Origin of the sequence: Paenibacillus cucumis (ex Kampfer et al. 2016) (assembly GCF_019748695.1) — a bacterium.
Lineage (GTDB): Bacteria > Bacillota > Bacilli > Paenibacillales > Paenibacillaceae > Paenibacillus > Paenibacillus polysaccharolyticus.
Genome location: NZ_JACLIC010000033.1, coordinates 57,672 through 115,342 on the forward strand (window position 1 = coordinate 57,672; position 57,671 = coordinate 115,342).

Genomic DNA, 57,671 nt, shown 5'->3' on the forward strand with positions numbered 1-57,671 from the left:
TTTTTGAGATCGCCTGCTACTTGCCATGGCCAACTGAGATAGGCTCCTGTTTTCGCATGATGCGTGTAATAAGCGACCAGATCGTCATGTGGCATCGGTGCACCACCAGGCAGAAAATACGGATAACCTGCTGGGGGATTCTTTTTCAATTCTATGACTTGCCCGTCATAGGTGTATCGGATGGGTGATCCTACAGGTGTGGAAGCATACTTGGACATATCGTAGTAAGCCCAAAAATTCGGCATATGGTTATGGTACACATGGGAAGCGGAGATTTCAGCATATGCTGCTGTGGTGTGTGTGGAAACAACGATGGATAATGCCAACAGGAATGCGCCTAGCCTGCGCGCAAGCTTCATGTTTTTCCTCCCTTATCTGTTGCCCCTGTGGGGACCATGAATTTGAATTCATTTGAAAGTCAGTAGAACCTTGCTAACGAATCTTTTGTTTGGTTGTGAAAATGAGCCTGCTATCGCGCCTCCTCTCTCCTGTAATTCTGTCATTCTTTGATTCTCTGCTAAAAAAATTTTCGAGCGATCCAAGCAAGATAACGCCTTTTTGCACAAACGTTTGCATATTTAAGAAATGAATAACCTCTTATAAACCAACGATTATCGGGTATGACACCGGCAAATACGTTGATGATAAGTTCAATTATTGCAAACGTTTGCACAAAATAATATACCTATACATGGAACAAAATGTCAATATCGCAAATGCGTAATCAACACCCCCACTTCAGAGCGGCTTAAAGTACCTATCCAACTAACTACACAAAGCACAAAAAAGCACACTTCCAGCGAATCCTCTTCGCCGAAAAATGTGCCTTAACCGTTGTATCTTTTTGAACGCTTTAATGAATTGACACGCTCAACCCCATACTATTCGCAGATTAACAATCTTTATCCGGTACCCCTGCTTCTTCACGTGTACGGAAGGATGAGCCGCAGCCGCATGTAGCTACTGCGTTCGGGTTGTGAATGGTGAATCCGCCAGACATGCCGGAATCTTCAAAATCAATTTCAAGTCCATTCAAATATTTCACATTTTCTTTCTCCACAACGACTTTCATGTCCTGAATGTCCATATATATATCCTCATCGGACTCTTTATCGTCAAAGCCCATGGCGTACGAAAATCCGGTACAACCGCCCGGTGCTACGCCAAGACGCAGGAACATTCCAGGGGTCTCTTGCTGTGCAAGCATCTCTTTCAATCGGTCTGCAGCCGTTTCGCTGATACTAATCATGCCAGGTCACTCTCCTTTTCATCACTCTTCCTTCAAATTATACTCCACTCCGTCAAGGGGCTCAAGTCATGTTTGCCCGCTTCCGCGTTCCCCCTGAACTCCTTTTTCTTCCCAGTGTATTGAACCCCTGCGACACGAGGTTTATAATGGATAGGTGGTCACTCTGAAAATGTCAATATTTTGTCATGAGATATTCGGATGTTGGTCATATATGGAGTTGTAATTTTTTTCACATTTCGAGACTGTTTCTCAGTCCCCAATGCATATAGAGTCACTTTGACTCCTTTTGAAAAAATAAACTTTTCGATTGCAGCATACGCTGCACCGGGTAATAAGAGTTAGTCTTTCACAGGAAGGCGGCAGTTGACCGCATCTTTGCTATGTATTTCTGTTTATTGGTTCAACACACCACAACTCGAATTCCGGTAAAGAACAGGAGGAAACAGCATGTCTACATTGGTAACACCGTTCACCGACAAAAGAATGGCTGAAATCGTTGAGAAAGTACAGAACGGCGTAAGGCTGAGCGTAGAAGACGGCGTATATCTGTATCAAACAGATGATCTGCTGACTTTGGGCCAGCTGGCCAATGAGGCCAATCTGCGGAAGAACGGCAAGAAAGTCTATTTTATTGAGAACATGAGCCTTTATTTCACCAACGTATGCGAAGCTCGCTGCGCATTTTGTAATTTCCGCAAAGACCAGGGTGAGGAAGGCTCTTATACGTTATCCGGTCCGGATATGATCGACTATGTGGAACAGCATATTCATCCAGGCGTGCGTGAGTTCCATATTGTAGGTGGACATAACAACCATGTTCCTTTTCAATATTATGTCGATTCACTACGTGCTTTAAACGAAAAATATCCGGATGTCACGCTGAAAGCTTACACTGCGGCAGAGATTGATTTCTTCACCCGCATTAGCGGCCTGAGCATCAAGGAAGTTCTGCAGGAGTTGCAAAAAGCCGGCCTGAAAACACTGACTGGTGGCGGCGCTGAGATTCTCTCGGATGAATACCGCAAAAAAATGCGTGTAGACAAAGCCAACGTGGATCGTTATCTTGAGGTGCACCGCACAGCTCATGAGCTCGGCATGCGTACACATACGACGATGTTGTATGGATCGATCGAATCCTATGAGGACCGTGTCAATCATATGGTGCAGATTCGTGAACTGCAAGACGAGACCAACGGATTCATGGTCTTTATTCCGCTTTCCATGCAGCCAAAAAGTAAAAACGCAAGCATTATGCGTCGTAACTCGGCTTATGAGGATCTCAAAACAATTGCGATCAGCCGACTGATGCTGGATAACATCGATCATATCAAAGCATACTTCATTAACATCGGTCCACAGCTGGCTCAAGTTGCCCTTGGATTCGGTGCTTCAGATGCACATGGTACGATTGTTCGCGAACGGATTAGTCATGCCGCAGGTGCTCTCACACCTGAAGGCCTTACACGTAAAGAGCTCATATGGCTTATTAAGGGTGCGGGACGTATTCCAGTAGAACGTGATACGTTCTACAATGAAATTCAAGTTTACGAATAGCTCTGATTAGTTTCATCGATCTAGGCAAAGGCTACAGCAGCAGAAGCATCACTCATCAAAGAACGATACTTTCTTCAATCAGGGGGGGACGTTTGATCAGAGTGATGCTTAACTGTGATCACATATTTCAAATTTTCATCTTTTCATTATGAATTATTCAAATTATTTAAACTAAAACAACACACGGAGCAGCTATGTGAGGACATAGCTACTCCGCAGGTTACAGCCCCAGCAATGGGACTGATGCAGAAAGGAAGCCGAGTCATGAAAAATTTCGTCATTCTTGGAGGCGGTTATGGCGGCCTCACGATCATCAAGGAACTTCTGGAAGGTAAAATCCCGTCAGATACGCAAATTGTACTGGTGGATCGCAGCCCCTTTCAAGGATTAAAGACCGAATATTACGCACTCGCAGCAGGAACAGTATCCGATTACGACCTGCGTATCCATTTTCCGGTAAATGAGAAAGTAACACATCGTTTCGGTGAGGTTACAGCCATTAATCTGGAGCAGCGTCAGATTGAATTCGAAGGTCAGGAACCGCTTGAATATGACAAACTTGTGATTGGACTAGGTTGTACGGATCGTTTCCACAATACACCTGGTGCTGAAGAATACAGCTGTACCATTCAGAGTTTCAGCAAAACACGCGAGACGTACCTGCGTCTGAATGAGGTAAAAGCTTATGGGCATGTTCACATTGTGGGCGGTGGCCTAAGTGGTGTTGAGATGGCAGCCGAATTACGCGAAAGCAGACCGGATCTGAATATCAGTATTCTGGATCGCGGTGAACGTGTATTATCCGCATTCCCTCAACGTCTCTCCTCTTATGTTCACGAATGGTTCGGCGAACATCAGGTTGAAGCACGAGGACATATTGCTATCTCGCGAGTCGAGCCTAACGCCATCTACAACCGCGATGAACAGATTCAAACGGATGCTGTTGTATGGACGGCAGGCATTCAACCAGTCAAAGTCGTTCAAGACCTCGATGTAACGAAAGACCCTCAAGGTCGTGTTGTATTAAATGAGTATTATCAGATTCCGGATTATACCGACGTTTACGTGGTAGGTGACTGTGCCAGTGTACCTTATGCACCGAGTGGTCAGGCTGCGGAGGTTCAGGGTGAACAGATCGCTCATATTCAGCATGCCCTCTGGAAAGGCGAAAAGCCCAATCCGCAGCCTCTTAAGCTTCGCGGCACACTGGGCGCGCTTGGCAAGAAAGCTGGATTTGGGCTGATGGGCAAAACGTCCATGATGGGACGAGTGCCTCGTATTCTGAAAAGCGGTGTGCTCTGGATGTCCAAGCGTCATCTCGGTTAATTGAGGTTAATCGAGATCCAGCGCGTCCCAGGCATCCGCTTCGGCTATTTTGGCTAGAATGGCGTTATATAGATCTTCTACTTTATCTGTGGTTACGACTTCACCATTGACCAAGGCAAAAGGTGTCATATAACATTGACCACAATTGGTCAGGCAGCCGTATTCAATCACGTCATAGTCTGGATTTTCATCCAATTGATCCATGACTTCATCCGTGCCAAAATGCATATTGTTAGCACAAAATTCAATAATTGGTCTCATTTCAGTTCACCTGCTTTGTTTGACCATTTTAATTTATGGTCATTTGTAATATAATATAGGAAGGAAAGGAGTTGAACAATATGAGCGAAAACGCACAAAGCACCATGTATGATGAGGTATCTGATGTGCTTGATAAACTTCGTCCGTTCCTGCAACGCGATGGCGGTGACGTGGAACTGGTCGATGTGGAGGACGGCATCATTAAGCTGAAACTGGTCGGTGCCTGCGGCAGTTGCCCAAGCTCCACCATTACCTTAAAAGCCGGGATTGAACGCGCCCTTCTTGAAGAAGTTGAGGGTGTACAAGAAGTTGTACAAGTATTCTAATCAATCCTTCACGAAATAAACCTCAGAGAGCCTTTCGCTTCGCAAGAAGCGAGAGGCTCTTTTTTTGTAATTCCATCAGATAGTAGGCCGGATCGGATCAAGTCCTCCAGATACATCCATAATGTTACCTGTTATAAAATCCGAATGATCCAGACACAGGTACGTGATCACTCGCGCAATATCTTCACCACTGCCAGGCCGACCTCTTGGTGTTTCTTTATCAGTTATGCCCGCAATCTCATCAATCATTTTCTCTTTGTTCGCACCACGAATATCCCCGGGGCAAACCATATTGACCGTAATCCCATAAGGTGCCTCTTCAACAGCAAGAGTCTTGGTAAACGAAACCAGACCTACTTTGGCAGCAGCATACACGGCACGATGAGGCCAGGATCTTGCTTCACCCGCGTGACTGAAGCCAAAATGAATAATACGTCCCCACTGCTTGCGGCGCATTTCCGGCAAAACAAGCTGATCCAGAATCATTGGCCCGAGCAGGTTGCCCTGCACTAACATCTGCACTTCAGCTTCAGAATAATCTGCGAACACCCGACGCTCTCGTACAAATGGACCAGCATTATTCACCAGAATATCTACATGACCCAGCTGTGTCTCTACCTCTGTAACGAGTGTGTGCATCTCTTCTACTTTGGATATATCCGCCTGAACGGCAATGCAACGCACCCCTTTGGCGATTATCTGAGCTTGCAACGATTCGGCTTCTGTTCTGCTATGCACATAATTAAGGGCAATGTGGCATCCCTGATCCGCCAGACTGAGGGCTGTCATTTTACCAAGACCTTTGGCACTTCCCGTTATGAGGGCAATCTTTCCCTTCACGTTCATCCCCCTCTTCAAAGAGCAGTCACTTATCCAGTATAAAAGATTTATCCGCCTCTCACAACTTGTAGCTCTTCACAATCTGTTCCAGTTGTTTTACTGTGCAAATATACCTTCATATCCAGAAATGCCTTGATCTAAATTCAATTGCTATGATAATCTCAGTAGGTCATTGTGCCTTATGATAATAACGGCATGAAATACTAAGTTGTAAATTGCTGCTTACATCGTCTGAAAGGATTAATGAAATGAAAAAGTTATGTATCCCCTTCGTCTTCACCTTGCTTCTCCTTACCTCGCTTCCATTTTCAACCATGAAAGTTGCTGCAGAAAATTTTGGTTCAGCCGATGGATTTGAATGGCAGAGTGGCCCTACAACAGTATCTTTGGAGGATATAGCTTCAGTAAACGTACCGGAAAATCTCGTTTTTTTTGATAAAGAAAATACCAAGAGGTTTATGAAAGAAAATCCTCCTCCTCCGAACGGTACTGAAATTGGCTCTCTTTATAACATGAACATGCAGTTGTATTGGAACGTCATTTTTGAATACCACGACATAGGAAATGTCGACGATCATGACAAAAATGAATTAGATGCCGATGAACTCCTGGAAAGTTACAAGCAGAGTCCTGAAGGACAGCATGAGAAAGCGAGCTCAGAAAATCAATCCTCCGTGCTACGTTGGGATGTTGAGCCTGTGTATGAAGAAAGTAAACATCAATTACGCTATTCCATAGGTTTGCGAGATCCTCTACAGGGAGGAGTCGTATATTATAAAGTAAACTTGTTAACACGTGAAGGGTATATTAGCGTCATACTTGTAACTCCAAGTTATTATTTTGAAGAAAGTCGAAAACAGTTTGAAGAAATGGTACTCCAAAATATTAAAATCAAAAACGGTCATACATACCAGGAATTTAATGCTTCCCTTGATAAAAAATCAGAGCTTGGTCTCATACATCTTATTCCGGGCGGTGATGGCATAGCCGCTACCAAGAAAGTGGAACGGCAGACTCTAATCAGAAAAGGCATGATCTTCATTGTTACTGCGTGTGTTGCTGCATTCATCTTCATAAAACTTCGGCGGAAGCCCAGGACTCAGAAATAGTAAAGCCCCGCAGGCCTCTTTAAGAGATCATGCGGGGCTTTCAGCTATTTAAGATCATGCGCTCGCTTTAACAACTTAAAATGCAGGTTCAACTGCACCTTGGTAACGTTCTTTGATGAATTTTTTCACCGTTTCGGAGTGGAGAGCTTCTGCCAGTTTTTTGATAGCATCCGCATCTTTGTTATCTTCACGGGACACGAGAATGTTAGCATATGGGTTGCCTTGCAGATCTTCGATCAACAATGCATCTTTAGATGGATTGAGGTTTGCTTCCAGCGCATAGTTTGCATTGATAAATACCAGATCAGCTTCATCCAGCTGACGAGGCATCATGGCTGCATCCAGTTCGATGATTTCCAGGTTTTTCGGATTCGCCGTAATGTCCTGTTTAGTGGATGCGATGTTTGTATCATCTTTGAGGGTGATCAGACCTTTTTTCGCAAGCAACAAGAGTGCACGTCCACCATTCGATGGGTCGTTTGGAATAGCCACTTTAGCGCCATCTTTCAGTTCATCCAGGGATTTAATCTTTTTGGAGTAACCACCGAAAGGCTCAACATGGACTGGAGTCACAGCAACAAGGTTGAATCCGCGCTCTTTGTTCTCTGTATCAAGGTAAGGCTGATGCTGGAAAAAGTTTGCGTCCAGTTTCTTATCTGCCAGCTGTTGGTTAGGTTGCACATAGTCGTTAAACGTCACCACTTGTAAACGAATGCCTTGTGCTTCAAGTTCAGGTTTGATGCTTTCCAGAATTTCAGCATGTGGTGTAGGCGAAGCACCGACTTTCAATTCAACGGTACGCGGAGCACCTGCTGCGTTATCCGCACCACTGTCGGATTTCTTGTTGTTGCCGCAAGCTGCGAGCACGGCAATCATCATCAAGCTGAGTAAAATAATAGACCATTTTTTCATCTGTAAAACCCCTTCGCATTTTTATTTTTCAATCTATCTGTTATTTCCGGGTGAAATAAATGACCAGACGATCGCCAATCATCTGTAAGAGCTGAACCAGTATAATCATGGATACAACAGAAATAATCATGATCTCATTCTGATATCGATAGTATCCATAGTTAATGGCCAGTGTACCCAGACCTCCACCGCCGACCATACCCGCCATGGCCGTATAGGACACCAACGTAACGATGGTAATTGTAATTCCGGCAAGCAAGCCAGGTAAAGCCTCAGGTAACAACACCCGTCTGACGATCTGAGCTGTAGATGCCCCCATTGCCTGAGCTGCTTCAATGACACCGCGGTCCACTTCACGTAAAGTATTCTCCACCAGACGTGCAAAATACGGAGCAGCCGAGATAACCAGCGGTGGAATGACACCAAGCACACCTGTAGCGGTGCCCACCAGCGTACGCGTAAACGGAATAAGAGCAACAATTAATATGATGAAAGGTACCGAACGTAAAATATTAACAATAACAGATAATATGATGTAGGTTAGCTTTGAACTAGGTGAAGCCGAACGGCCTGTCATAAACAGAATGACACCAAGGGGCAAACCCAAGAGAACAGTAAACAAACCGGATACAGCAAGAATCTGCAATGTTTCAATGGAGGCCGTACCGACCTCTTCCCAGCGTACTTTGGAAAAATCCATTATCGGAGCACCTCCACATCAAGTCCTTCTGCGGTTAGTTCAGACAAGGTCTGTTCAATCGCAGCGGAGTCACCTTCAAAACGTACCGTCAGTTGACCGTAAGGAACCTGCTTGATTGTAGAGATTGTACCTTGCAGAATAGCGAAATCCACACCTGTTTTACGAACTGTTCTCGACAGAATCGCCTCATAGGTTTTATCTCCAAGAAATGAAACCTTCACTAACTTGGAAGAAACACCTGCTGGCAACTCCGTCCCTGCATTTGCCATAACCGTTTCCTCCAGTGCCAGTCCACCTTCGCTGTCACGTGAGACAAAATCCCGCGTGATCGCATGTTGCGGTTTCAGGAACACTTCCGTCACTGGGCCTTGCTCCACGATGCCACCTTGATGGATAACGGCTACCCGGTCGCAAATGTTCTGGATGACATGCATCTCGTGTGTAATCAGCACAATGGTCAGATTATACTTTTCATTAATATCCAGCAATAACTTCAGAATCGAATTTGTTGTTTGCGGATCAAGTGCCGAAGTTGCCTCATCACAAAGAAGTACACTCGGGTCACTTGCCAGAGCTCTCGCTATCCCTACCCGTTGCTTCTGTCCGCCAGACAGCTGTGCCGGATATTTGCTGCTATGCTGCTCCAGACCAACCAGAGCGAGCATTTCCTTCACCTTGCGATCAATCGCATCCTTAGGTGTGTTGACCAGTTTTAAAGGGAAAGCCACATTGTCGTATACCGTTGCGGAAGACAGCAGATTAAAATGCTGAAAGATCATACCAATCTTGCGTCTTTGCTGCTGTAGTTCACTTTTGCTAAGCTCAGTCAGGTTAATACCATCGACCCAAACCTCACCTTCTGTCGGGCGCTCAAGTAAATTGATACATCGGATCAATGTGCTTTTCCCTGCACCTGAGTGACCAATAACTCCAAAAATCTCACCCTTCTGAATCTTCAGATCAAGGTGTGACAACGCCGTCGTTGTTTTGGCACGTCTGCCATATGTTTTGGTTAATCCAACCAATTCAATCACTAATACTGCTCCTTCCCCATCACCTACATATATCTTTACCCGAAGGAAGGGAAAACTCCCCGTTCTACGCAAAAAAAGAGCCCTTTGCAGATACAAAGATGGCTCTTCACGTGAAATGACCTTCTCATCTGCCAAAATCATGTGCAACATGATTCTGTAGGAATTAGCACCTAACATCAACAAGGATAACCATTCATGTCATCATCGTTGATCGGTTGCCGGGCTTCATCGGGCCTGTCCCTCCGCCACTCTCGATAAGAGAAATATAAAGTTGTAGGATTATATAGTTTCATGTAGTTCGTCAAGTATAATGACCGAACTGCATCAAATGCTGTATTGAAGACACGATTCCATGTAAGATTCGATCTGGAACTCAGTATAATCAAAGTATTCCGATTTGTCAAATGGTATTATTTAAAATCATTGCTATACCTAATGTTTCAAAATCTGTTTACGCCAGATTCGATTGATGTATCGATAGGCCATATTCAGTGTTTCACAGACCATATCTACACCTTGCTGCATCTCGAGAAGATGCTGATCCAGATCCTCCAGCTTCACTTTGCCACGCAACGTCTGATGTAACTGCCACAAATCATCCTGCATTTCCGAATTCATGTAATGAATCTCCATATTACGTCGCTTTCGCAATCTGCTCATCGGTTCTCGGTACGCTTCCTTAATCTTAATTAATTGCTGCGCCAACTCATGATGATCCCGATAATATTCGAATTGCCTCAGAACGGTATAATAGGAGAAATGCACTTTGGTTTTGGATGTATTTAGTTGGAAAACTTCATTCAAGACCGTACCCAATTTGTCCAGAATCGCGAAGCACCGAATAAAGGCATCTTTATAAAAATAAACGTACCGGGCATACTCAGATTTCTCAGCAGAACTCATATCGCGCGTTGAACCTGCAACTACTTTTTTACGAAAATGTGCGGCGGCAAAATAACTCTGCTCCAGTTCATCCAACGAAGAGATTAGTCCCTGTGTCCATACATACAGCTTCCGATAATCATGGTTCGGATCATGATCCACATACATCTGTTTTTCAAAAGACTCCAGTGTAAACGCCATGGTATCCATGGCTTGTTTCAGTTTCCCTTGATTCACTCGTGGCTTTTCTCCCAGTAACGTACGTAGCATAGAAGACCTCCTCTTTCCACTGATGATGCAAAATATATATGTTTTCACAGCTGTTGAACAGCTGAAGATGAATTAAAGCGCTATGTGACGTTCGGTTAATCGTTACAACTTGATTTAGGTTGCCCTGCTACCTCCGACATCAAACAAAAGTCCACCTCTCCAATGATCTACATCACCGGATGGTGGACTTTCCAACATGGCCCAGCGCAGCTTCAGGACAATGTAATAAACTCACTTTTTTTAAACACTAAATTCATAAGCTGTTTAGAAACGGTTCACCGGGCGGTGCAGCTTGTACACAAGGAAGCTCATATAGGTCAAGATACCGAACAGTATAGCGATATCCAGCATATGTGCCAGCGCCACAAACATGTAAACTTCCGGGCGATTAATCGTCCACATCATGAACATACCGATAACCACTTGCAACAGAATTAAAACGACGGATAACACACCGAGTGTCCGCAATTCACGGTTGTCCGGGTGTTTACGGTAAGCAAAATGTCCTAGGATCGCGATTACGATCACGAGTGACACAGCTGCCAGACGATGGGCAAAGGCCACAGCTACCCCGCCAGAAAGTTCAGGCACAATCTGCCCATTACATAGCGGGAATCCGGAACACCCGCCAGCCGAATTCGTATGGCTTACAAATGCGCCTGTGTACACGACCAGGTACGTATAGATGGTTGAAAACCAGACCAGGTTACGAAATCCCTTACTAACGCGCGGATACTGGTTCAGACGTTCCAAACCGCCATATCTCGCCTCTTGCCTAATCCCGAGAGCCATCATCAATGAACTGGCAAAAGCAATGAGTGCGAACCCAAAGTGTAGAGCCATGACCGCGGAAGATTGCGAGAACACAACGGCGAAAGCGCCCATGATTCCCTGAATAATCACAAATAAAAGGGTTAGAAACGAGAACAATTGCAAATCACGACGCTGTTTGCCAAAGCGTAAGAAGGCAACAAAAGATGCGATGGACAGTAGTCCTGCCAGTGCGCTGACAGCACGGTGGGAATATTCAATCAGAGAGGCAACAGTATGTGCTGGTACAAGCTTACCGTTACATAAAGGCCACTGTGTTCCGCAGCCAAGGCCCGATTCGGTTTTCGTCACGATCCCGCCGCCAAAGGTAGCCAGGAACATAACGAGACAGGTCAATACGGTTAACCATTTAAACAATGTTAAGTGCTTCAATTTTTTCTCACCCGCTGTTGGTTTAAGATGGCGAAGAAGTTTCTTCGCTTGATAATCAATGCCGATTCATTATTGTTGCTAGTGTTGTTTCCATAAGAAGGCTCATTACAGCACTTGTTTTGTACTTTGACACTAATTTCACAACTAAATCCATTATACCGGATAAAAGCATCATTGACGCCGCGCTTTGTGACAAAATGTTAACGTCTATTAAAATTTTGACCAGCAGGTCATTATATTTCGAATTTATGTATGTAGGCCCCTACCCATCTCGGTAGCCTTAAGCTACTCACCTCAAGTCAAATAAAAACAAGGCAGTCTTAAGCCTGAAGACGGCTCAACCGACAGCCTTGTATTTGCATACCTATCTTACAGTCTACCCTGTCTTGAAGACATTCATTCCCTGCGATGCACTTAGGCCTTACTTGTGAATGGTATTGTAGACCTCAACCGCACGATCCAAAAACTGCTCAATCTCTTCTCTCGACTTACGTAGCTTGTTCACGTAGCGCACCAGTTCACGTCCATCTGTGTAAGCTACAAAACTTGGAATACCCAAAATATTTTGCTCCTGACTTACTGTACCCACCTGATCAACATCCACTTCAATCAGGGTCAAGTCACGTGAATACTTCGTTTCCACCTCAGGCATAAACGGATCGATGTATTTGCAATCCCCGCACCAGTCTGCCTTAAATACGGCCACTGTCAAACGTGGAGATTGAATCGCCACATCAAATTCCGGCTTGGATGTAATCTGTTCCATTGTCACATCTCCCTTTCTGTACCTCGTCTCCCTCTAAGTGAAGCAAATTGGTGATTGGAAGTCAAATGTTCAGCGCATACTTAGAATAACCACAAGTCCTGGCATATCAAACACAGATATTCATGAAAGGATGTTCCATTCATGACTTCCACCAGAAATGACTCTTCGGAAAACCAGCATTCAGGCTCCATTGTACAGATCATTCGCTCCATTCCCGGAGCAGCCCTGGAAGTATGGCGAGGTAAACAAGCCGCCTGGCATGCGTCCGCAAGGCTTAGACATCCTTTTCGTGACCTGAATTGGAACGCAGATACAGCTGCCGCTCTGCAAGCTGAGGTGGAGAAGTTAATCCCTACAACAGGCAAGCCATCTCCTGCACGCAACAATCAGGCACAACGTGCGCTGGTGTGCGAAGAGGATTGCATCATTCTCGAAGAGATCAAAACCTTAACGCAGCAGCAGAATCGCAGTAATGTGACTCGGACCGCCGCTTATCTGGAATGCTACGAGCAGTATCCCGAGCTACATTGGGCGCTACTGGCGCATATGGTATCCCGCAACGGCGGATATCATATGACCGACCTGCACAGTGACCTGATGCATAATCTGCAAAATCAGAAGGATCGTGAGCATATGTATCGCTTGCTGGAGCGGTGCAATGCCCTTATTTTTCAGGATGCCTATCCTCAATTGCAGCTGTATATCCACAGTCGGCGGCTTGGACGAAGCTGCTTCCATCTGTTGTCTCATTTTCATGTATCGTCGTTTATGACCCCGTTCTGGGAGCGATTTTGGCTCGAACGTTGCAGTTCCATACTGAGTGTGGCCTTAATTATTAATGAGCAGAACTATATCGAGAGCCGGGTGGTGCAACATCCTTATTTTCAAAAAGTAGTACTCTCCAAACCTGCTTTTCATCTGCACAATCTGGCCGGGCTGAACCACATCGTTTTCCCTCTTGCACAAGGAGGTGGACTTACCGGACGGGTCATTGAGCATTTTGGCAAATTGAATGAACGTATCCAGTTCGGCAAAGGGCTGTATGCCCTGTTATTTGGTGTAGAGCAAGTGCTTCAGCAGGTGCTGGACTTCGCGCGAACAATACCTCATCGTGGCTCACGAGCCGAATATTGGCCAGGCCTGTTTACCAAGCACCATGAAGGGCCAACAGACCATACCCTGTACACGGATGCTTTATTGAATGAGGAATGGCTGCCGGAAGGTCAACGTCTATATTCTCCTGAGTTGCTCGCCGTGTGGGAGGACACACCATATGAACCGATTACAAGACATGACTGGCTGGAGACACGAGATTGCCTTGGATATCTGACTGCGCCACGCAGACCTTGGCTGTTTGAGATGAGTCATGAGCATCGGTACGGCATGTTAAAAACAGCACTCGCTCATGATGTACAAGTTCTTACTCACTAATTGGCAGGAAAAAAAACGGTGTCCCGATACGGCTTTAACAGGATCGTAAAGTCACTAAAGCAGATCGAGCAGATTCTGCTGTGTAAGGCCAAAGTAGGAATAACGTCCACTTTCACGGAAACCAGCCTCTTATGCAATAACAATAAAAAAGCGCGGTCTGCTACAAGTGCAGACCGCGCTTTTTTACCTAAATTTATCCTCGTTGTCCGGCGCCGCGTTGCAGACGCATAAGCGGACGGAGAATTTTTTGCAGAATTCGCGGATAACTAGCCAGCTCGTCCTTACGCAAGACACGAAGAACCACCATCAGCACGAGATATACCACAACGACCAGCACACCCACGACCATGCAGGTTAACAGGAAAGATACCCGTGCAGGCAGGAACGCACCAAAGATCTGGTTTCCACTCCAATTGGCCGCAAAACCGACAGCTGCCGCGAGAAGCACCGTAATGATAAATCCAATCCAGCGATCCCCCATAATTGAAAAATCAACGATTTTACGTAACACACGCAGATTCAGATATGTGATGACTAGGAAACATAGCGCTGTTGCAATGATGATCCCGTAAATACCGAAGATCGGCGCCAGGATAAGACTCGCAATCAGCTTCACGATAATTCCTGCCGCTACACTAATCATCGTGATTCGTGGTTTCCCAACCCCGAGCAACATGGAGTTCGTTGTCATCATTGTAATCTGGAAAATAGTGCCGAACGTAAGCAATGCAATAATCGGCGTGCCATCTGGAGTTGTGAAGAGCAATCCGTTTACCGAATAAGCCGCCGCACACAGGGTAATCACAATCGGCATTCCCGTCAGAATGGAAATACGTAGCGCCAGCGTTACCTGATTTTTCAGATGTAGCTCATCTTTGCGGGCAAAAGCCGCTGAAATGACAGGCACAAGGGACTGACTGAGCGCTATGGCGAGAATAGGCGGAATACCGGCTATACTCTGGGCTTTGGCACCCAGAATTGCCAGTACGCCTGTAGCTTCTTCCAGACCGATCCGTCCACTAAGCAGGGGAACGACGAGGGAAGAGTCGATAAAGTTGATTGCCGGAACAGCAAGTGAAGACAACACAATCGGAATTGAAAGTTTGAAAATATCAGTGTAAATTCCGCGCATCGGCAATTGCTCTGCACGCTCGTAATGTAGCTGTGCCGCACGGTCACTTTTGCGTAGCTTTAATGTGAAGTACAGCATCACCGCAAATGCACCGATACTACCGAACACCCCACCGAAGGATGCCCCGGCTGCAATCGTCTGATCATCGTAATTCCATTGCAACATCACATAGGCCACAATAATCGCTACACCTACACGCGCAAACTGCTCCACGATCTGCGAGATACCACCTGCGGTCATATTGCCGCGTCCCTGGAAATAACCACGCATCATTGCGATCGCCGGGAAGAGTAACAGGGCCGGAGCAAGCGCCCGGATGGCACTCACTGATTCCGGCACTTTGGAAATATGGGTGGCATAAAATGGCGCTGCGAACCATAACAGAACAGACATGACCACACCGGCCACGGCCGCAAAGATCAAGGCTGCACGGTATATCTGCTGCGCTTCGCCCGCGCGTCCGAGCGCGTAGCGTTCCGAGACCATTTTACTCAGCGTACTCGGTATGCCCGCCGTTGCGACAGTTAACAGCATTAAATACACCGTATTGGAGATCGTGAACGATGCGTTACCAATATCCCCGAGGATATGCTCCAGCGGCACACGTTGTACCAGACCCAGTACCCTTGCAATCAATGCGGCAGCCGCCAATATGAGCGTACCTTTAATAAATGTTTCCTTCTTAGACAAAACGGATTCCCCTTCTTTCCCCCACACCGGACCTCTCCGGACCTTAGCTAGCTAACCTGATATTCTAGGCGAATCGAACCACCCAGATTATAAATAGAACAATCATCACAAGTTGCAAAATAATTTTCATCACCGTGCTGGTAAACAGCCCGACGACAGAGCCAAACCCAACTTTCGATGCTTTGGAAGGCGAGGAACCGCCGATCAGTTCTCCGATAAAAGCACCGATGAATGGCCCCAGTACAAGTCCAAAAGCCGGAATCACAAACGGGCCAATAATTACTCCGATGGTACTCAGCGTTGTAGACAGCTTGGAACCGCCGAACTTTTTGACTCCCCAAGCACTCACCACATAATCCGCCACGAACAGCACCACCACAATTAGAATCTGGATGATCCAGAACCATACCCCGAACGGATCAAAGCTGAAGAACCAGCCGTAGACCAGAAACGCGAAGAAAATCGCGATTGCACCCGGCAGAATCGGATATACCGTACCTGCCATACCTACTGCAAACAGCAGTACAATTAAAATCCAGCCAACGGTTGCGAGCAAAGGTTACTCCCCCTTCAAAATATGTTCACGAATCAGATGTGCAATGCCATCCTCATTGTTGCTTCCAATAATTAAATCTGCCGCTTGTTTCACTTGCTCCTGTGCGTTGCCCATCGCAACACCCAGACCGACAGCTTCAATGACAGCCAGATCGTTCAGACTGTCGCCAACAGCAACTACCTCGGACATGTCGATGCCTAGCAATTGGCATACTTCAGCTACACCGGTAGCTTTGGATACGTTTTCCGGGTTTACCTCAATGTTTACAGGAGAGGAATTGGTCATTTGCAGACCACCCAGTTCTTGCAATTCCATCATAATCTGATGACGAATCCCATCATCCTCGGTGGTAAATCCGAATTTCAACCATTCTAATCCTTCAATATTATCCGTCCAGCGATCACGGTTAAACAGCTCTTCCACGGAGTATGCCCAGTACCAACTGTTATATTTCTCCCCGATCTCATGCATCTTGCGGATTAACGCCGGGTCCATCAGATGGCGCAGGTGAAGCTCATGTGGAGCTTTCCAGACCTCGCTGCCGTTGACCGTAACCATTGGTGTTTCCAGTCCAAGCTGTACCGCATAGGGCATAGCATGGTATACGGCTCTTCCTGTAGACAAGCACACATGCACCCCGCGACGAATGGCAATCTGAATCCACTTGGCCGTTTCCTGTGTAATTTCATGATTATCATTCAGCAACGTGCCATCCATATCCAGGGCCAGCAGTTTATATTTCAGTTCACTCATGTTGTAAATCCTCCTCCAGTATGTCTCTCTCCTCTAAAACAACAAGATCGCCCGGTATCCGCGAAATGGCGGACGCCCCGGACGTCACAGCTAACGACATTTTACCACAGATCACGCGTATGCAACAAAGTAACCTAAAAACCGGAACGCCAAAAACCGCCTGCGATGCAGACGGTCATCTAAATTTATGAAATCATGTTCAACGTGCGGCATATTTACGGCGAACATAACGAAGTACAATGCCATGTTTCGGTGACAGAAGTAACGCAAGTACAAACAGAATGCCGGCCACAGCCACCATGCAACCTGCAATAGAAGCATCCATCGCGTACGCCATCAGGTAACCACCGACAGAAGAAGCTGCACCGATCAGTACCGCATAAAGAATCATTTTACCAAGCTGATCCGTGAGCAGATAAGCCGCAGCCGCAGGTACAATCAGCATACCTACTACAAGAATAGAGCCTACACTTTCAAAAGAGGCAACGGACGTCATGGACACAAGTCCCATGAGCGCATAGTGAAATAAGACCACCGGAATACCGCAAGCCGCAGCCAAAGCCGGGTCAAACGCGCATAATTTGAACTGCTTGTAGAACAGTCCTACAACAACGAGAATAACAAGTAACGTAATGCCCAGCATCCAGACCGCTCTAGGTCCTACATCCATTCCCCACAGCGTTAACGTATCCCATTGCACATAGGCAATCTCACCGAACAATACACAGTCCAGATCCAGATCGATATGCTGTGCATTCAGGCTGATCAGGATGACCCCTACAGCAAAGAGTGCTGTAAATACTATACCAATCGAAGCATCCGAAGACAGGCCTCCAGCCTGGAGGGTCTGAATGAAGAACACCGTCAACAGTCCAAACACCGTTGCACCCAGCAACATCCACAGGGAGTCTCTGGAGCCGCTCCACAGAAACGCAATTGCAATCCCCGGAAGCACGGCGTGACTGATCGCATCTCCGACCAGAGCCATGCGCCTCAAAATCAGGAAGCAACCAAGAATGGCGCAAGCGGAGGAGACTAGTATTGCGGTGAGAATAATCCAAAATGTGGCCATCTACATCTCCCCCTGTTTCTGTGTTTGAGGCTGTGCAGCATGCACCTGTAGCGCGGCTTGCTCTTCACGCATATAAGTCGACTTCGCCTGGATGCTCCGCAACTTGCGGGCAAGTAACCCTCGCCTTGGTGCGAACAGCGCAGATCCAACAAACAGCACCGTAGCCGCAAGCACAGTTACTGGACCAGTAGGCAGATTAGGGACAAGCGTGCTGAAGAGTGTTCCTACGGCACCGCTTAATGCGCCGAACAATCCAGCCAGCAACACCATCAGCGCAAGCGAATTGGTCCAACACCTTGCTGCTGCTGCCGGAGTCACCAGCAGTGCCGCAACCAGCACCACACCTACCGCCTGGATTCCGGCGACAACAGCTATAACCGTCAGTAGCAGAATGAATTGCTCCAGTACTCCGACGGGCAATCCCATACCTCTTGCAAAACCCGGATCAAAGCTCACGAGCTTGAATTCCTTGAACCAGACTAGGCATGCGATGAGTAATACAAGACTTACCCCGCCCATCACATACACATCCGTAAGTACCATCGATGCCGCTTGCCCGAACAGGTACTTGTCAAGCCCGCTTTGGCTTCCACTTGCACTGTGCTGAATACGTGTCAGCATCACGACACCGATACCGAAAAATACCGTCAGTACGATGCCCATTGCCGCATCCTGCTTAATCCGTGAAAACCGGGTTATCCACGAAATACCGAAAGTGGCTACAATTCCTGCAATGAGTGCGCCAAACAGAAACAATCCAATCGACTTCGTTTCCGTCAACATAAACGCAATACAGATTCCAGGCAATGCCGCGTGTGCCAATGTATCGCCCATCAGACTTTGACGACGAAGAAAGGTAAATGAGCCGATAATGCCACTGCTGAATCCGAGCAGCAGACAACCGAGCAAAATCCAGCGTGTGTTCGGGTCTGACAATATAGAAACAACCCAATTCCACATAACTACACCTGGCCTTTCTCCGCTCGGCTGCCGATCATCGCAATGCGACCTCCGTAGGTTTCCTGTAATAAATCCGGTACAAATACTTCTCTTGTTGGCCCAGCAGCAACCAAACGTCCGTTGAGCAATAATACATGATCAAAGTATTCCTCTACCGTTGCCAGGTCATGGTGAACAACTAGAACGGTCTTTCCCTGTTTTTTTAATTGCTCTAGCAGGGAGATGATCGCTTTCTCTGTCGTTGCGTCCACTCCTGCAAAAGGTTCATCCATGAAATACAAGTCTGCATCCTGTACCAGTGCTCTGGCCAGGAATACGCGCTGTTGCTGTCCACCGGACAACTGGCTGATCTGCCGATACATGTAATCCCCCATACCAACTTGCTCCAGGCAATGAGCCGCAAGATCCTTTTCCTTTTTTCCCGGGCGGCGGAACCAGCCGAGATGTCCGTATCTTCCCATCATGACAACATCTAAAGCATGTGTCGGAAAGTCCCAATCTACGGACTCCCTCTGTGGCACATAACCGATACGCCGCCTGGTTTCACGATAAGATCGTCCAAAGATCTCAATGTCACCGTGCATTTTCGGAACAAGCCCCAGAACCGCTTTGATCAACGTTGACTTACCTGCACCGTTCGGTCCAAGAATGCCGATGAGTTGCCCTTCAGGTACATCAAAGGAAACATTGCTGAGCACCGGCTTTTTGTGATAAGCCACGGCCAGGTTCCTTACACGAAGAGGCGAAGAGACCGTTGCTTTTTCCTGTCCGAGCTGACTATTATCTATAGTTTCTAATGCTTGTTTTGTTGTATTGGTATTTTTCATCATCATAGTTCTCCTCCCTTCTGATGATATATTATTTCAAAGCCGCCGCGATCGTTTCGACATTGTGCCGCACCATTCCAATGTAGGTGCCTTCTACGGTTCCCTCAGCCCCTATAGCGTCAGAGAACAGTTCGCCACCAATTTTTACGGTATGGCCCTTCTCAGCTGCCCCAGCAATAATCGCTTCCATCGCTTTAGCAGGTACACTAGATTCGATAAATACGGCTTTGATTTGATTTTCCACGAGAAAATCTCTTAGTTCACTTACATCTTTGGCGCCATATTCTGCTGCCGTACTGATGCCTTGAAGACCCATCACTTTAATGCCATAGGCTTGACCAAAGTAACCAAATGCATCATGTGCTGTTACCAGCACTCGGCTTTCCTCAGGGATCTGCCCGATTTTTTCCCGAACTTCCGTATCCAGCGCTTGTAGCTTCTCCAGGTATGTTGCTGCCTGCGTCTTATACTGTTCCGCATGATCCGGATCTGCTTCCACCAGCGTGTCACGCACAGCTTCGGTTGCACGCATCCAGTGCTTGACGTTAAACCATACATGAGGATCATACTCTGTTCCACCTGTCGCTTGACCGGAATGCAGTTCCTCTACCGGGATTTTTTCGACAACTGCGGTAACTTGTTTGCTTTTGGACATTTTCTCCAGGATACTGGTCATTTTTCCTTCCAGATGCAGGCCGTTATAGAAAATCACCTTGGCTTGCTCCAGTTTGCGAATATCCCCTTGGGATGCCTTATACAGATGTGGGTCTACTCCCGGTCCCATCAATCCGGTAACCTCAACATATACTCCGCCCACCTCTCGTGCTACATCCGCAATCATGCCTGTGGTTGCTGTAACCTGCACTTTGCCAGTACCGTCTTCTCCCGAAGTACTCGAACAAGCTGTAAGTACAATGACCAGAACAACGCCTATCAGCGTAATGACTCCACGTTGGATACTCCTCATCTTCACCATTAACAAATTGACCGTCCCCTTTCCCTGTCCTAAAATATTTGTCCGTAACTAATTAAGTTGTACAAGGTACCAACTTTTAAACTCGTCTAATAATGTTTCCCTTGTGCAAATTTTAGCCGATGGAAAAATAAAAGGCAAGGGATATTTTCCCCTGCCTGTCCTGTTACTTATGAGTTCAATCTAAAGCCGTTTATTCAATACTTTTATGAGCATGCCATTGTTTCCTATTATTTTATGCCCTTAATCATTAATCTTGTTCTTTATTCTGGTCCTTCTTCCCCTTTGGGATACCATCTAGGCCATACACTTCATCGTATGCATCAAAAATTTTGCGTGCGATCGGGGAAGCACTGACCGATCCAAAACCGCCTTCCGGCACGATAACCGCTACAGCCAGTTTCGGTTTGTCTCTTGGCGCAAAGGCGATAAAGACACCGTTCTCCTTTTTATTCGGTCCGGTTCCTTGCTCGGATGTTCCTGTCTTTCTGGCAAAATCATAAGGGAAACCGTCGAAGGAGCTTACTTTGGTGACCATACCCTTATGCACTTCGTTCCAGTGTGCATCCGCAAACTGCACCTCATTAAGAACCTTTGGCTCAAACTTCTTCACCACATTGCCATCCGCATCACGGATTTCCTTCACCAAGTGTGGCTCCATTCGTTTGCCCTTATTCGCAAGCATTGTGGTGTACTGGGCAAGTTGCATCGTTGTATATTTGGCTTGCTGACCAAATGACGCAAACGCAAGACGTGTCAGTGCAGACTCATTATTGTCTGCTTTATACTCCAACTGACCAAGAAATTCTTTGGGCAGATCAATGCCTGTCGAGACACCCAAACCAAAATCCTTCATGTATTCGTCCCACTTAGCAAGGGCTTCTGTGGCACCATATTTATTCAGCAAACGCTTGCCCACCATATCAATCATAAATGCATTGGACGACTTTTCAATCGCTCTCCGTGCGGTAATATTACCGTTGTAGGCCGAATGTGAGTTCTTTACTTGTCTTCCATCCTTGCCTAATACAGCGTAACCTTTATCAGGATAAGTACTCCCCGTAGTGAACAGTCCCTCTTTCAGGCCGATAAGCACACTGAGCGGTTTAATAACCGATCCAAGCAGAACAACGGACTCTGCACGGCTTGGCTTATTATCATTGGGCGGGAAAGACTCTGTCGTCCCGTTTCGGAAAACATACTTGATTTTGTCATAATCCCAGTCATTCGGATCATAGTCTGGCACACTTGCCATAGCTACCACATTGCCTGTATCCACTTCCATAGCTACAGCGTAACCTGTAATGGCCTTTGGAAGCTTTCGTAATTCATCCGTAATAGCCTTTTGCGCGGCAAGCTGAACCTCCTTGTTGATCGTGGAGATCAGACTGTACCCCTTCTCTGGTGGAGTCAATTCCATCGTGCCTGTAGGTAAATTCCTAGAGTCAATATCAATGGATTGATATCCGCTTCTTCCGCGAAGCTCCTGCTGATATTGCAGCTCCAACCCATCGAATCCAACCCTCTCATCCTGAGAGTAGACCAGTCCAGGATCACGCTGAGACCCAGATTGCTCTATGATCGATTTGTACTGCTTGAGTGTTGTGGGTACTCGCTTGAATTCCCGTGTGTAACCAACAACCTGGACAGCGACTCGATCAGGGTCATATCTCCGTACATTCTCTTCAAGCACCATTACGCCAGGATACTCCGTTTTTTTCTCTAGAAAAAAAGCAATTTCCTGGGTCGTCAGATCAGACTTGACCAGTCTTGGCACATAACCGAATGTTTTCTGATGATCCAGATCCAGCCGTTTTATAATCTCCTCTGCATCTGGCTGCTTCTCGTCTCCCGGATTGAATCGTTTGAATATATCCGCAAGTTCACGAGCCAATCCTTCGGCTTCCTGCCTGCGATCATCATTACGATAATCTTCATATAACAGCACATACAGTGACTGTACCGGCTCCGAATAAGCAAGCGCCACTTTCCCGGTCGCATCATAGATCGGCCCGCGCACCGGGGCTAGAGGGATATCTTTTGTATTGCGCGTAGATTCCATGTACGTCAGTTCAGGCCCTTCGACAAACTGCACAAATGCCAGTCGGAAGATCAGAATGCTGAATATGACAAATGCCACGAAAAAAAACACATTCAGCCTCGCGCTGGTCGATTGATTTACCGCTCTCTCATCTTCGTTCGGCGGTTTATTTTTAAGTCGATTAAACATATGCTCCCCTCTCCGTTCTTTGTATAAGTTTAAAAATCACACGATCTATACATACCGAAACGTCATAACAGACCCCAACAGACAACAGACCAAAATGGCAAACTCTCACTTCTTAAGTGTAGCAAATGCAGACTGTAACGTCTTTCTAATTTTGGTTACATTCTCGTAATAAGAAGCCCTCTGTATATAACGTAAGAAGACTGCCTGGGTTCCATAAAAAAAGCAACAAAAAAAGGCCCCGTTCTAGGGGCCTTTTAACATATGGAGAACACGATCTCCATCACTGCATCACTGTGTACTTGTTTCTGTTTCTTTATCTTTATTTTTTTTCGGAACACCATCCAGGCCGAATTCCTGGTCGTAAGCATCGAAAATCGCACGTGCAACCGGAGCCGCACTGTTGGAACCAAAGCCCCCTTCCGGGATCATGACCGCAACAGCCAGTTTTGGATTGTTACGGGGTGCAAAAGCGATAAATACCCCGTTATCCACCAGTTTCCCTCCAATATTCTGTGTCGACGTACCTGTTTTTCTCGCAAAATCATAAGGGAAACCGCCAAAAGCAGAAACCTCGGTAGCCATACCACGCTGTACTTCATTCCAGTAGGCATCACTGAAGTCCGCTGTACTGAGTACCTTCGGTTTTACTTTCTCCACCACATTGCCTTCCGAATCCCGGAACTCTTTGACAAGCTGTGGTTCCATTCGTTTTCCTTTATTGGCAAGCATCACGGTATACTGCGCGAGCTGCATGGTTGTATATTTTCCTTGTTGTCCAAAGGAAGCATAGGCTAGTTTGGTCAGGGAGCTTTCTGTTTCACTTTCATATTCTTTACGCCCAGCCCATTCATTCGGCAAGTCCACTCCTGTTTTTATACCAAGACCAAACTGCTCCATGTACTTGTCCCACACGTCAACGCCCTTAGCACCATATCGCGAGTACAGCTTCTTACCAATCTCGTCAATCATAAATACGTTAGAGGAATGACGAATCGCATCACGAGGGTACATGGCACCGTAAACGTGCCCCGATGAGTTCTGTACGCGGCGGTTATCTCCACCAAACGTGGTTGAACCTCGGTCGATATACACCGAATTAGTAGTAAAGAAACCTTCCTTCAAACCGATCAATACACTCAGTGGCTTAATCGTTGAGCCGAGCAATACGACAGATTCAGCTCTTTTTTTGGAATCACTAGGTAGAAATCCTCGAATTGTACCGTTCTGATAAATATATTTGATTTTATCGTAATCTTCTGTACTGATGCTGCCCGTTCTCCACACATTGGTGTCGTAATCAGGCATACTGGCTGCCGCTACAACCTTCCCTGTATCCACTTCCATCGCTACAGCAAAGCCTGTTTTGGCATTGGGATGCAATCTGCCGGATACCGGATTGCGATGCAACCAGCTTAACTGATCCATAATCGCTTGCTCTGTTTTCACCTGCACATTTTTATTAATGCTGGAGATCAGATCATACCCTTTTTGCGGCGGGGTTGTGCCTGCTACCCCTTCAGGCAAGTTACGTAAATCAACGTCAACCGACGTATAACCACTTTTGCCCCGCAGCTTATCCTGATACTGCAGCTCCAGTCCATCAAATCCAACAAACTCATTTTCCGTATAGACCAGACCTGGATCAGTCTGCGTTTTGTTTGCTTCATCTACTTCTTTATACTTTTTCAACGTTTTGGAGCTTTTGAATTTTTTCAAATAACCAATCGATTGAACGGCCACTGTATCCGGATCGTAGTAACGTACACTTTCTTCCACAATCTGAATACCTTTGAATTCATCCTTATGCTGGAGGAAATAAGCAACCTCTCCTTCGGACAAATCACTCTTGATCAGACGTGGCATAAACCCATTCGCCTTGCGAGAATTCAGATCCATTTCCTCTATAATCTGATCCACGGTCAAGGATTCGGAATTCGGGGTTTTATACTTTTCAAAAACATCATGCAGACGCGTAGCCATCTCTTGAACTTCACCAATTTTCGGATTCGGCTGGCCATCCACATCCCCGTAGTTTTTGTACAATGTGAGATACAGCGACTGAATCGGCTTGGAATACGCCAGTTTCACCGTCCCCGTAGAATCGTAGATGGTTCCTCTCACCGGAGCAAGCGGCACATCCTTCGTAATGTTACTTGCTTCTTCCTGACTGAGCTCAGGTCCTTCAACGAATTGTAAAAACGCCAAACGTACAATGATTACACTAAAAATAACAAAGGAAGCGAAGAAAAATACGTTCATCCGGTAACTAAAACGCCGTTTGTCCGCAAGTTCATCCTTCTCATTGGAATGCTTTTTCATTCATCCTACCTCTTTCATGACTTGATGCATACCGCAGAACCTTAACCACCGGCATGATAACCTGGCAACGTCGTCATATTCCGAACCATATCCGTGTCCGGTGTACTATCAGGCTGACTGATCTTTCAGATGCGTGTCGGCAAAGTTAGGTGGGTTAAACCAATCTCCGCTGATGGCCCACGTTGGATCAAGTGGAACCCAGCGATTCGAATCACTCAAATAGACTTCATTCCATGCATGAGGGCCGTACCCTCCCTGACCGTTATATCCCAGACCTGTAACAACCCTGACATCAAGCCCCTGAGAACGTGCCATTACCGCATATAAGCGGGCATAATCGATACATACCCCTTTGCGCGTATCAAAAGTATTCTGAGGGGTCTGTTCATGCCATATTCCCCTCTGTTCATAATCATCCACTTTCCCGTAGTCGTATTGAATCCGGGTGCCAACCCAGTCATACAGAGCTCTGGCTTTTGCCTCATCCGTCGATTTTCCTTTGACAATCTCCTGCGCGGCTTGCTCAATATCGGCTGGAATATTGTGGTCAATCACTTCATACTTCCGTTGCAAAATACCTCCGAGTTCCTTCTGCACAGCCTGCGTGAATACCGGAAGTTTGTCCTTGATAAACGTACCAGACAAAGGCTCAATCACCGATTTAGCACCCTGCATATAGATCGGAGATGCCTCCACATAACGGCTGAACATACTACCCGGATAGAGACTTACAATCATGAACAATACGGCAATCACAATGATTCCTCGGACCGAACCGATGACCGTGCCGATCACTGCGCCTGTCAGCCGGCTAAAAATCCCTTTTGGCGCAGCTTGCTCATCTCCTGCATGTCTTCTGCGAAATATGAAGGATGTTAAAAATCCAAGAATCATGCGAATCAAGCCGTAACTCAATACAAATAATACGGCAAACCGCATAAGCGGGAAATCTGCGATCGCTGTAACCAGCGTATAATACAGCTGTTCCCACCGGTTCAACTCACGATTAGGCATATCCCCGGCATGTACAGATAACCATTGCTGTACATAAGGCGCAAGCCATAACGTCAGACCGATAGATAACAAAATACCAATGACCGCCATAATACCGTCCATCAGGAAACCAAAGAGTCTCCCCGCAGAACGTGAAGCCCCTCTGGACCATCCCTGTAATAAGGATGCTGCTACGATCAGCAACAGCAGAATGGTAATCCCATTAAACTCCTTCAGGCTGTCCAGCCAAGTTTGCAGCACGTCTTCACTCCTCCTTTAAACTACGAAGCAGGTGCTGTTTTATTTTTTTGTGCCTGTTCGACAAATGTGCGGATCGTATCGTTGTCGAGTTTCCACTCACCAACAGAAATACCGCGGAAGGTCACATCGACTTTATCCGACTTCGTGCTACCCTTAAGCTCAACGTTAGGACTGGTTATCGTAAATTCACCATTTTTCCCCGCCGCATAGGTGGCCTTGGAGGCTTCCTTCAGCATGATGCTTGTTGCTTCTTTCTTGAGTGTGTCCATCGTGCTGGACTGCACGTCTGTGACGGTTTGTTTGATCTGTTCAATGGAGATGCCGCTGTATATCAGCAGAGCCGCAATAATGATGATGGCAATCGCCCATTTTAACATCGTTTTGACCACATTCAGAACAAAGAACAAAATGATCAGTGCAACGACGATCACCAGCCAGTTCTGCATCACAAACTCTTTGATTACTTCTATGTTCATGATTACACCTTCCGAATTAGAATTGATTCATGACTTCCCGAATATTATACATGATTTCCGAACCTGCTGTCAGCTAAGCCCTCTCCGGCAAAAATAAACGGTCTAAGTTCGTCCTGCGGGGCGTACAAGTAGTACCATGAGGATTCGTCCGACGAACGTGGACACGTTCAAGACCTGTGTACAAACAGGCATCGCCTAACAAGGAGGGGCTCTAGTGAAAACGGCCATCTGGCTATACCTGTTTTTGTTTCTAGCTGTGTTTGATCTGCATGCCCAGTATCCCATTCTGACGCCGTTTGCGATATCGCTCGGTGCGGCTCCAACCTTTATCGGCTGGATGATGGGCATCTATTCCTTAACCCACCTGCCTGGCAATCTGATTGCTGGAACACAGATTGATAAACACGGGAGCCGTCGATATATTGTGTTCAGTCTGGTCGGTGCGGGGTTCATCCTACTTCTGCAGGCTCACATTCATACCCCTTGGCAACTGCTCGCGCTACGTTCTATTAGCGGCTTTGTATTAGCCTTTCTATCTCCGGCATGTCTGGCCCTGCTCGCTCAACTCTCCAATGACCCGGTGAAACAAGGAAAATACATGTCGGGTCACGGTGTCGTGCACACGCTGGCTTCGGTGGTGTCACCAGCCGCAGGTGCCGTGATCGTCGGTGCCATGGGGTTCTCTGCCACCTTCTCGAGTCTCGGCTATCTACTCATTCTGACAGGTGTCATTGCACTGCTTACCATGCCGCGTGGCCTCGTTCGCCAGCCGCAGCCATTGACCGAACCCGCAAAACCTGGCCTTGCGCCTTCCGGCTCGGCTAAAGCTAACTCTGATCCTTCGCCATCAGAAGCGCCAAAAGCATTCCTGCCCGTTTCCTGGCGTTATTTCATGCTACCCTTGGTTATTGCCTGCGCTCAAGGTATTCTCTTCTTTGAATTACCGCTGCGGGGAGGCGGGCATTCCTCCATGATGTCGACAGGTTTACTGTTTTCAATCATTAGCATCGGTGCGCTCTTTACACTCAGCATGCTGTTTCTTAACCGTTATTCGCCCAAACTGCGTTTAGTTGCTGGTGTACTGCTGATGTCCTTGAGTTTTTTCGTGATGGCAGCCGTTCCGCAAATTTCGTTATCCATCGTGTTATTTGTGCTCGGGATGTCCAAAGGTATCATTTTCCCCGCGATGGCTACACTTTTTATTCACTTAAGCGGTGGTAGCAAGCTTGGGCGTATTTTCTCTCTGCAATCGATTGCCACCTCTATTGGTTCGTTTATTGGTCCGATTACGGCTGGACAGCTGAGGCTGGGGGTATCTCCTTATTTCATTGCTTTTATTTTGCTGATGATCGGCATCTTGGTACTCCCCTATTATACGTCAAGACATACTGCCCCGCTCTCATCTTCCGATGCGAAAAGCATCCTGGGGTGAAGTATCTAAGCTTGTCCTGACCAACTTATACGTTAGAGCCTTCTGCAGAACAATTTAAGCTTTGCATCATTCCCCTATTTCCAGATACACTATAAGTACATTCAGTCGATTTTCGCTGTAACATTTCCCGGGGAATGTCGACATCAGCTCTCGAATCAGGGGTGAATAAGATGCCTATTCATGTCATTGTGGAAGGTAAGAATGATCGCAGTAAACTCAAACGTTTAGTGGGTCCAGAGATCAATATTTTGTGCACATTCGGAACGCTGAACTCCCTTAAACTGGAGACACTGCGCAAGCAAGTCGGATATGATGAAGTTTATTTATTCATGGACAATGACAGCTCAGGTAAAAAGATAAGAGGTGTACTGCGCGATGCTTTTCCCGATGCGGTACAAATGTATACAAGACGTGGGTACGCAGGGGTTGAAGGCACACCTGATGAATACATCATCTCGCAATTAGAGAAGGCAGGGCTGGAGGAATATATCCAGTATCCTGACGAACCTTCGTATTAAAAGGAATAACGACAAAAAGGCTGTTTCTGGTTATAGGAACCAGAGACAGCCTTTTCTAAAGACTTCGTGCTTAACATTTTACGGTGTTATTCTTTAATCAGCCTGCGAATGTCCTCTGCGATAGCTTCCGGCTGCACATCTTCTGTATTAAAAGCGTTATAAACCTTGCGAAGCTGGTTATTCTCATCCACCAGCCCAATCATGTTCATATGGGCAAAATCATCCTTGTTCTCGCCTTCGATCAGAATCTGGAACGATTCTTTGGCGAACTGCTTGGTTTTGTCCATATCCCCACGCAGGAAATACCAGCCCGAATAATCCGCATGGAAACGGTCGGCAAAGGTTTTGATCTTCTCCCTCGTATCTACTTTTGGGTCGAAGGAAATCGATACAAAGGATGCCTTATCTCCGAATGTTCCATCTTCTTTCAACAAGTCCTGCACCTGAGACAGTGTAAATGTCGTAATCGGGCAAACATCAGGGCAACTGGTGAAATAAAAGTAGAACAATCGCACTTTGCCTTGCGTATCCGCCAGCGATACGTTACGACCATCCACATTTTCCATGGAAAACGATTGGATCTCCCGAATCTCGGGTAATTTCTCCTGGCTGGCAAATGCCGTATTCCACATTAAATACACTGCCATAATCAGTGCAATACCGAGCAAAATCCACGTCCATTTGTATTTCTTAATAACCTGCATCCTCTTCCCTTCCCCCTAACAATGTACTAGTGAATGCGCATACATATTTGATCCATAAAAACCCTCTGTTAAACTGCCCTGGCTTACTGATACAAAATGATTTCGGTTAACGTGATAAATTAAATCTACGTTATCATTTCAGCCAAGGGATACATATGTATAATACAGTGCCTTCATTACGGGACATATCTTGGCTAATGACAAGGTCGCTGTTCACAAAATATGTCTCATCGCGACATGTTTATTAAATCCACGCGACTTCCGATATAAATTTTATCACAAGAAACCACGGAATAGTTTGACAATGTTCGTACATTTGTTGGGAAATGGACAGATTCTTCCCAGGGCTTAGCATGTTTTGCATCCATGCGGGTGGATAATATACACTAGAATTGGGTATCACCTAGATAGAGAAGGTTAATTTTGATGACGATACACTGACGTTACACCTTATAAAGGAGAGATTTATGGATACCTCTACACATTTTGTTATGGGCATTGGTTTGGCGGGTCTCGCCTATGTTGATCCTGTCGTTGCAACCGACCCCATGCTGGCAGCCGCCGTCATGGTAGGTACGATCGCCGGCTCCCAAGCCCCTGACATTGATACTGCACTGCGTTTTAAAAGTAATTCGCTCTATATTCGAAATCATCGGGGACTGTCCCACTCGTTGCCGTTTCTGTTGTTATGGGTACTGCTAATTACGGGTGTGATCGGATTGATTTTTTCAGGAGTTTCACTTGGTCATGTTGCCCTCTGGACTGCTGTAGCTGTAGGCGTACATGTCTTTACCGACTTGTTCAATACGTATGGAACACAGGCTGCCCGTCCTTTTACAGAACGCTGGATTGCCTGGAACATCATTCATATCTTTGACCCGTTCCTGTTTATTACACATGTGATTGCGATTCTATTATGGGCTTTCGACCTTATTGCACCTGCCCCACTCTTTACTACGCTGTATATTCTGATTGGAATATATTATGTATGGCGTACCATCGCGCGGGCACTGGTGGTTCGAAAAGTGAGACGTATGGATAACAGTCCGGAACCAGCCAAATACATTGTGATTCCAACGATTTCCTGGAGCCGCTGGCATGTTGTCAAAACGAATAAGGATGGAAGTTATGAGCTTGGTAAGATCGATGGTTCTGAGCTGACCTGGAGCCTGCATGCCACCTCTTCCACTCATGCAGCCGTTGTAGCCTCACGCAAGGCACCGGAGGTTAGTGCATTCCTCTATTTCACTTCTTATGCTGTAGCCGAGGTGGAGGAACTTCCTGCCGGATATAAAGTTCGCTGGGCTGATGTTCGGTATCGACACCGGAAACAGTATCCCTTTGTAGCCGTAGTGGTCATGGATCGCAACTTCAAAACAATTGATACTTACGTAGGCTGGCTAAGTGATGAAAAAATGGATAAAAAACTTTTATCTGCTCGCCCTTGACGCAGACCTTGGTTGCAGGGCACAATCGTTATAGGAACGATTGCGCGGGAAAAGCCCGGAGCGTTATCCGCACCGGGCTTTTACTGCTTTGGTATATAAATTATTTGCCAGACAGAGACTGCTCAGCGATTTGTACCAGACGTTTGGTGATATATCCACCCAAAGATCCAGTCTCACGGGAAGTGTAGTTACCATAGTATCCGTCTTGCGGGATAGTTACACCCAGTTCTTGTGCAGCCTCCATTTTCAATTGTTGCAGAGCTGCTGTCGCTTGAGGCACCACCAAGTTGTTAGAAGAGCGAGATCCTTGAGCCATATTTAAAATCTCCTTTCAATCTGTGTCTGTAATGTATTGCAAGCTTGCAAGATTATTATGGCTCGCACGCTTCAGGTTATACGAAAATTCAATAAATTTGTACATGGAGGTTTTTCCCAATGAGCAAAGGCTTATCCTTATGGTTTGCATTTTCTTCGATAGTTTTGTTAACGGTTACAGCAATCACGATTTCTTACAACGGCTGGCTTGCAGCCCTGCTGTTTGTTCTATCCATGGCTAATATCGTTTGGGGATTTATCATCCGGGCGAAAAAAGAACGTCAGGAAGCCCGCTCGGCTTCCGAATCAGCTTCATAAGCTATCGCTATCATATGAAGTTAATAAGTCAAAAAAGAGGAGGCGGATGGATTCATCCGTCTCCTCTTCTATGTTCACATGATTAACCGTTCATGGTCTTTATGCTAAATTGACTTTGCTGAACCTGTATTCCCAATTACAGCTTACGTCTAGGAACGAAACCCATCCGCTCTTTCACCGCATCCAGCGTCTTCGCAGCATCCTCTTCAGCACGACGTGCCGAAGTCTCTAATACATCTGCAAGCTCACCAGACTCACGAATTTCGTTGTATCTTGCTTGTAACGGTTCGATAACAGAGACAACGACTTCGGCGAGTTCCTTTTTGAATGGGCCGTACATTTTGCCTTCGTAACGCTCCGCCACCTCATTCAGTGTCATACCCGCACATTCCGCATAGATGCTCATCAAGTTGCTCACCTCTGGCTTATTCGCCGGATCATAGACAACTTCACGACCGGAATCCGTCGTAGCACGGCTAATTTTTTTGCGAATGACATCCGGCGGATCTAACAGGGCGATATAACTTCCTGCATTGGGGTTACTTTTGCTCATTTTTGAGGAAGCATCATCCAGTGACATGACACGCGCACCGACCTGTGGAATATAAGGTTCAGGAATGGTGAAATATTCTCCGTAACGATGGTTAAAGCGCCCTGCCAGATCACGAGTCAGCTCCAGATGCTGTTTCTGATCTTCCCCGACAGGCACGAGATCTGCATTATACAGCAATATATCTGCAGCCATCAGGGATGGATAAACGAACAATCCGGCACCGACAGAATCTTTGCCGGAAGATTTGTCTTTAAACTGAGTCATACGCTCCAGCTCACCCATTGAGGTTAGCGTTGTCATCAACCATCCGAGCTCTGCGTGCTGTGGTACGTGAGATTGCAGAAATACGTTTGATTTGCTCGGATCAATTCCTGCCGCGATGAACAATGCGGCCACAGCCTCGGACTGCTCACGCAGTGCTGCTGGCTCCTGTGCCACTGTAATGGCATGAAGATCTACAACCATAAAATGACACTTATAGTCATGCTGTAATTTCACAAAATTTTTAATCGCACCAATGTAGTTGCCCAGTGTAAGCTTACCGCTCGGCTGAATGCCTGATAATACCGTTTTCATCTGATACGCCTCCCTAATTCACACATCATCTAGAATTCAAAAATTTGGCATCTTCGCTCTGCGAACGCAAAAAAGCCCCACATCCGCAAGGGACGTGAGACCGTGGTGCCACCCTTATTCGCTCTCCTCTCCGCTATCCTGATATGCAGGATATAGCAGAAAAGAAGCCTTCATTGTTCCTTAACGTGGAATAACCGGCATAACCTAATGAGATCTCTCTGGATAGTTCGATCTGTTCAGTTATACACTCAAGGGTCCATTCAAAAAAGAGTTCACACCAGTTCGCATCAACCACTGGCTTTCTGAAGAGAATACTCCTTGTCTACTTGTCCCCGTCATCGCTTTGATATCATTCAGTTCATAAAAAGCTTTTAGAATTCCATATTAATGCCCTTAAGCCTGAATGTCAAAATGAGATGAGTTTTTTTTCGCGAAGCTTGAAAATCTGTTATGATGGTATTGCTTATCCTGTGAAGGCTATGATGCTGATCGCAGGATGTGTTAAAAAGTTGGAATGATCACAATGACACGCCTGTAGCAGTTCAGCAAGCCCAACTGCATGCAGACAGATTTCAAGTGGGAAAAGGAGCATCGATATGAAACAAGTGACCAAAGGTCAATGGAATGGTTACGACACGTATATCCTACATAGCCGTGAATTGGAAATCACCCTGCTGCCTCGTCTGGGAAATAACATCATCTCGATTCGCGATTTGGTGCAGAATAGGGATGTCGTTCGTCGCCCAGACGAAAACGATCTGGCTTTCTATTTACAGAAGCCCTATCATTTTGGAGTCCCGTTGCTTATACCTCCAGGACGTATCCATAAGGGACAATTCGAGTATGAAGGTGTACGTTATCAGTTCGATCAGAATACGGCAAATGGCAACCATATTCACGGTCTCCATCGCAGCCAGTCCTGGTGTGTCAGTGATATTGAAGAAGATGAGGACGGCTGTGCAATCACAACCGAACTATTAACCGAAAATGAAAAACATTGGATGGAACAGTTCCCCATCCCTCTGAAACTTGAAATGACATTCAGCTTGAAAAATGCTGTACTGACCCAGCGGTTGCGTGTCACCAATTTGAGTTCAACACCTGCTCCCTTTGGGATGGGATATCATACATGGTTTTTGCTCGACGGTAAACCTGAAGATTGGACACTACAGCTACCTGTTTCCGGATTGTATGCACAAAATGAAGATCAGCTGCCTACAGGCGAAATAGAAACGTTACATGATGAATGGTCCTCTATCGGGGAAGGAATCAACATGCAGGGAAGAGACTGGGATACGTTGCTTCGTGCGGCGGAAGGTCAGCCTGCAGTTGCTCATTTGCGGAGAAATGATGGATATACACTGAAATATTCAGTAGATGAAGCATTTTTCAAACACTGGGTTTTGTATACCAAAGGAGAATCCGATCAATTCTTGTGTATTGAACCTTACACCTGGTTGCCGGATGCGCCGAATCTGCCATTGACTGAGGATGTAACTGGACTGATCCGGCTTGAACCAGAGCAACCTGTAGAGCTGTTCACCCATATCGAGGTTGTTCCACCAATTGACTAAGCAATACTTTTTTTACAATAGATGAACTACCTCGACTTTTGCTATTCTCGCAATGATGCAAAACAAGCCGATCCGCACTGGATCGGCTTGTTGAGTTGACATGCCTTCGTTTGATTATCCATATATTCCCTTACGCCATATCATGTATATTTCCTCATTCTCGATCCATACTAACATCACTAACCCACAAGGAGGTGAGACATATGTACGGAAGCCAAAACCAAGGTGGCGGAAGCCGCTCTAACAATCTGGTAGTACCTCAAGCGAACGCAGCATTGCAACAACTGAAAATGGAAGCTGCGCAAGAGCTGGGTGTAACAATTCCTCAAGATGGTTACTACGGTAACTATACTTCCCGTGAGACTGGATCTCTGGGTGGATATATTACAAAACGTCTGGTACAAATCGCTGAGCAGCAATTATCGGGTCGTTCGTAAGCTCGTAATTATTGCTTGAGTGTTGCTGAAAATGAATGGCGGCCTTCTTCGGAAGTGCCGCTTTATTTCTATTTGTAGTAAACAATGTGTAATAAACTTAACGATATCATTCTCTGGTTTTGCTAAATTATGAGCCAGATCCCATCCCCGAATCCAGATATGTATTCGTTCTAGGGTAGCGAATCATCAAGTTCGCCATGTTGTAATTGGATTCCATCGTCGCATCGATCATGATCATGCCTTGTCTAACGGTAAAGTCATAGCTAATTTCGCCATGTGTCCAATTCCGCTTAAATTTCAGTGTCTCCAGTGCCATAGCGCGGAAGGAAGCAAGTTGCGCATGATTAAGTCCCTCACCCTCCATCTCCATCCGTCCATCTTTACCGGTTATCGGATTATGTCGAATGCCGAATTTCCCAATAACGTTATTTCGTATTTGCACAAAAACTACCCCTGAATCTAATCCTGACAGTTCCTGATCAAGCTCTTTAAACACCAGATCTAACTGTCTTGCTAATGAAAGTTGCTCCGTTTTCACGTTAACACTCCTCCTATTATGCTTTTAGTCCTATAAAGCAAGGACTTACGACTCATTATATGACATCATATACGCTTACTCAACAAATATAAACAACTTTGGGTAATTATCCCTATAATTTGCACAATTAATTGCCAATCCCCCTCCTTAAAACGAGTTTTTTCATTTATTTACGACAAAATATACATTCGACTTTAAGGCGCATTACAAATAAAAGAAGCCATAATAGATGTCTGTCAGACAATCCAATATGGCTTCTCTTTTCTCAAAATAGTTGGCTACGCTATTTTATATCTGAGGTCATCTCTAAAAATTGCTCAATATCGGCAATAACTAAATTCGCAGCATTTTGCCAGAAGTCCGGTTGTGTCAGATCTGTACCCAGATGTTTCTGAGCTAGTTCCTCCACAGTCATTCGTCCAGTATCACGCAGCAAATCATCATATTTCCCCGCAAAAGCCGTACCTTCTTGTTGTGCCCGAGCATAGATTCCCGCACTAAACATGTACCCGAAGGTATATGGGAAGTTATAGAAAGGTACACCTGTCAGATAGAAATGCAGTTTTGATGCCCAGAAATGAGGATGATTTGATGCCAGAACGCCGCAGTATGCCTCTTCTTGAGCCTCCACCATTAATCTGCTCAACTCGTCGGCACTTACCAGGCCTTTCTTACGTTGCTCATAGAAACGATTCTCAAACAGGAAACGGGCATGAATGTTCATAAAGAACGCAACACTACGCTGTATTTTATCTTCAAGCAACGCCAGCTTCTCCTGCTCATCACTTGCAGTTTGCACCAATGCATCGGCAACGATCATCTCTGCGAATGTAGAAGCCGTCTCAGCTACGTTCATCGCGTAACGCTGATTCAATGCCGGCAGTTCTTCCATGATATGCTGGTGGTATCCATGACCAAGTTCGTGCGCGAGTGTGGATACATTCGACGCCGTTCCAGAGAAGGTCATAAAGATGCGAGTCGCTTTGCTTAGTGGCAGTGAAGTGCAGAATCCCCCTGGACGTTTACCTGGACGATCTTCGGCTTCAATCCATCGTTTCTCAAAAGCCATCTCTGCAAAGCTCGACAGTTTGGGACTGAACTTGGCAAATTGCTCCACGATTGTCTGAGCTGCCCCGTCATACGTCACTTTACCAACAGACTTGCCTACCGGTGCTTCTACATCGCTCCAGCTTAGCTTATCGACACCCAGCAATTGGGCTTTTCGCTCCAAATACTGTACAAGTACCGGTTTGGCTCCGTTGATGACTTCCCACATCGTATCCAGCGTTTGGCGTGACATCCGGTTGATGGAGAGAGGTTCTTTCAAGATATCATGCCAGCCACGCTTCTCGTACAATTTTAGACGGAAACCCGCAAGATGATTCAACGTGTCTGCGCAGAAATCCTCCACATCTATCCAGGCCTGCTCCCAGGATGCATATACCTGCTCACGCACTGCATGATCACTGTCACTAAGCTTGTTAGCGGCCTGTCCTGCGGACAGCATAACTGTCTCCCCATCCTGTTCAAACGGGATATTCACTTTACTTACAATTGTATTGTAAAATTTGCCCCAACCATGATAACCATCCACAGCCAGATCCAGAGCAAGCCCTTCCAGCTCCGGTGACAATTTTTCTTTCGCTTGTGTCCGACTCTCGTTTAACACAAAGGACAAAGGTTGGATTTCAGGACGTTCAAGCCATTCCGCCCATACATCTTCTGGCATCTGGCTAAGTATATTGTCGAATTTGGATTTACTGCTGCTGAGCATCGCAGCAATGGAACTAACAGTCCCTTGAAGTTGAGTCGCTTTTTTATCTTGCTGATTTTGAGCGGACAGACAAGATACGAACGCAGACCCTTCAGAGATTCGAACATAACAATTTTGCAACAGTTCAAGAATAGGATCAAAAGCCTCTGTATCTTCCAATGTTGCTGGAGCAACCGTTTGATTCAATGTTTCTTGTAACTTTCGCACATCCGTTTCCAGCTTACTCAGATATGCGGCGAATGCTTCGGAAGAAGAACCTCCACTAAAGATGGACTCCAGATCCCATACAGGATGTAATGGCATTTTCATCTAATAAGGCACCTCTTTCTATAGATTCGGGTGAATAGAATTGAATTAAAAACTGGTTTTATACGCAACGTATCTCTATACTAGAGAAATAATAAGCAACTTTTTCAGGAGGTAAGTGTATGAAACCTTTACAAGTATCGGCTGAAACAGCCGTCAAATTAGCAGCATCTCTGGGCGTGCCTCTGGAACATCTGATGCATATGCCTCAACATATTCTCATGCAGAAGATTGCAGAATTGGCCAAGGAAGAGGCCGCTAAATCTTCAGATCAGGAAGACAAATCCAAATGATTCCTTTTGAGAACAGTTGGCCATACGATGTCATTATGGGGGATATCTATGTACAGCAATGCCCTTTTTGCGGTGCAAACAATGTGCTACTTCCCCTCAAACCCAAGGAACTCATCCGTATCCGTGAAGGAAAAAAGAAATTGCTTGTCTTTCCCTGCTGTAATAGCAGCATGACCGTCATTGATACCGATAACGATTACCTGTTGTCCAGTCGTCCTGTTCGATAAATACATCCTGCAATACACTTAGAGAGGGCTGCGCTTTGCAGCCTCTTTTTCTGCTTCCAGCATCTCTTGTGGCAGTTCCATTTTTCCTGATATCATCTGTTCACGTAGCAACGCCCATTGTTCTCTTGACGCACGAATCATCGCTGCATCTGTAATGCGTTTGTCATGAATGACTCTACCGAACCATTGAACCGCTTCATGGAACCTTCCTACTCTGCGATTCAGTTCTCCAAGCAGATATAGTAACTTCGCCTCATTACCGCCTGTTCCTTCCCGTTCAAACACCTTGATATAAGCTTCCAGGCTGAACTCGAGAAAACGATGCTCCTGTGTATGATCTTCCATATACCGATACAACCAGGCTATATGATGCAACAGGCCAGCAACGACACGATCCTTTTCCTGAATAACCTGAGCACATAGCAGACCCAATTTGTACGTAGCAAGTGCCTGTTCCAGATTTCTTGCTCCACTATAATCTCGCTTAACCCAACGGTTTCCGATCTGCTCAATGAACGCCTTGCGCTGTATCTCATTCAGATTACCTGAAGAATTTTCGGTAGAGGCAAATCCACACGAAGGACAGATTCGGACAACATAAAAATCCGGATTTTCCTGTTTGTAATAAGCACAAAAATCAGAATCTGTTCGGTAAGGCCGTTTCAAACTAGGTCTGACTCGTGACGTTTCAAATTCATTCTCGCAATAATGACATGTCACCTTCACCTTATACAGCGGCTCTAATTCCACTTGTTCCATCCCTCTCCCGTAAGGCTTGTCGTATATTTGGAACTATGGCGTATTCACAAAATGGTGAGCTGGCCCCGATAAACGCTGCAAAATAAACGAATGCAACGGTTCTTCCACACCAATTTGTGTTAACGCTTGATTCATACATGCAAGCCATGCCTCTGCTCGCTCTACCGTCACCTCAAAGTGCATATGACGAGCACGCATCATCGGATGTCCGTAGGCCTCAGAGAACAATGCAGGACCACCAAAAAATTGAGACAGGAACATGTATTGCTTGTCCATTACCGGAGTAATATCTTCCGGGAAGAGCGGTGCTAGTTGTTCATTCTGCAATACGATTGGATAAAAAGCCTCCACCAGCGCCCGAACACCTTGTTCACCGCCAAGATTGTCATAAATACTTAAACTGGAATTCATACTTCTTCCCTCCTTCAATATGTCGAATTTTGTAATATAACACATGCTACAGGAACATGATAAACAACAGATCAACAAGCTGGCCCTAAAAGCCAGCATCTTCATTCTATCAAAAAAAACCAAAAAGTCCTATATCACATGAAAGATCAGATTTGACCAGAGCCTTACGTACCAAGGAGTTCCGGGCCAAAATGACAAAAAAAGCGCCAACCTTCAAGGCTGGCGCATCACATATTCCATTAATAACTTCGCCAATCTTCCTCTTCAGTACGCACCAGCGAGGCACGTATCACATACACAAATGCACAGACCAGGACTCCGGCGACAAGACTCATGATCATCACTCCATCCTTATTGATTCCACCTTTATGGCAATTAGGTGACGTTCAGGCGTTTTTACCATTTTAGCATACATCATTCAAAAACACAGCCACTTTTGCAAGCGCTTTCCCATTATTATTTTGTACTGTTTGTCCGATCTTTTTCATATATTTATGGCAAAAGCTCCATCATGGACTGTGATTCCTGCATCTTAACCCTAAAAGGAGAGAAATTCATGAACGTTTCAAAGCGCATCATGCAAATCCTGGTCATCCTTGCTCTCCTTTTCTTTTGTGTTCTGATGGCTTTGTACCCATCTGAAACTTGGCATGCCAGTGTGAGGGGACTATCGATCTGGTGGGATGTTCTGTTCCCTTCCCTTTTTCCATTTCTGGTTTTATCCGAGTTGCTACTCGGTTTTGGTATTGTGCATTTTTTGGGTACATTGCTTAATCCACTTATGCGCCCGATATTCCGCGTTCCCGGAAGCGGCGGGTTTGTCTTTGCCGTAAGCTGTGCTTCTGGTTACCCTACAGGGGCTAAACTGACCGCACAATTATGGGAACAGAAACTGGTTACAAGAGAGGAGGGTGAGCGCTTGGTTGCTTTCACTACCTCATCTGATCCGATCTTTATGATTGGGGCTGTGTCTGTCGGTTTTTTCCACAATACGTCCATCGCTCCAATTCTTGTGGCCTCCCATTACTCTGCGGCTATTCTTGTAGGTGTACTCATGCGTTTCCATGGCCGTCCCGCTGCAACTCTACCGTCTGAATCCCCTCCCGCTCACGGAGAGCATCGCAACCGTTTCCTGAGTGCGATCTATGCGATGCACGAAGCGAGACAAGCCGATGGGCGGACCTTAGGGGAATTGCTTCGGCATGCTATATCCTCTTCCCTCCGGCTTATTATTATCGTAGGCGGGCTAGTTGTATTCTTCTCCGTCATTATGGAATTATTGGTTCAGACCGGATGGCTAGGCATGCTGTACACTCTAACGGAACAAGGGCTTCAACTTGCCGGTTTACCACCATCCCTGTCCCACAGTCTCGTCGGCGGATTATTTGAAGTGACACTTGGAGCCAAAGAAGCTGGAGCTGCATCCACCTCCATTCCTCTTGTCTTTAAAGTTGCTGCCGCTGCATTTGTACTTTCCTGGGGCGGGTTATCCGTGCATGCGCAAATTATGAGCGTGTTAAGCAATACGCCAATGCGATACGGGCCTTTTTTACTGGCTCGAGCAATTCATGCGGCAATTGCACCTCTACTCGTCATTTTGTTATGGCCGCTATTCATGAACATATCGGCCTCGCCTGCATTTCTGGAGAACACGCTGAACCCTTCTGTCTTCGATCACACACCCGGATGGAATGTCATTGGAATAACAGGAATAAAGATGTTCGTCGGTATGCTCGCTACTCTCTTATGTCTTACCTGGATTCGTTCGTTACTGATTCCCAAACGGAGTGAAAAATAGGGCTTTGTCCAAATAGTTTGCCCAGAAGTTGAATCGGACGTTGTGTTCTGGCGCGGAATTGATTATCATCGGTAGTATAATGACCACAAAGGAGCTTTCATCTTGAGATACTATGTTCAAGACCGCGGAGACCAATTATCGATTGATCTCAGTCAGCAGTTTCATGCGCTGGCGAAGGAAGAAGGATTCAAGCTGGATGCAGAATCGCCGGAGATTGTTATCTCCATCGGAGGCGATGGAACGATGCTTCAAGCTTTTCACAATTTCATCGACCGCATTCCGGATATTGCTTTTGTTGGGGTTCATACGGGCCACCTCGGCTTCTATGCCGATTGGAAGAAGGAAGAATTAAGGGAACTGGTTCGACTTATGAGCGGTAAAGGGGATCCCGATCTCCTTAAACCTCGTATTGTGAAGTATCCATTGCTCGAACTGGAGATTCGTAAGAAATCAGGTAACGCCTCGTACATAGCCCTGAATGAATTCACGTTAAAAGGGGTAGATGGTACCGTCGTAGCACAAGTGGACATCAACGACGTTACATTTGAGATGTTCCGGGGGGACGGGATCTGCGTTTCCACTCCATCAGGTAGTACGGCGTACAATAAAGCACTCGGCGGAGCCATGGTGCATCCAACGATTGAAGCTATTCAGATTGCTGAGATTGCATCCATTAACAACCGTGTCTACCGGACGCTCGGTTCACCTGTCATTTTGCCCAAGCATCATCATTGTGACATTTTCTCACGCAAAGATCAGCGTCTGTTGCTAACCATTGATCATGTCAATGTAATGGTGGAGGATCTGATCTCTGTTCGTTGCCAGGTCTCGGAGCAGAAGGTCAGTTTTGCGCGTTTTCGCCCATATCCGTTCTGGAACCGGGTTCGCACAGCCTTTCTTGATTAGGCAACATGCCTGACTTGACAAAACTTTATGTATACGCACCAAAAAAGCGGTCCTTCTCAGGAACCGCTTTTTGCTTTGGCTTGTGGCTGCTCTTTGCACTTCTGAAGTACGAAGTATGCACAGCCAAAGTTACAGTACTCGTTAATGTAATCCACAAGATAAGAGATGGTTGAATCCTTCGTTGCTTTGGGGTGATTGTCTCGATAAAAGCCTTTGAGTCTAAGCTGGCTATAACCCCAGTCACCAATAATATAGTCGTAACGCTCCAGCACTTCGCTGTACCGATCACGGAACACTTCCGGATTCCAACCCTGCTTGTGGTTCTGAACAATTTCATAATTTTTGCCGCCGACTTGCACAATGACGGGTGCCTTAGGCTTTTCCTGTTCCTGTTCCTGTACAGACCCCTGTTCCGTTTCTTGCAGCTGTTGCTCGTTCTGTTGCTCATTCTCCAGCTGTTCTTCCGTGTTTTTATTCTGTTCCAATCCGGATTCCTCCATCACGCGTGTGTTGCCGCCTGTTCCGTATGCTGATTCGCTGATTTTACCTGTTCATGGGCATGATAAGAACTGCGTACCATCGGACCGGATTCGACGTGACTGAATCCACGCTTCAATCCTTCTTGTTTCAATGTTGCAAATTCTTCAGGCGGATAATACTTCTCAACAAACAGATGTTTCTCGGATGGCTGTAAATACTGACCAATCGTCATAATGTCACAGTTCACCGCACGAAGATCATCCATCGTTGCCAAAATTTCGTTATATTCTTCACCTACACCGAGCATAATACTCGATTTCGTTGGGATGTTAGGTTGCATCTCTTTAGCACGAGCAAGCAATTCCAGTGAACGTTTATACTTGGCTTTGGCACGTACTTTGTCTGACAACCGTTCAACGGTTTCGATGTTATGGTTCAAAATATCCGGTTTAGCATCCATAACGATCTGCAGTGAATCCCGATCACCCATAAAATCCGGAATAAGCACTTCCACACTGCACAATGGCAGACGCTTGCGTACAGCTTTTACCGTTTCGGCAAAAATGGTTGCTCCTCCATCCTTCAAATCATCCCGGGCCACACTTGTAATTACACAATGTTGCAGGTTCATTTGTTCAGCTGCTTCGGCTACACGTTCAGGTTCCTGTAAATCGAGTTCCGTAGGCAAACCGGTATTGACCGCGCAAAATCGGCATGCTCTTGTGCAAATATCGCCCAAAATCATAAAAGTCGCTGTTCGATTCGCCCAGCATTCATAAATATTCGGACACCGTGCTTCCTCACATACGGTATGCAATGTTTTGGAACGCATCATGTTTTTAATTTCCTGATAGTTATCTCCGGTTGTCAATTTGATCCGAATCCAGTCCGGTTTCGGTTCTTTAACACGTTTAGCCAATGCATAAACCTTCTTTCTACTGAAGTTAGGCTGTTGCTCGGAACATATTATACCATGAAAGGCTTGGAAAAACCCCCATTTGTCACATCTTGTGCTTACACAACGAAATGGATAAAAACAGAACGTTTGAAGAACGCTAAGATATAGCTTGATTTATCGGGCATAAGTGCATCATCTCAACGGAAAGGGGCTGCTTCCCTGTGCAACATCAGTGGATACTCCGTAATACGTACAGCTTTTGCATCAAAACGTTACTCGCAGGCGCGATGCTTCTCCCATTCCTGCCTGCTGATGTTTACGGTGAGTCTGTCCATAAAACAATGACCCAAACCCAAGCTGCAGAGCCCAAAGCAACCGACATTTTTGCCGCACGTCGACATCTGTATGAAAGTATTGGTCAGATGACCCAAATTCCATGGTACAGGCTGGCCGCCATTGATCAGTATGAACGAACGATTACACGAGCACATCCCAAAGATCGTAAACACCCTGAACGTTTGACTGGTATTTTCTTGACGTCTCCGGCTTGGAGAGGCTGGCTGAACCCGGATGAGACAGACCAGCATCCGCAATCGATTCTTTTTTTCAATGGAAAAGGCAGAGATGGTTCAGGAGACGGGATTGCGGACTCCAACAACGATTTGGATGTACTCTACAGCATGGCGTCAATCATGCAGCAATACGGAAATAAACAGGAGGACTTTGGCATAGGCCTGTGGGAGTACTATCACAATTCAAGAGCCGTGCAGCGAATTCAGCAATTTGCGAAATTATATGAGCATTTTGACAATCTGGATCTATTCGGACACGCCTTTCCCGTTCCTTTGGGTACCAATTATTCCTATCGCAGCACATGGGGAACCAAACGAAGTTGGGGCGGATATCGTATTCATGAAGGTACAGATATCTTTGCTCCACATGGTCTGCCTGTTCGCAGTACATGTTATGGCATTGTGGAGATCAAAGGTTGGAATCCATTCGGTGGATGGCGGATTGGTATCCGGGATTTGAACAACCACTATCATTATTACGCTCACTTGTCCGGCTTTGATAAAGGGGTTCGGATCGGTGATGTGGTCACTCCCGGGCAGGTTGTAGGCTGGGTTGGCAGCTCTGGCTACGGCAAGCCGGGAACTCAAGGCAAGTTCCCTCCGCATCTTCATTACGGCATTTACCGTGACAGCGGTCTGCATGAATGGTCTTTCGATCCCTATCCGTTACTCAGACACTGGGAACAGGAAGAACGAAGCCAGAGAAACAAGAAGAGCAAGTAAAGGCGGACAGCATACACCTTGTTAAATACGCGCTCTAAAAGGGGAACCTCTACGATTGACGAGAGGTTCCCCTTTCTCTTTCTATGGTTGAACTTGATGGAATATTGCCTTAGAGCAAGCAATTCAGCGCTTCGCGCCTAATGCCCATTTTGTCCGGACTGGAAACTCCCGTTCAGATCAGGCGGGTCCAATTCAAGTTCAAGCCCGTTTGACTGTGTATTGTTTCCCGGCGTTTGCTGCGGACTTGGAATCTGTGGTTGATTACCTGTTGTCTCACCACTATTGTGCGTGCCGTTTCCATTCCCATTAACATTACCATTGTTCGTGCCACTTCCACTTCCCGTGTGACCGTTACCGCCGCTAGATACGCCTGCCTGCCCTGAAGGCAAGGCAATTGCGGGAGCATTACTGCCGTTGCTTCCGACAGGCCTACCTTGATTATCGTAATAATACATCGGTACATCACCCACAACGAGTAAATAAGAGATCGGGATTTCGGTATCTACGGTCTCGGGTTCCATGTCAAAAGGCACTACAACGGCAACCTCGGCAATAATGTGGATGTATACCTCGACCAGAATCATGTTAATACCTGCATTCTGCTGACGGGTGTTCAGGTCAACCTTCACTGCCCCCTGAGGTTCAATACGAACGGGGATGCTTGGGCCAAACGAAGCCATAACCGGGCTACCCAGCGCCTGACCCAGCGGTATTTTTTCCTTTAACATATGCACGTTCTGAAGGGTAGACTGCACGACATTCATCGTACTTGCCGTAATGCGCATATGTTCGTTATAGTTCAGCATGAAACCTGAAACTTTGCCCGCCGTATCGGTTTTCCAATCAATCAACCCTTCCGTTGTCTTGCCTTCAGCAACCTGAGCCGTAATCGCTTTATTAATCGCCTCGGTTGCAATCTGCTTCACCCTGATCTTGGCCAGATGCATAATGGGCGGCTTCATCTTTTTGTCCACGTATGCAAAGCCCTGCATCAAACAAAATATAGCTACGAGCAAAGCAATTAACCATACTTTCCGCTTGCCACTTGGCGGCTTAGAGCGTCGTCTGCGGCTTCGCCATCTCTTTCGCATCATCGGAGCTTCCCTCCCCTGCGGGATGAGCCATAGGCTTATATGATATCCATATGCAATGTTGTCCTGAAAAAGAAGGACAGCACCCTGTAATGCACGTTGGAGTGGCCTGATCGGCAAATCCGCAGGATGTGCACATCAGGCTGCTCCAGGCACAAAAAAACCTTCCGCCCGTAACAGATATGTCATCTGCACAGGCGAAAGATTTACTTTTTACAAATAAGGAATCTTTAGGTTTGTTCTAATGAACAGATTAGTTTTTTTCCACCGCATGTCCACCGAATTCGTTACGCAATGCTGCAACGACTTTACCCGTGAACGTATCGGTTTCCAGGGAACGGTAACGCATCAGCAAGGACAGGGCGATAACCGGTGTAGCCGTTTGAAGGTCAAATGCTGTTTCAACGGTCCAGCGGCCTTCGCCGGAAGAGTGCATAACCCCTTTGATTTCATCCAGGTTCGCATCTTTGGAGAACGCACGCTCTGTCAATTCCATCAGCCAAGAACGGATTACGGAACCGTTGTTCCATACACGCGCAACTTGTTCGAAGTCGAAGTCAAATCCGCTTTTCTCCAATACGTCGAAGCCTTCACCGATGGAAGCCATCATACCGTACTCGATTCCGTTGTGCACCATTTTGAGGAAGTGACCGCTACCTGCTTTACCCGCATACAGATAACCGTTTTCTACGGAAGTGTCTTTGAAAGCAGGCTCAACGATCGCCCAAGCTTCTGGATCTCCACCGATCATGTAACATGCACCGTTACGCGCACCTTCCATACCGCCTGAAGTTCCTGCATCCATGTAATGAATGCCTTGTGGTTTCAGCTGCTCGTAACGACGGATGGACTCTTTGTAGTGAGAGTTCCCTGCTTCGATGATGATATCACCTTTGGACAGCAGCGGGCTCACTTCAGCCAGTACAGCGTCCACAACGTTGTGAGGAACCATGATCCACAGCACGCGCGGAGATTCCAAGGATTCAACCATTTCTTTGTATGAGGACACGCCTTGAGCGCCGTATTCTTTCATTTCTTTAACCGCTTCTGCATTCAGGTCAAAGGCAACCACTTCGTGTTTGTGATCAATCAGGTTTCTGCCCAGGTTCAAGCCCATTTTTCCGAGTCCGATAAGTCCAAGTTTCATGATAAAATCCTCCTGTTTTGCGAATGTTTTGAGTAGAATCAGGATACAGAACACATTCCGCTTTTGCCCACCAACCGTTCCGGTTACGGATCGTTCTTTCGATCGCTGTTGTATTCCAATTTTTATAATTCCCTAGCTGTACGGGTAAAATTGGACTACAAAGGCGAACACTTCGTTTCTGCAGAATCGATTCCGTCCCCTCCACTACGTGATCCATGATGATGTGTGCTTAAGCCGTGATGCTTCTGCCATCTATATATAAAATGTTTGCGGCCTTCTGACTGAATAAGTCAGAAGGTCTTATGCAAAATTGGAACGGTATAATTTTTAGCAATGAAATATTTAGAAAATAGTTAAGGAATGTTGCCTCTCTTACCACCAACGGAATCCATTCTCCGCAGTCAGGCGATCGGCTGATTCAGGTCCATTCGAACCTGCACTGTACGTATCCAGTGGAATAGTACCTGCCACAAAGGCTTCCTGAATCGGTTGTACCCACTGCCATGCCAGTTCAACTTCGTTCCAGTGTGCAAAGAAAGTAGAATCTCCACGCATCGCGTCAAAGATCAAGTTCTCGTACGCTTCAGGAACGTTACGTTCTCCTGAGTTAAAAGTCATATGCATCGGTTCTACCTCACCGTGGTTCAGTGGGTTCTTCGCATTTAATTGAAGAGAGATACTTTCGCCAGGACCAATTTCCAGCGTCAACAGGTTTGGAGCCATCGTGTTTTCAGACTCATGTCCTGTTTTAAGCGGCGCCTTGAATTCAACGACGATTCGGGTTGATTTCTCAGCCATGCGTTTACCTGTGCGGATATAAAATGGAACCTCGTCCCAGAACGGATCATCCAACCACAGTCTTGCGGCTACATATGTTTCATTCTGTGAGTTAGCAGGGATACCTGGCTCGTCCAAATAACCAACGACTGCGGAGCCTTGAAGCTCGCCTGCACCATATTGGGCGCGAACCACTTCAGATGCTACATTCTCTTTGTTTAATGGGCGTAGCGACTCAGCAATTTTTTTCTTTTTATACTGAATTTCTTGCGGTGTGCAACGTTTTGGCAGATGTAATGCAATCATCATCAGCAATTGAAGCATATGGTTCTGGAACATGTCGCGAAGAGCACCACTTTGATCATAATACGCAGCACGTTCCTCAACACCTACAGTTTCACTGGCTGTAATCTGTACGTTCGCAATGTAACGGTTAGACCAAAGTGCTTGAATCACCGGGTTGGCATACGTCAATGTTTCGATGTTCTGTACCATTGGTTTTCCCAGGAAATGGTCGATCCGATAAATTTCTTCTTCCGCAAAGGTATTGCTCAGCTTCTCATTCAGCTCACGAGCAGACTGCAAATCATGTCCAAATGGTTTTTCGATGATTAGTTTCTTCCAGCCTTTTGTGTTACCCAGGCCGCTTTCTTGAATATTCAGTGCGATTGGCTCGAAAAATTCAGGTGCAACCGACATATAGAACATGCGGTTTTCCGGGATATTCAATTCTTGTTCACGCTCTTGCACCAGCTGAAGCAACCGGGTGTAATCTTCAAGCTTCGTATTGTTCAGCGAACAGTAACGGAAAGCTCCGATGAAATCGCGTACCTGTGATGCCTCCTCCGGCTTCTGACGGGAGAATTCCTGTAGTGACTTTTCCACATTCGCTTGGAAGTCTGCATCCGATAGTTCACGACGGCCCAAACCGATGACGGAGAATGCCTTCGGCATTTTCTGATCTACGTACAGATTGTATAATGCAGGGTAAATTTTACGTTTGGCTAAATCGCCTGTTGCCCCGAACAGGACAAATGTCATTGCATCCATTGGAGTGCCTCCTATGATCTGTGCAGTATAGTATATGATGTTGCAAAATGGTCAAATCCAAGCATGACAAAAGACGGAATAAGTGGGCACGACGCCCGCCTTGCCTCCGTTTATTAACGTTGCTTCAATCCAACCATGGGAACATTCCTTCTCTCCACAACCTCAATCAACTTTGATCAGGTTATAAATTGTAACCTTAAGAATTAACGTTACCCATATTACACCTGTCGTCACAATTCGTCAACATTCGTGTCTAACCTGTGAACTCCAGTGTTTACAGGGGTTTTGTTGAATGTTAACGCTTTATGTGGTAAGTTTAATAGCAATTGGATTGTGACATTTTATACATAAGACCTGTGGACAAGAAGGTTACAATAAGTATACTAAGTATAGTACAAGGGATACTAAACCAAAGGAGTACAGTTATGAACGATGATGAGAATGCCAAACAGATGTGCTCAAAAGTGGAACAATCTTATCAGATCATTGGCCGAAAATGGGTAGCTTTAATTATCCATGCGTTGATGGAAGAACCCAAACGCTTCAGTGAAATTCATGCTTATATTCCCGATCTGAGCAAACGTGTATTGAATGAACGTATGAAGGAATTGGAAGAAGAGGGATTGGTCGTGCGGCATGTCGTTACTGAACGTCCTGTTCGGACTGAATATATGTTGTCCCGCAAAGGAAGCGAACTCGGGCGCGCGTTAAGCGCTGTCGAGCGATGGGCGGAGAAATGGTTGTAAGTTTCATTGTACCAACTCACCAATATAATGGCAGAGGTAAGGAGCGTTCATCGCTCTTTCACCTCTGCTATTTTATTCCTATTCTTTACATCATAAGATAAGCAACCGATAAATTATTATAGCTACAATAAATTCCAACAAAGGAAGGTACATAACTTGAAAAGCCTTAAACGTATGGCCGCTTGCTCTATTTTAACTGCATTATTATTAGGTTCCACAACCGTAACAGCTGAATATGTAATTCAAGACCAGTACAGTGAAAAATTAACTGCTCGGACGTGGGAAGGAATACCAATCAAGCATATGGATCAACACTGGGCTAAACGTTTATTTCAATGGGGTATCTCCAGTAACATAATCAATGGATATACGAATACCAACCTTAAACCAGACCAAGTCATTACAGAGGCTGAATTTCTTAAAATGTTCTACAGAGCAGTGGGTCTAGCTATTCCAAATGCAAGTGCAAATAGTGCGTATCGTCCCAGTGAGAATTGGACAGAAGGCCTCTACAGAACAGCTAAACTATACAACCATCCGACAATTGGAGCAAACAACTTTGCAATGAGAATGAAACCGATCACAAAACTACGTGTTGCCGAAATCATCAGTGGATCCCAAGGTGTTCATTATACTGGCCAATATGCGGTCACCTACCTGATCGGACAAGGATTAGCCAATAGCAAAGCAACTTCTCCGCAACAGTTTGATGGTGAAAGTACACTTACGAGGGCAGAGGCACTTCAATGGATACGCCAACTTGCTTTACATGGAAAACTAACCATTGAGCAAAGACCAAAAATCCCTACGGACCTCGGTCTTCTGCCTGAAATGGCGAACACACCTCCTGAGGTGATTCCTGATTTTAGTACAGAACCTGTGACGGATGAAGATTTTAATTTGGTTATTCAGGGCAATAATTCAGAACTCAGATTTGGAGACTCGAAAAAATCCATTGATGCACAATTTGGTAATTCTTCAGGGAAGAGTATTTTTGATGACGATATGTATCCGTTATTCAATGCTCATTTTAACCAAAATGGAGAATTAGATGGCTGGAAAACATACTTATATGAAGAAGATTCCATTCAATCAGGTGTTTCACGACTTACGAAAAAAGGAATCGTATTGGGTGAAAGCACCATAACCGATGTTATAAGCCGATATGGATCATCTGGAGTAAGAGGAAATGGGATCATCGATTATCACTATAAAAAGATGAATGATGGTACTTATCAGGATATTTCAATCTATGATCGTATATCAAATATGGAAGATGTATGTATGATCGCATTTCTGGTTGATAATAAAACACAGGTAGTCTACGAAATCATCGTAAAATCATCACTAAAGGATGCCTTTTAGCTAATTTCTAGAGTAACATTTTTAAGAAAAGATCCCCTTCGGTTACTCGAAAGGGGATTTGATTTACATAAGACGATTACTCTTCATCCAATCGGCGTCCAAGCGTAATACCTATATCCTCAAAATTTTCAACAGACGACTTTTTCTCATAAAAGTGAACCACATGCCTTATCATACTCTCTCTGGAATAAAATGTATCGTCCGATGGTATTGGAAAAACCACCTTCTCCCCCGTACTTGCAGACTTATATATCCCAACAATTAGCTCCAGTGTATTCCGTCCGCTCTCCCCATCAACAACTAGCGATGTCCCATACTCTATAGCATCCAACACATTCTCAACCTGTCCGGCGTGGCCTGAATGAATAACTTCCGGCAATGCATCATACTCCTGCTGAAGCTTACGTTCAAGATCCGGATTAGGTTCGGGGAATCCATTACTTTGCGAAGTGGATGCGACCACTTTCCAGGGAACGGACACGCGGGCTTCTTTTCCTTGAAAAATCAACTGCTGCTCCTCTCCGTGATGTACCACGGAACTTGTAATCATGCCCACTGCTCCTTGGCTGAAGCGTAGCATCGCCATAGATATGTCCTCCACCTCGGCATTATCATGCGCCGTATTGGCCATCATAGCCTGCACTTCGATGGGCGCCCCCATCATCCAGAGCATGGCATCTAAATGATGTACCGCATGATTAAGCGTACAGCCGCCGCCTTCTTTTTCCCAGGTCCCGCGCCACCACAGATCATAATAGGAATGTCCCCGCCACCAGTAGGAGTCCACTTGAACATGGAGAATTGGCCCCATATGCCGGCTATCCAGTACACTTTTAAGCTTCATCATGGGAGTGGTAAATCGATTCTGGGCAATAACCGACAGCAGTGTGCCTCTATCCTGCGCTGCTTTCAGCATCTGGTCCGCTTCCTCCAATGAAGAAGCCATCGGTTTTTCAACTAATACATGCTTGCCGGCCTTCATGAAATCACACGCGATGGAAGCATGAGTATATGGAGGTGTACAGATCGATACAAGATCAATATCGTTTTGAAGTAGTTCATGATAATCCGCTACTGCCACAGCATCGTGTAGTCCGTATTCTTCAATTCGTTTTTGCGCTTTTTCCATATACACATCGACTACTGCCACAATCCGGCACCGCTCCGGGAACTTCATATACGCAGAGATATGCGCATTACTAATCGCACCCGCACCAATAATAGCTACATTAATCATCACTCTATCCCTCCCTTAGTTTCTTCACAATACCTCAGAATAGAGCGCTTTTATGCATGTATTCTGTGATAAAATATAACTATCTTGCGATGGTAAGGGAGGTCATCTGATTTCTATGCCACATATAAGTGATAGACAATTCAGCCTGGTATGTCGCCGTACATCCCGTGCAACCTTTCGTGAGGTTTTTCATGCTCATTCACAGCTTGAATTAACATATATTCATGACGGTTACGGGCAGTTGATTACCGAGGGACAGGTATTTCCGCTTGAACCGGGTACACTTATGATTTTCCGCCCCTTTCAGATGCACCATGTGCAAATTCAGGTATCCGAAGCACACCCATTTGTACGCACGGTGCTTATGGTGGAGTTAGAGTTACTACACGCCTATTGGCCACACTTCATAACCACGCATCATTTTACCGAGCACCTTCTCAACGAGCAGCATTCTATTCAACCGATCTTTCTCTTACCGGATTCACTACTCATTCAGCGAATGGAACATTTCGGCGAACAATACCCTGAGTTATTACCTCATGAGCTTGCTGAAGATGCTTGTCTTTTTGTACTGGATGTACTGACGCAACTACGTCACATCTGGAACACACTAGCCCGTCTCCCGGATCAGTATTTGTCAAACCAACCAACAGGTCATTCAGAAATCATCGATCCCCACGCCCAAGCAACCATGCAGTGGATTGAGCAACACTACGCGGAACCTTTTCGTTTAGAACACATTGCGAGTGAGTTGCATCTCTCTGCCTATCACCTGTCCCATGTGTTTAAAAAGGCGACCGGCACCAGCATTATTGCATATGCTCAGGCCACCCGTATTCGTCAAGCCTGCGTACTGCTTGGTCGTACATCTTTATCCGTTCCAGAGATCGGCCACCGTGTCGGCATGTCTAGCCCCTCTTATTTTTGCAAAGTATTTCGTAAAACCACCGGCACCACACCACACCAATATCGGTTGAGGATGAGAGGTAGCCATGAGATGGGACGGACGGAAAAAGAATAGCTAGCATAATCAGCGCACATGCAGCCCGATCTTTTCCAAATACACACTCATACGTTCTGTTAATTGATCCAGTTCAGCCCGCTGTTCATTGGATAACCGATCCATGTGATAGCTTCCGTCCGTGTCTTCCACTGTCGTCTTGTACGTCTTCATCTGTTCATATACAGATCTAAAATCGGCATATTCTTCCTTCGTAAATAACTTTTCTGCCTTGGTAAACTGTTCCGCCCAAAATTCATCCTCGTCCATAAGTCTCGGTGAAACAGGTATAGCTGTTGACGAATTATTCTCTAACCCTTCCATTTTATTAAAAAAGGGTTGCAACTTTGCCGTGATCTGCTTGTATTTTTCCTGCTCCTCCTTACTCCAGCTATCCGGATTCATTTTCCCCTGGGCATCAGCATGGGTCAATGCCATCTGTGCAAATTGTTTGAGCAGTCCCATATATAATACGAATTCACTTTCCGTAAAATGAGCCTGTGCCTGTTGCAGCTTTGCTTCCAATCGCTCATAATCCGCTACAGTGCCTCCTAAGGCAGTGATGTTATGTGGCGAGCTGTATATACTGTCAGCCAGATAGGTATACCCTGCGTAAGCTCCTGTAGGGATAATAAGTACGGCCGCGAGCAATGCAGTAACCCACCATTTTCTGCCGCGAGTTAGGAGAGACGATTTTTTTCGAACGTCATGGAGTACGTTATGTTTGACACGAGCCGAGATAATCCAATCTTTCGTTTCCTCCTGATATGCCGACCGTAACTGTTCATCCAATTTCATTGGCATTGTCCACCTTTCTCGCAAATTCGGAGTGCAGTTGTTGCTGCTGTCTCAGCTTGGTAAGTGCCGCATGGATTCGAGATTTGACCGTCCCCAGCGGGATATCTAAAATGTCAGCGACTTCTTCCTGGGTATACTCGTTCAAATAGTGTAATGTAACCACCTGTTGCAACTTGTAAGGCAGACGCTGTACTTGCGTCAGTAAGGGACGATTGGCCAATCTATGGATTAGTTGGGACGAGAAATCAACTTCCATGCCCGTATCGGTATCCATCTGTTCAATCCGTTGCTTGAAGCGAAACTGCATCATTTTCCTGCGTCGATAACTCTTGACCTGTCGCATGCTAACCCCCATTAACCATGGCCGAAAAGCACGTCCAGTATCATATCGTGCCAGGGATCGATAAGCCTGAATATAAATCTCCTGCACCAGATCCTCGGCATCCGCCGCATCATGCACTAGAAAACGAACCGTACGATACACATCCGTTACCGTCTTCTCATATAACTCTCCATAAGCTTCATGGTCTCCAGCCAAGGTCAGTTTCACCAATGTTATGTACTCATTCTCTTCACTCATTTCCCATCCCCCTTTCTGCTGATACTATATATTGGTTTTGGTCTATGATATCGTTCGATTTAATTTGGTGAATTCAATCCTGAATAAAAATAAAACCTATTCCAGACACTTCATATTGAAGGTGGAATAGGTCATTCAATGTTTCACATCATCACCAAAAAGACTGAAATCTGCTGAGGGAAAACCCTCACTTTTTCCAGTCTCCATTCAATTGGTGGAGGTAATAGGGGTGGATAATAAGGGTAGGTACTATTTCAACCCATCCGCTGCCGCATCGCTTCAAACAACAATATCGTTGCTGCCATCGCGGCGTTAAGCGACTCCGCTTGTCCTTGCATCGGAATCGTAATTGCGTCATCTACGAGCTGTGCTGTGGTATCTGAGATGCCCTTGCCTTCATTGCCAATGACAAGCCACACCGGCTGGGTAAAATCATAACTGTAGCACGAATGCTCTGCCTGCAAAGAAGTGCTAACCAGCCTCACACCTGCGGCTTTTGCCTCAGGAAGCAACGTCTGCAATTCTCCCTCCACAATGGGCAAATGGAACAAAGAGCCCATCGTTGATCGAATCGTCTTCGGATTGTACACATCCGCACAACCAGCGCCAAGAACGACACCTGCGGCTCCGGCAGCATCCGCACTGCGAATGATCGTGCCCACATTTCCTGGATCTTGCACATTGTCAAGCACAACCACCAAACCTTGCGGCTCTGCAATCAGACTTTGTAGCGGCTCTTTGCTTTTTCGCACGATTGCAAATACCGGCTGAGGGGTCATCGTATCCGTACATTTGGCGATCACGGCAGGAGACACACTGACCCACTCGACTCGCTTCAGTGGATTCTCCAGTCCTGCCAGCTCTACAGGCACTCCTTGCTCACCGTCGTACACGATACACTCCAGATCAGCTCCGGCACATAGCGCTTCCTGTACGAGATGAATGCCTTCGATTATATATTTATGTTGACGGGTTCGATGCTTTTTCTCCAGCAACTGTGCCCACTCTTTTACACGTGTATTTTGCGGTGATACAATATCCATCGTTCCATCCTTCCCATTTTCGGGCTCATTATTATTCCTTAATCATTTTGGATAGGCCAGCTCCAGCTTGGTCAGATGATCCTTGTGTCCGACAATAACCAGCACATCTCCATCTACAATCCGATCCTCGGCATAAGGGGAGATGTTCATTGAACCCCCGCTCTTAATTGCCATGACGTTGCAACCAAAGCGTGCCCGAATGTTCAGCTCCAGCAGGTTTTTGCCAATCATCTGTTCGGATGCTCTGATCTCCAAAATGCTGTAATCCTCGGATAATTCAATATAGTCCAGAATGTTGGGTGATGTTAAGTGATGCGCTACACGCAGACCCATATCCCTTTCCGGGTAAATGACTTTGTCCGCACCAATCTTCTGCAACACCTTGCCATGTAACTCATTTTGAGCTTTTACAATTAGCACGGGCACACCCATATCCTTCAATATCAAAGTAGTCAATATACTCGCTTGTATATCTTCACCAATCGCTACAACAACAACATCAAAATTACGTATCCCCAGCGCTCTCAGCGCTTCTTCATCCGTTGAGTCTGCCGATACTGCATGGGTTACCACATTGGACATCTCCTGCGTCCGCTGCTCGTTCGCGTCAATCGCCAGCACGTCAAATCCCATGCCGCTCAGTGCATTCGCTATACTTGATCCGAATCGTCCCATACCGATTACAGCATATTGTTTCTTCGCCATCAGGGTATTTAACCTCCCGCTGCATTACGGCAAGACGCACCAGTTCTGGTACGATGCCAACGTAAATAATCCTTCGTAGTATACCACAAAGACGGAAAAACTTGAATGCGCTCACCCTCCACAGGGAACAGTAATACAGCAGCCGAATAAACCGAGGAGGGAATTGCGATGCCCATTACATTAAGCCTGCGTGAAGCGATTGTTCATAAGGTTCATGACAAAAGTGATGACCAGCTCCGGGAGATGATCGAAGGTTCAGTAGACGGACCCGAAGCAGCGTTGCCTGGACTTGGCGCCATTTTCGAGATGATCTGGAAGAACACAGAGCCTGCCAAGCAGGAGGAACTGATTCAGATCGCGCAGGAGCATCTGCACACCATTCCCGTACAACCGCTTCGATAATCGAAGCACTGACGGGTGAAGGGAACCATCAAACCGTTTGTTCTGTCTGCAAAAAAAAGCTCCCCTAACCCGGCAGGATAAATTCTGCCTATAGGTAAGGTGAAGCAAAAAATCCCTCCACCACCCGGCGGAGGGATTTCATTATATCAAGATAACATTAAGGGGCAGTTTCAAGGAACTTCGCTGTCGGATTTTTATCGATCGCCGTTCTCATCGCATATTCATTTTCGAAAAGTACAACGTAATTGCCCTTTTTATCTTTTACCAGGGCAGAGTTAATCCGGAATTTGCTCGGGTCTAAGTTCTCGTCCACGATCCAGCGGGCAAACTGATACTGCATCCGTTGCAACTGCACATCTACCCCATATTCACCCTTCATCCGGTATTCGAATACCTCGAACTGGAGCTGACCGACTACGCCCAGAATGGTCTCATCAAAGCTCACCGTGTTAAATACCTGAATGGTACCTTCCTCCGTAAGCTGATCGATCCCTTTTTGATACTGTTTGTGTTTCAGGGCATTTTTAACCGTCACTTTGGCAAAAATCTCTGGCGAGAACGTTGGCAATTCATCAAATACCACTTCACTGCCCTGACTCAGCGAATCACCAATCCGGAAGATACCCGGATCGAACAGACCGATGATGTCGCCAGCATAAGCCTCTTCGACGATATCCCGATCCTGTGCCAGAAATTGCTGCGGCTGGGACAGCTTAATTTCCTTGCCCACACGATTATGCTTCACGCTCATGCCGCGCTCGAACTTACCGGACACAATACGCAAGAACGCGATCCGGTCGCGGTGTGCAGGGTTCATATTCGCCTGAATTTTGAATACATAACCCGTGAACTTCTCATTCGTTGGTTCAATTTCGCCAGCGGTACTGCGGCGTGGTTCCGGCTTCGGAGCAAGCTCCAGGAAATTCTCAAGGAACGTCTGCACACCAAAATTGTTGATGGCACTACCGAAGAAAATCGGTGTCAGTTCACCCTTCTGTACTTTTTCCATATCAAACGGGTCACCTGCTACATCCAGAAGCTCAAGCTCCTGACATAACTGATCAT

59 protein-coding genes, 1 riboswitch and 1 other annotated feature (2 of these 61 cut by a window edge) are annotated in these 57,671 nt (G+C 46.1%); of the genes, 20 read left to right on the top strand and 39 right to left on the bottom strand.

What is annotated here, in order from left to right:
- On the bottom strand, positions 1 to 359 hold the 5' end (the start) of the coding sequence (locus H7T88_RS28830) for a carbohydrate binding domain-containing protein (RefSeq protein ID WP_260511019.1). 3,556 nt of this gene lie to the left of the window's left edge; the window shows 359 of its 3,915 coding nt (coding positions 1-359); it begins with the start codon at positions 357 to 359; the stop codon falls past the left edge of the window.
- A 533-nt stretch (positions 360 to 892) separates the two neighbouring features.
- Complete coding sequence (locus H7T88_RS19630; RefSeq protein WP_090919545.1) at positions 893 to 1,249, bottom strand: HesB/IscA family protein; 357 nt, start codon at positions 1,247 to 1,249, stop codon at positions 893 to 895.
- A 447-nt stretch (positions 1,250 to 1,696) separates the two neighbouring features.
- On the opposite strand from H7T88_RS19630, the gene mqnE reads away from it, so the two are divergent.
- Together mqnE and H7T88_RS19640 are read left to right on the top strand one after the other, a co-directional pair.
- Positions 1,697 to 2,803, top strand: a complete 1,107-nt coding sequence (gene mqnE, locus H7T88_RS19635) for an aminofutalosine synthase MqnE (RefSeq protein ID WP_221789963.1) — start codon at positions 1,697 to 1,699, stop codon at positions 2,801 to 2,803.
- A gap of 264 nt (positions 2,804 to 3,067) precedes the next feature.
- On the top strand, positions 3,068 to 4,129 hold the full coding sequence (locus H7T88_RS19640) for an NAD(P)/FAD-dependent oxidoreductase (protein WP_221789964.1): 1,062 nt from the start codon (positions 3,068 to 3,070) through the stop codon (positions 4,127 to 4,129).
- A 6-nt stretch (positions 4,130 to 4,135) separates the two neighbouring features.
- Here the strand turns inward: H7T88_RS19640 and H7T88_RS19645 are convergent, their stop codons facing one another.
- A complete protein-coding gene (locus H7T88_RS19645; RefSeq protein ID WP_090919554.1) occupies positions 4,136 to 4,390 on the bottom strand; it encodes a YuzB family protein in 255 nt (84 codons plus the stop codon).
- A gap of 80 nt (positions 4,391 to 4,470) precedes the next feature.
- Here H7T88_RS19645 and H7T88_RS19650 point away from each other — a divergent pair, with 80 nt between their 5' ends.
- Positions 4,471 to 4,716, top strand: a complete 246-nt coding sequence (locus tag H7T88_RS19650) for a NifU family protein (protein WP_053783253.1) — start codon at positions 4,471 to 4,473, stop codon at positions 4,714 to 4,716.
- A gap of 75 nt (positions 4,717 to 4,791) precedes the next feature.
- Here the strand turns inward: H7T88_RS19650 and H7T88_RS19655 are convergent, their stop codons facing one another.
- A complete protein-coding gene (locus H7T88_RS19655) occupies positions 4,792 to 5,556 on the bottom strand; it encodes an SDR family oxidoreductase (RefSeq protein ID WP_221789965.1) in 765 nt (254 codons plus the stop codon).
- Between the two features lie 248 nt (positions 5,557 to 5,804).
- On the opposite strand from H7T88_RS19655, the gene H7T88_RS19660 reads away from it, so the two are divergent.
- Positions 5,805 to 6,665: a DUF2167 domain-containing protein gene (locus H7T88_RS19660; protein ID WP_221789966.1), complete on the top strand. Its 861-nt coding sequence runs from the start codon at positions 5,805 to 5,807 to the stop codon at positions 6,663 to 6,665.
- 75 nt (positions 6,666 to 6,740) lie between these two features.
- Here H7T88_RS19660 and H7T88_RS19665 read toward each other — a convergent pair whose 3' ends face one another.
- The 6 genes from H7T88_RS19665 to H7T88_RS19690 all read right to left on the bottom strand — a co-directional run bounded on the left by H7T88_RS19665 (position 6,741) and on the right by H7T88_RS19690 (position 12,432).
- The gene (locus H7T88_RS19665; protein WP_090919563.1) at positions 6,741 to 7,577 is read right to left on the bottom strand and encodes a MetQ/NlpA family ABC transporter substrate-binding protein; all 837 of its coding nucleotides are present in this window, start codon (positions 7,575 to 7,577) and stop codon (positions 6,741 to 6,743) included.
- 40 nt (positions 7,578 to 7,617) lie between these two features.
- The gene (locus H7T88_RS19670; protein WP_090919566.1) at positions 7,618 to 8,277 is read right to left on the bottom strand and encodes a methionine ABC transporter permease; all 660 of its coding nucleotides are present in this window, start codon (positions 8,275 to 8,277) and stop codon (positions 7,618 to 7,620) included.
- Positions 8,277 to 9,311 (bottom strand): methionine ABC transporter ATP-binding protein, encoded by a 1,035-nt coding sequence (locus H7T88_RS19675; RefSeq protein ID WP_221789967.1) that lies wholly within the window; start codon positions 9,309 to 9,311, stop codon positions 8,277 to 8,279. The genes H7T88_RS19670 and H7T88_RS19675 overlap by 1 nt, the downstream gene beginning before the upstream one ends.
- Positions 9,312 to 9,432: 121 nt before the next feature.
- Positions 9,433 to 9,572: riboswitch (SAM riboswitch) on the bottom strand.
- A 171-nt stretch (positions 9,573 to 9,743) separates the two neighbouring features.
- Complete coding sequence (locus H7T88_RS19680; protein ID WP_154959695.1) at positions 9,744 to 10,463, bottom strand: Cthe_2314 family HEPN domain-containing protein; 720 nt, start codon at positions 10,461 to 10,463, stop codon at positions 9,744 to 9,746.
- A gap of 264 nt (positions 10,464 to 10,727) precedes the next feature.
- Complete coding sequence (locus tag H7T88_RS19685) at positions 10,728 to 11,666, bottom strand: COX15/CtaA family protein (protein ID WP_139168884.1); 939 nt, start codon at positions 11,664 to 11,666, stop codon at positions 10,728 to 10,730.
- Positions 11,667 to 12,087: 421 nt separating this feature from the next.
- Positions 12,088 to 12,432, bottom strand: coding sequence for a thioredoxin family protein (locus H7T88_RS19690; protein ID WP_090919572.1), 345 nt, complete (start codon positions 12,430 to 12,432; stop codon positions 12,088 to 12,090).
- 141 nt (positions 12,433 to 12,573) lie between these two features.
- Here H7T88_RS19690 and H7T88_RS19695 point away from each other — a divergent pair, with 141 nt between their 5' ends.
- Complete coding sequence (locus H7T88_RS19695; protein ID WP_221789969.1) at positions 12,574 to 13,863, top strand: DUF2515 family protein; 1,290 nt, start codon at positions 12,574 to 12,576, stop codon at positions 13,861 to 13,863.
- Between the two features lie 193 nt (positions 13,864 to 14,056).
- Here H7T88_RS19695 and H7T88_RS19700 read toward each other — a convergent pair whose 3' ends face one another.
- The 11 genes from H7T88_RS19700 to H7T88_RS19750 all read right to left on the bottom strand — a co-directional run bounded on the left by H7T88_RS19700 (position 14,057) and on the right by H7T88_RS19750 (position 27,105).
- Entirely contained in the window at positions 14,057 to 15,685 is a 1,629-nt protein-coding gene (locus H7T88_RS19700) for a putative polysaccharide biosynthesis protein (RefSeq protein WP_221789970.1), read from the bottom strand.
- A 64-nt stretch (positions 15,686 to 15,749) separates the two neighbouring features.
- Positions 15,750 to 16,241 (bottom strand): DUF456 domain-containing protein, encoded by a 492-nt coding sequence (locus tag H7T88_RS19705; RefSeq protein WP_487344847.1) that lies wholly within the window; start codon positions 16,239 to 16,241, stop codon positions 15,750 to 15,752.
- 3 nt (positions 16,242 to 16,244) lie between these two features.
- Positions 16,245 to 16,994, bottom strand: coding sequence for a Cof-type HAD-IIB family hydrolase (locus H7T88_RS19710; RefSeq protein WP_221789971.1), 750 nt, complete (start codon positions 16,992 to 16,994; stop codon positions 16,245 to 16,247).
- Positions 16,995 to 17,193: 199 nt separating this feature from the next.
- A complete protein-coding gene (locus H7T88_RS19715; protein WP_090919579.1) occupies positions 17,194 to 18,066 on the bottom strand; it encodes a metal ABC transporter permease in 873 nt (290 codons plus the stop codon).
- Complete coding sequence (locus H7T88_RS19720) at positions 18,067 to 19,026, bottom strand: metal ABC transporter permease (RefSeq protein WP_154891077.1); 960 nt, start codon at positions 19,024 to 19,026, stop codon at positions 18,067 to 18,069. It lies immediately after the preceding gene.
- A gap of 2 nt (positions 19,027 to 19,028) precedes the next feature.
- On the bottom strand, positions 19,029 to 19,859 hold the full coding sequence (locus H7T88_RS19725) for a metal ABC transporter ATP-binding protein (protein WP_423246147.1): 831 nt from the start codon (positions 19,857 to 19,859) through the stop codon (positions 19,029 to 19,031).
- Positions 19,860 to 19,884: 25 nt separating this feature from the next.
- A complete protein-coding gene (locus H7T88_RS19730; protein ID WP_221789972.1) occupies positions 19,885 to 20,829 on the bottom strand; it encodes a metal ABC transporter solute-binding protein, Zn/Mn family in 945 nt (314 codons plus the stop codon).
- Positions 20,830 to 21,076: 247 nt separating this feature from the next.
- Positions 21,077 to 23,056 carry a peptidoglycan D,D-transpeptidase FtsI family protein gene (locus tag H7T88_RS19735; protein ID WP_221789973.1) on the bottom strand — a complete coding sequence of 660 codons (1,980 nt, stop codon included), beginning with the start codon at positions 23,054 to 23,056 and terminating at the stop codon, positions 21,077 to 21,079.
- Positions 23,057 to 23,344: 288 nt separating this feature from the next.
- On the bottom strand, positions 23,345 to 25,375 hold the full coding sequence (locus tag H7T88_RS19740) for a peptidoglycan D,D-transpeptidase FtsI family protein (protein ID WP_221789974.1): 2,031 nt from the start codon (positions 25,373 to 25,375) through the stop codon (positions 23,345 to 23,347).
- 108 nt (positions 25,376 to 25,483) lie between these two features.
- A complete protein-coding gene (locus tag H7T88_RS19745; protein ID WP_221789975.1) occupies positions 25,484 to 26,629 on the bottom strand; it encodes a transglutaminase family protein in 1,146 nt (381 codons plus the stop codon).
- 20 nt (positions 26,630 to 26,649) lie between these two features.
- Entirely contained in the window at positions 26,650 to 27,105 is a 456-nt protein-coding gene (locus H7T88_RS19750; protein ID WP_090919599.1) for an ATPase, read from the bottom strand.
- A 214-nt stretch (positions 27,106 to 27,319) separates the two neighbouring features.
- Between H7T88_RS19750 and H7T88_RS19755 the strand changes: the two genes are divergently transcribed.
- Both H7T88_RS19755 and H7T88_RS19760 read left to right on the top strand, forming a co-directional pair.
- Positions 27,320 to 28,537 (top strand): MFS transporter, encoded by a 1,218-nt coding sequence (locus H7T88_RS19755; RefSeq protein ID WP_221789976.1) that lies wholly within the window; start codon positions 27,320 to 27,322, stop codon positions 28,535 to 28,537.
- A gap of 170 nt (positions 28,538 to 28,707) precedes the next feature.
- Entirely contained in the window at positions 28,708 to 29,055 is a 348-nt protein-coding gene (locus tag H7T88_RS19760) for a toprim domain-containing protein (protein WP_090919605.1), read from the top strand.
- Positions 29,056 to 29,141: 86 nt separating this feature from the next.
- Here H7T88_RS19760 and H7T88_RS19765 read toward each other — a convergent pair whose 3' ends face one another.
- Entirely contained in the window at positions 29,142 to 29,759 is a 618-nt protein-coding gene (locus tag H7T88_RS19765; protein ID WP_154891081.1) for an SCO family protein, read from the bottom strand.
- A 467-nt stretch (positions 29,760 to 30,226) separates the two neighbouring features.
- On the opposite strand from H7T88_RS19765, the gene H7T88_RS19770 reads away from it, so the two are divergent.
- Positions 30,227 to 31,207: a metal-dependent hydrolase gene (locus H7T88_RS19770; protein WP_221789977.1), complete on the top strand. Its 981-nt coding sequence runs from the start codon at positions 30,227 to 30,229 to the stop codon at positions 31,205 to 31,207.
- A gap of 100 nt (positions 31,208 to 31,307) precedes the next feature.
- Here H7T88_RS19770 and H7T88_RS19775 read toward each other — a convergent pair whose 3' ends face one another.
- On the bottom strand, positions 31,308 to 31,523 hold the full coding sequence (locus H7T88_RS19775; protein ID WP_090919614.1) for an alpha/beta-type small acid-soluble spore protein: 216 nt from the start codon (positions 31,521 to 31,523) through the stop codon (positions 31,308 to 31,310).
- A gap of 119 nt (positions 31,524 to 31,642) precedes the next feature.
- Here H7T88_RS19775 and H7T88_RS19780 point away from each other — a divergent pair, with 119 nt between their 5' ends.
- Positions 31,643 to 31,840: a hypothetical protein gene (locus H7T88_RS19780; RefSeq protein ID WP_090919617.1), complete on the top strand. Its 198-nt coding sequence runs from the start codon at positions 31,643 to 31,645 to the stop codon at positions 31,838 to 31,840.
- Between the two features lie 136 nt (positions 31,841 to 31,976).
- Here the strand turns inward: H7T88_RS19780 and trpS are convergent, their stop codons facing one another.
- Complete coding sequence (gene trpS, locus H7T88_RS19785) at positions 31,977 to 32,969, bottom strand: tryptophan--tRNA ligase (RefSeq protein ID WP_090919620.1); 993 nt, start codon at positions 32,967 to 32,969, stop codon at positions 31,977 to 31,979.
- Positions 32,970 to 33,054: 85 nt separating this feature from the next.
- Positions 33,055 to 33,317: a binding site (T-box leader), on the bottom strand.
- A gap of 248 nt (positions 33,318 to 33,565) precedes the next feature.
- On the opposite strand from trpS, the gene H7T88_RS19790 reads away from it, so the two are divergent.
- Complete coding sequence (locus tag H7T88_RS19790; RefSeq protein WP_154891082.1) at positions 33,566 to 34,543, top strand: aldose 1-epimerase; 978 nt, start codon at positions 33,566 to 33,568, stop codon at positions 34,541 to 34,543.
- Between the two features lie 203 nt (positions 34,544 to 34,746).
- Positions 34,747 to 34,980 (top strand): alpha/beta-type small acid-soluble spore protein, encoded by a 234-nt coding sequence (locus H7T88_RS19795; RefSeq protein ID WP_090919627.1) that lies wholly within the window; start codon positions 34,747 to 34,749, stop codon positions 34,978 to 34,980.
- Between the two features lie 127 nt (positions 34,981 to 35,107).
- Here H7T88_RS19795 and H7T88_RS19800 read toward each other — a convergent pair whose 3' ends face one another.
- Positions 35,108 to 35,518 carry an O-methyltransferase gene (locus tag H7T88_RS19800; protein WP_221789978.1) on the bottom strand — a complete coding sequence of 137 codons (411 nt, stop codon included), beginning with the start codon at positions 35,516 to 35,518 and terminating at the stop codon, positions 35,108 to 35,110.
- Between the two features lie 283 nt (positions 35,519 to 35,801).
- Complete coding sequence (locus tag H7T88_RS19805) at positions 35,802 to 37,601, bottom strand: M3 family oligoendopeptidase (RefSeq protein ID WP_221789980.1); 1,800 nt, start codon at positions 37,599 to 37,601, stop codon at positions 35,802 to 35,804.
- A 119-nt stretch (positions 37,602 to 37,720) separates the two neighbouring features.
- Between H7T88_RS19805 and H7T88_RS19810 the strand changes: the two genes are divergently transcribed.
- Positions 37,721 to 37,891 carry a YycC family protein gene (locus H7T88_RS19810; protein WP_221789982.1) on the top strand — a complete coding sequence of 57 codons (171 nt, stop codon included), beginning with the start codon at positions 37,721 to 37,723 and terminating at the stop codon, positions 37,889 to 37,891.
- Positions 37,888 to 38,118 carry a hypothetical protein gene (locus H7T88_RS19815; RefSeq protein WP_090919639.1) on the top strand — a complete coding sequence of 77 codons (231 nt, stop codon included), beginning with the start codon at positions 37,888 to 37,890 and terminating at the stop codon, positions 38,116 to 38,118. Before H7T88_RS19810 ends, H7T88_RS19815 begins: the two co-directional genes overlap by 4 nt.
- Positions 38,119 to 38,136: 18 nt before the next feature.
- Here H7T88_RS19815 and H7T88_RS19820 read toward each other — a convergent pair whose 3' ends face one another.
- Both H7T88_RS19820 and H7T88_RS19825 read right to left on the bottom strand, forming a co-directional pair.
- A complete protein-coding gene (locus H7T88_RS19820) occupies positions 38,137 to 38,868 on the bottom strand; it encodes a DUF2225 domain-containing protein (RefSeq protein WP_221790006.1) in 732 nt (243 codons plus the stop codon).
- A gap of 42 nt (positions 38,869 to 38,910) precedes the next feature.
- Complete coding sequence (locus H7T88_RS19825; RefSeq protein ID WP_090919642.1) at positions 38,911 to 39,288, bottom strand: globin domain-containing protein; 378 nt, start codon at positions 39,286 to 39,288, stop codon at positions 38,911 to 38,913.
- Between the two features lie 556 nt (positions 39,289 to 39,844).
- Between H7T88_RS19825 and spoVV the strand changes: the two genes are divergently transcribed.
- Together spoVV and H7T88_RS19835 are read left to right on the top strand one after the other, a co-directional pair.
- The gene (gene spoVV, locus H7T88_RS19830; protein WP_154891085.1) at positions 39,845 to 41,086 is read left to right on the top strand and encodes a dipicolinic acid transporter SpoVV; all 1,242 of its coding nucleotides are present in this window, start codon (positions 39,845 to 39,847) and stop codon (positions 41,084 to 41,086) included.
- Between the two features lie 102 nt (positions 41,087 to 41,188).
- Positions 41,189 to 41,992, top strand: a complete 804-nt coding sequence (locus tag H7T88_RS19835; RefSeq protein WP_090919650.1) for an NAD kinase — start codon at positions 41,189 to 41,191, stop codon at positions 41,990 to 41,992.
- A gap of 56 nt (positions 41,993 to 42,048) precedes the next feature.
- On the opposite strand, the gene H7T88_RS28835 is transcribed toward H7T88_RS19835, so the two are convergent.
- Both H7T88_RS28835 and lipA read right to left on the bottom strand, forming a co-directional pair.
- Positions 42,049 to 42,477, bottom strand: a complete 429-nt coding sequence (locus tag H7T88_RS28835) for a YutD family protein (protein ID WP_260511022.1) — start codon at positions 42,475 to 42,477, stop codon at positions 42,049 to 42,051.
- 14 nt (positions 42,478 to 42,491) lie between these two features.
- A complete protein-coding gene (gene lipA / locus H7T88_RS19845; RefSeq protein WP_090919653.1) occupies positions 42,492 to 43,391 on the bottom strand; it encodes a lipoyl synthase in 900 nt (299 codons plus the stop codon).
- A 266-nt stretch (positions 43,392 to 43,657) separates the two neighbouring features.
- Here lipA and H7T88_RS19850 point away from each other — a divergent pair, with 266 nt between their 5' ends.
- Entirely contained in the window at positions 43,658 to 44,665 is a 1,008-nt protein-coding gene (locus H7T88_RS19850; protein WP_090919809.1) for a M23 family metallopeptidase, read from the top strand.
- Between the two features lie 137 nt (positions 44,666 to 44,802).
- Here H7T88_RS19850 and yunB read toward each other — a convergent pair whose 3' ends face one another.
- From yunB to zwf, 3 genes are all read right to left on the bottom strand, one after another.
- Positions 44,803 to 45,759: a sporulation protein YunB gene (gene yunB, locus H7T88_RS19855; RefSeq protein ID WP_221789983.1), complete on the bottom strand. Its 957-nt coding sequence runs from the start codon at positions 45,757 to 45,759 to the stop codon at positions 44,803 to 44,805.
- Between the two features lie 250 nt (positions 45,760 to 46,009).
- A complete protein-coding gene (gene gnd / locus H7T88_RS19860) occupies positions 46,010 to 46,903 on the bottom strand; it encodes a phosphogluconate dehydrogenase (NAD(+)-dependent, decarboxylating) (RefSeq protein WP_123064728.1) in 894 nt (297 codons plus the stop codon).
- A 372-nt stretch (positions 46,904 to 47,275) separates the two neighbouring features.
- Positions 47,276 to 48,730, bottom strand: coding sequence for a glucose-6-phosphate dehydrogenase (gene zwf, locus H7T88_RS19865; RefSeq protein ID WP_221789984.1), 1,455 nt, complete (start codon positions 48,728 to 48,730; stop codon positions 47,276 to 47,278).
- A gap of 425 nt (positions 48,731 to 49,155) precedes the next feature.
- Between zwf and H7T88_RS19870 the strand changes: the two genes are divergently transcribed.
- On the top strand, positions 49,156 to 49,476 hold the full coding sequence (locus H7T88_RS19870; RefSeq protein ID WP_090919666.1) for a winged helix-turn-helix transcriptional regulator: 321 nt from the start codon (positions 49,156 to 49,158) through the stop codon (positions 49,474 to 49,476).
- A 156-nt stretch (positions 49,477 to 49,632) separates the two neighbouring features.
- A complete protein-coding gene (locus H7T88_RS19875) occupies positions 49,633 to 50,841 on the top strand; it encodes an S-layer homology domain-containing protein (RefSeq protein WP_221789985.1) in 1,209 nt (402 codons plus the stop codon).
- Between the two features lie 76 nt (positions 50,842 to 50,917).
- Here H7T88_RS19875 and H7T88_RS19880 read toward each other — a convergent pair whose 3' ends face one another.
- Positions 50,918 to 52,078 (bottom strand): Gfo/Idh/MocA family protein, encoded by a 1,161-nt coding sequence (locus H7T88_RS19880; protein ID WP_221789986.1) that lies wholly within the window; start codon positions 52,076 to 52,078, stop codon positions 50,918 to 50,920.
- A gap of 115 nt (positions 52,079 to 52,193) precedes the next feature.
- Here H7T88_RS19880 and H7T88_RS19885 point away from each other — a divergent pair, with 115 nt between their 5' ends.
- Positions 52,194 to 53,099, top strand: a complete 906-nt coding sequence (locus tag H7T88_RS19885) for an AraC family transcriptional regulator (protein WP_221789987.1) — start codon at positions 52,194 to 52,196, stop codon at positions 53,097 to 53,099.
- A gap of 9 nt (positions 53,100 to 53,108) precedes the next feature.
- Here H7T88_RS19885 and H7T88_RS19890 read toward each other — a convergent pair whose 3' ends face one another.
- From H7T88_RS19890 to H7T88_RS19905, 4 genes are all read right to left on the bottom strand, one after another.
- The gene (locus H7T88_RS19890) at positions 53,109 to 53,876 is read right to left on the bottom strand and encodes a DUF3600 domain-containing protein (protein WP_221789988.1); all 768 of its coding nucleotides are present in this window, start codon (positions 53,874 to 53,876) and stop codon (positions 53,109 to 53,111) included.
- Complete coding sequence (locus H7T88_RS19895; RefSeq protein ID WP_221789989.1) at positions 53,863 to 54,456, bottom strand: sigma-70 family RNA polymerase sigma factor; 594 nt, start codon at positions 54,454 to 54,456, stop codon at positions 53,863 to 53,865. The genes H7T88_RS19890 and H7T88_RS19895 overlap by 14 nt, the downstream gene beginning before the upstream one ends.
- 254 nt (positions 54,457 to 54,710) lie before the next feature.
- Positions 54,711 to 55,499, bottom strand: coding sequence for a TrmH family RNA methyltransferase (locus tag H7T88_RS19900; protein WP_221789990.1), 789 nt, complete (start codon positions 55,497 to 55,499; stop codon positions 54,711 to 54,713).
- A 42-nt stretch (positions 55,500 to 55,541) separates the two neighbouring features.
- Positions 55,542 to 56,204 (bottom strand): potassium channel family protein, encoded by a 663-nt coding sequence (locus H7T88_RS19905; protein ID WP_221789992.1) that lies wholly within the window; start codon positions 56,202 to 56,204, stop codon positions 55,542 to 55,544.
- 168 nt (positions 56,205 to 56,372) lie between these two features.
- On the opposite strand from H7T88_RS19905, the gene sspI reads away from it, so the two are divergent.
- The gene (sspI, locus tag H7T88_RS19910) at positions 56,373 to 56,606 is read left to right on the top strand and encodes a small acid-soluble spore protein SspI (protein WP_036673259.1); all 234 of its coding nucleotides are present in this window, start codon (positions 56,373 to 56,375) and stop codon (positions 56,604 to 56,606) included.
- Between the two features lie 157 nt (positions 56,607 to 56,763).
- Here sspI and H7T88_RS19915 read toward each other — a convergent pair whose 3' ends face one another.
- A protein-coding gene (locus tag H7T88_RS19915; RefSeq protein ID WP_090919682.1) for a peptide chain release factor 3 crosses the window boundary here: on the bottom strand, positions 56,764 to 57,671 show its 3' portion. The gene runs 676 nt beyond the window's last position; 908 of the gene's 1,584 nt are visible here — the last part of the coding sequence; its start codon lies off the right edge, out of view — the gene reads right to left on this strand; its stop codon occupies positions 56,764 to 56,766.

What these genes read in the sequence shown, in the direction of transcription:
- H7T88_RS19630 (WP_090919545.1), bottom strand. Translation starts at nt 1,249, where the DNA reads ATGATTAGTATCAGCGAAACGGCTGCAGACCGATTGAAAGAGATGCTT.
- spoVV (WP_154891085.1), top strand. Translation starts at nt 39,845, where the DNA reads ATGAACGTTTCAAAGCGCATCATGCAAATCCTGGTCATCCTTGCTCTC.
- H7T88_RS19900 (WP_221789990.1), bottom strand. Translation starts at nt 55,499, where the DNA reads ATGGATATTGTATCACCGCAAAATACACGTGTAAAAGAGTGGGCACAG.
- H7T88_RS19670 (WP_090919566.1), bottom strand. Translation starts at nt 8,277, where the DNA reads ATGGATTTTTCCAAAGTACGCTGGGAAGAGGTCGGTACGGCCTCCATT.
- H7T88_RS19880 (WP_221789986.1), bottom strand. Translation starts at nt 52,078, where the DNA reads ATGATTAATGTAGCTATTATTGGTGCGGGTGCGATTAGTAATGCGCAT.
- mqnE (WP_221789963.1), top strand. Translation starts at nt 1,697, where the DNA reads ATGTCTACATTGGTAACACCGTTCACCGACAAAAGAATGGCTGAAATC.
- H7T88_RS19825 (WP_090919642.1), bottom strand. Translation starts at nt 39,288, where the DNA reads ATGAATTCCAGTTTAAGTATTTATGACAATCTTGGCGGTGAACAAGGT.
- gnd (WP_123064728.1), bottom strand. Translation starts at nt 46,903, where the DNA reads ATGAAACTTGGACTTATCGGACTCGGAAAAATGGGCTTGAACCTGGGC.
- H7T88_RS19690 (WP_090919572.1), bottom strand. Translation starts at nt 12,432, where the DNA reads ATGGAACAGATTACATCCAAGCCGGAATTTGATGTGGCGATTCAATCT.
- H7T88_RS19890 (WP_221789988.1), bottom strand. Translation starts at nt 53,876, where the DNA reads ATGAAATTGGATGAACAGTTACGGTCGGCATATCAGGAGGAAACGAAA.
- H7T88_RS19895 (WP_221789989.1), bottom strand. Translation starts at nt 54,456, where the DNA reads ATGAGTGAAGAGAATGAGTACATAACATTGGTGAAACTGACCTTGGCT.
- H7T88_RS19850 (WP_090919809.1), top strand. Translation starts at nt 43,658, where the DNA reads ATGCTTCTCCCATTCCTGCCTGCTGATGTTTACGGTGAGTCTGTCCAT.
- trpS (WP_090919620.1), bottom strand. Translation starts at nt 32,969, where the DNA reads ATGAAAACGGTATTATCAGGCATTCAGCCGAGCGGTAAGCTTACACTG.
- H7T88_RS19760 (WP_090919605.1), top strand. Translation starts at nt 28,708, where the DNA reads ATGCCTATTCATGTCATTGTGGAAGGTAAGAATGATCGCAGTAAACTC.
- yunB (WP_221789983.1), bottom strand. Translation starts at nt 45,759, where the DNA reads ATGATGCGAAAGAGATGGCGAAGCCGCAGACGACGCTCTAAGCCGCCA.
- sspI (WP_036673259.1), top strand. Translation starts at nt 56,373, where the DNA reads ATGCCCATTACATTAAGCCTGCGTGAAGCGATTGTTCATAAGGTTCAT.
- H7T88_RS19810 (WP_221789982.1), top strand. Translation starts at nt 37,721, where the DNA reads ATGAAACCTTTACAAGTATCGGCTGAAACAGCCGTCAAATTAGCAGCA.
- H7T88_RS19650 (WP_053783253.1), top strand. Translation starts at nt 4,471, where the DNA reads ATGAGCGAAAACGCACAAAGCACCATGTATGATGAGGTATCTGATGTG.
- H7T88_RS19715 (WP_090919579.1), bottom strand. Translation starts at nt 18,066, where the DNA reads ATGGCCACATTTTGGATTATTCTCACCGCAATACTAGTCTCCTCCGCT.
- H7T88_RS19730 (WP_221789972.1), bottom strand. Translation starts at nt 20,829, where the DNA reads ATGGTGAAGATGAGGAGTATCCAACGTGGAGTCATTACGCTGATAGGC.
- H7T88_RS19660 (WP_221789966.1), top strand. Translation starts at nt 5,805, where the DNA reads ATGAAAAAGTTATGTATCCCCTTCGTCTTCACCTTGCTTCTCCTTACC.
- H7T88_RS19695 (WP_221789969.1), top strand. Translation starts at nt 12,574, where the DNA reads ATGACTTCCACCAGAAATGACTCTTCGGAAAACCAGCATTCAGGCTCC.
- H7T88_RS19710 (WP_221789971.1), bottom strand. Translation starts at nt 16,994, where the DNA reads ATGAGTGAACTGAAATATAAACTGCTGGCCCTGGATATGGATGGCACG.
- H7T88_RS19750 (WP_090919599.1), bottom strand. Translation starts at nt 27,105, where the DNA reads ATGAACATAGAAGTAATCAAAGAGTTTGTGATGCAGAACTGGCTGGTG.
- H7T88_RS19640 (WP_221789964.1), top strand. Translation starts at nt 3,068, where the DNA reads ATGAAAAATTTCGTCATTCTTGGAGGCGGTTATGGCGGCCTCACGATC.
- H7T88_RS19735 (WP_221789973.1), bottom strand. Translation starts at nt 23,056, where the DNA reads ATGTTTAATCGACTTAAAAATAAACCGCCGAACGAAGATGAGAGAGCG.
- H7T88_RS19765 (WP_154891081.1), bottom strand. Translation starts at nt 29,759, where the DNA reads ATGCAGGTTATTAAGAAATACAAATGGACGTGGATTTTGCTCGGTATT.
- H7T88_RS19740 (WP_221789974.1), bottom strand. Translation starts at nt 25,375, where the DNA reads ATGAAAAAGCATTCCAATGAGAAGGATGAACTTGCGGACAAACGGCGT.
- zwf (WP_221789984.1), bottom strand. Translation starts at nt 48,730, where the DNA reads ATGGATGCAATGACATTTGTCCTGTTCGGGGCAACAGGCGATTTAGCC.
- H7T88_RS19905 (WP_221789992.1), bottom strand. Translation starts at nt 56,204, where the DNA reads ATGGCGAAGAAACAATATGCTGTAATCGGTATGGGACGATTCGGATCA.
- H7T88_RS19780 (WP_090919617.1), top strand. Translation starts at nt 31,643, where the DNA reads ATGAGCAAAGGCTTATCCTTATGGTTTGCATTTTCTTCGATAGTTTTG.
- H7T88_RS19795 (WP_090919627.1), top strand. Translation starts at nt 34,747, where the DNA reads ATGTACGGAAGCCAAAACCAAGGTGGCGGAAGCCGCTCTAACAATCTG.
- H7T88_RS19645 (WP_090919554.1), bottom strand. Translation starts at nt 4,390, where the DNA reads ATGAGACCAATTATTGAATTTTGTGCTAACAATATGCATTTTGGCACG.
- H7T88_RS19680 (WP_154959695.1), bottom strand. Translation starts at nt 10,463, where the DNA reads ATGCTACGTACGTTACTGGGAGAAAAGCCACGAGTGAATCAAGGGAAA.
- H7T88_RS19725 (WP_423246147.1), bottom strand. Translation starts at nt 19,859, where the DNA reads ATGATGATGAAAAATACCAATACAACAAAACAAGCATTAGAAACTATA.
- H7T88_RS19805 (WP_221789980.1), bottom strand. Translation starts at nt 37,601, where the DNA reads ATGAAAATGCCATTACATCCTGTATGGGATCTGGAGTCCATCTTTAGT.
- H7T88_RS19870 (WP_090919666.1), top strand. Translation starts at nt 49,156, where the DNA reads ATGAACGATGATGAGAATGCCAAACAGATGTGCTCAAAAGTGGAACAA.
- H7T88_RS19790 (WP_154891082.1), top strand. Translation starts at nt 33,566, where the DNA reads ATGAAACAAGTGACCAAAGGTCAATGGAATGGTTACGACACGTATATC.
- H7T88_RS19775 (WP_090919614.1), bottom strand. Translation starts at nt 31,523, where the DNA reads ATGGCTCAAGGATCTCGCTCTTCTAACAACTTGGTGGTGCCTCAAGCG.
- H7T88_RS19885 (WP_221789987.1), top strand. Translation starts at nt 52,194, where the DNA reads ATGCCACATATAAGTGATAGACAATTCAGCCTGGTATGTCGCCGTACA.
- H7T88_RS19770 (WP_221789977.1), top strand. Translation starts at nt 30,227, where the DNA reads ATGGATACCTCTACACATTTTGTTATGGGCATTGGTTTGGCGGGTCTC.
- H7T88_RS19665 (WP_090919563.1), bottom strand. Translation starts at nt 7,577, where the DNA reads ATGAAAAAATGGTCTATTATTTTACTCAGCTTGATGATGATTGCCGTG.
- H7T88_RS19720 (WP_154891077.1), bottom strand. Translation starts at nt 19,026, where the DNA reads ATGTGGAATTGGGTTGTTTCTATATTGTCAGACCCGAACACACGCTGG.
- H7T88_RS19815 (WP_090919639.1), top strand. Translation starts at nt 37,888, where the DNA reads ATGATTCCTTTTGAGAACAGTTGGCCATACGATGTCATTATGGGGGAT.